Genomic DNA, 57,671 nt, shown 5'->3' with positions numbered 1-57,671 from the left:
ACATGCACGGCCCCGCCAAACGCTGCGTATTGAATGCCAAAGACATGGCGCGCAAAAAGATCTTCCAGGACAAGCGCAAGACCCTGCACGAGATCGGCGCCTACACCACACTGGAAATCCTGCTCAACGCCTTCTGCGGCGCGGCGCTGGAGCAGCACAACGGTCGCACGCCATCCTTCAAGAGCCGTCGCATCCTTGATTTGTTGGGCAACAACGCCCCCGACCCTTACGGCCCGCTGCACACCTCGTTCCTGCGCATGATTGATTTCATCGCCGGCATGACCGACAGCTATGCCAGCGAAATGGCGCTGGAGATGACCGGCCGTTCGAGCCACTGACGAAACCCGTCTGGTCAGCCATTACGCCGCCAGGAATGGCTGATCAGCCGCTGAAAGCCCAAGTGCGTTCAGCATTCGCCGAATCCCCCTACACCTCACGCCGAGCAAACTGATCGATTGCTCGCCATTCCCGCGAAATAATGACAGGCCCCTCTATATGAGAGTTAAAGCGTGAGTAATCCCAGGTTCGAAGACGATTTGCGCATCCTGCTGGTGGAAGATCATCCCTTTCAACTAAGGGCGACTCAGTACTTGCTTGAAAGTTACGGCTTCACCCAACTGACGACCGCCCACAGCGCCCAAGATGCCTTGCAGCAAATGCTCGCGGCGGTGCAACCATTTGACATTCTTTTATGCGATCAATGTCTACCCGATCTTCCTGGGCTGGACCTGGTCAAATTCGCCAGTCATCGAGGGTTGATCAGGCAGGCAATATTGTTAAGCAGCTTGACGTGTACAGAACTAGAAGGTCTTGAAAAAACCGCGAACGCACACGGACTGCCCCTACTTGGTTATTTGATAAAGCCATTGAAACAATTCGAATTCAGAAAACTATTGAGCTCAATCCATTTATAAAAATGGTTGGCGACACACTTCACCCAAGCGCTATTTGAAACTTACGAAATAAAACTTTGAAATATCGACCAACCACCAATAACTCTATCCGTCCTCATGCAAAACCTAGTTGATTCGTAGCCCCATTCCTTTTCGTTTGTAGGACTATTCCTATATTGCAGCTTCAGGTCCGTCAGTTCATGCGTCCCATCAACTATCTGAGCTAAGGTGCGCGCTTTATTTGAGCTCGTATGGGATCTGATTATGAACTCCGTTTTTATTGTCGACGATCACCCTGTCATCCGCCTTGCCGTCCGAATGTTACTGGAGCACGAAGGTTACAAAGTTGTCGGCGAATCCGACAATGGAGTCGATGCCATGCAGATGGTGCGTGAATGCATGCCTGACCTGGTCATTCTCGATATCAGCATTCCAAAACTGGATGGCCTTGAAGTTCTCGCACGCTTCAACGCAATGAGTACACCGCTGAAAACACTGGTATTGACTGCGCAGTGCCCGACACTGTTCGGTATTCGTTGCATGCAATCCGGCGCGTCAGGTTATGTCTGCAAACAGGAAGACCTGAGTGAACTGGTCAGCGCCATAAAAGCGGTATTGTCAGGTTACAACTACTTCCCCAGTCAGGCCTTGAATCCTGTCCGTGGCGACGACCTGCGTTGCGCCGAACTGGAACTGTTCAAGTCGGTCAACGACAGGGAATTGATGGTATTGCAACTTTTTGCGCAAGGCCGAACCAACAAGGAAATAGCCAAAGGCATGTTTCTAAGCAACAAGACGGTCAGCACCTATAAAAAACGACTTATGCAGAAACTCAAAGCCAAATCCCTGGTTGAACTCATCGAGATGGCAAAACGCAACGCATTAGTGTGAGACGCAGGATGCCCCGTCGTATAAAGGATTATCTGATTCTCGTAGCTGCAGGTTTATGCCTGAGCACTTCAGTGCCTGCTTCGCAGACTGCCAGCGAACACTTCACCCTGCTCAGTCGCTCGACTATCAGGCAGCTGGACGTCCAACTGGATCCATCGCAACGACAATGGATAACGAGTAAGCGCGAACTGATCCTGGGCACGTCGGCCCCGGACTATCCTCCTTTTGACATGACCGTCAGCGGCAAGGACTACGAAGGTTTCACCGCCGATTACGCAGGCATCCTCGGCAAGACCCTCGGTTTGCCGGTCAAGGTCCAGCGCTTTGCGTCCCGCGGGGCTGCCATCAAGGCACTGGAAAAAGGTGAGGTCGATCTGCTCGGCACCGCCAATGGCTTTGAGGCTCACAACGCCGATATCGTGCTTTCTACTCCCTACGCCGTTGACCAGCCGGTTCTGGTGACGCGGGAGGGAGAAAACCGATCCCTGACCGATGGCCTTGCCGGCTTGCGGCTGAGCATGGTGTATCACTATTTGCCACTGGAAGAAGTCAGGGCCCTCTACCCCAAGGCGATCATTACGTCCTATCCGTCCTACCAGAATGCGATCAATGCGGTGGCCTTCGATCAGGCCGACGTCTTCCTGGGCGACACCATCTCGACCCATTACATGATCAACAAGGGTTACCTGAACAACATCCGCATGGCCAACTTCGGCAAACACGAAGCCCACGGTTTCAGCTTTGCCGTGCACAGGCACAACCCGCAATTGCTCGGGATCATCAATGCCATGCTCATGGCCATTCCCGCCAGCGAACGGCAGAACATCGCCGAGCGCTGGAGTGCCGGCAGTGACATTCTTCTCACCGACCAGAAGCTACAACTCAGCGCCCCCGAGGAACAGTGGCTGGCGCAACATCCAGTCGTGCGCGTGGTGGTCAATGAGGCCCTTGCGCCGCTGTCGTTTTTCGACAGCAATGGCAATTTTCGCGGTGTCACCGCGGACCTGCTTGAACTGATCAGGTTGCGGACCGGCCTGCGTTTCGACATCCATCGCAGTCGAAGCGATGACGAGATGATCGTACAGATCAAGGAAAACAAAGCCGACGTGATCGCCGCCCTGCTCCCCAGCGCCGAACGCGATACAGCGCTGAACTTCACCCGCCCCTATCTGCAAAACTCCTTTGTCCTTCTGACTCGCAAGGCCGCCGACAGCCCGGCAAACCTTGAGCAGTTGGCGGGCAAACGCCTGACCATCGCCCAGGGCAGCCCCCTGGTGGATTACCTGCGCCGCGAGTTCCCGCGGATCAAGTTGATTGAAACACCGGACACGTTCAGCGCGGTAGAGTTGCTCGCCGAAGGCAAGGCAGAAGGTGCGGTGAATTCACTGGTCATAGCCAACTACTTCATTTCATCACGGCTTTTCGAGCACACACTTCAAATCCGGACCACCATAGGTACCCGGCAGGCCGCCTTTTCCCTGGCGACCGGACGCGATGCCAAAGTGCTCAACGCCATCCTCAACAAGGCACTCCTGAGCATCGCACCGGAAGAACTGGGCATCATCAACAGCCGATGGCGTGGCTATTCGGCGTCCTCGCAAAGCACCTGGCGCAACTACCAGCGATTGTTCTATCAGATCGTGATCGGGGCTGGCGTGTTGCTGCTGCTGTCCGCGGCCTGGAATGCCTACATGCGTCGCCAGATCAAGCAGCGTCAGGCGGCCGAGCGCGCGCTGAACGATCAATTGATCGAGCGGCGCCAACTGTTCGAGGAGCTGCGCTGCGCGAAGGAACGCGCCGACGAAGCCAACCGCGCCAAAAGCACGTTTCTGGCGACCATGAGCCATGAGATCCGTACGCCGATGAATGCCGTCATCGGTATGCTCGAACTGACGCTGAAACGCATCGAGAACAACCATCCAGACCGTCCGGCCATTGACGTGGCCTACAACTCGGCCAAGGACCTGCTGGAACTGATCGGCGATATTCTCGACATTGCCCGGATCGAATCCGGGCGTCTGAGCCTGAGCCCGGAGCGCGTGAATCCGAGCGAAATCGTGGGGTCGGTCGCGCGGATCTTCGAGGGCCTGGCCCGTCAGAAAAACCTTGAACTGCTGCTGGAATTCAACCCGGCCAATCCGGCGATCGATGTCCTGCTGGACCCGATGCGTTTCAAACAGGTGTTGTCGAACCTGGTCAGCAACGCCATCAAATTCACGGAACACGGCCAGGTCAGGATCACCGTCGAGCTGCTTGCGACCACTGAACCCGAGCAAGTCCGGATGCTGTTGCAGGTTGAGGACAGCGGCATCGGGATCAGCGAACAGGATCAACGACGACTGTTCGAACCTTTCGCACAGGCCAATGGCACCGGGCAGTCGGGCAGAGGCGGCGCCGGCCTGGGTCTGGTGATCAGCCGTAGCCTGTGCGAAATGATGGGCGGCAGTCTGCAATTGGACAGCCAGCCGGGAGTCGGCACGCAGGTCCAGGTTTCGCTGCTTCTGCCCACTTTGCCACTCGAGCAGATGCCGCAAATCACCGAAACGTCAATCCACACCTCCACTGCCCCCTTGAACATTCTGGTGGTCGACGATCATCCGGCCAATCGCTTGCTGATGTGCCAGCAGCTCGAGTTTCTGGGGCATCGATTCAGCGTTGCCGAGGATGGCGAGGCAGGCTTCGAAGCGTGGAAAACAGGGCTGTTCGATCTGGTGATCGTCGACTGCAACATGCCCGTCATGAATGGATACGAACTCGCTCGCGCTATACGCGACCATGAACAGCAATCCGAACGTCCACCCTGCACCGTTCTGGGCTTTACCGCCAACGCACAACCGGAAGAAAGACAGCGCTGCAAACAGGCCGGGATGGACGACTGCCTGTTCAAGCCGCTGACGCTGACCGCCTTGAGTCAATGGATTGCCGGCATCGTACCGACCGACCGCAGTCCCGCCTTCAGCCTGAAAGGGCTGCACTTGTTGACGGGGGGCAACCCGGCATTGGACTTGCGATTGTTGACCGAGCTCCTCAGCAGCAACCGTCTGGACCGCCAAGCGCTGCAGGCGTTATCCCGCTCAAACGACCCGCAGTCGTTTCTCGATATCGCCCACAAAATCAAGGGCGCCGCCAGGATTGTCCAAGCCTCCCGATTAATTGACAGCTGCGAGGCGCTCGAACAGGTCTGCCATCAGGTTTTTGATCCTGACGAAGTGGCCAGATGCAGGATGGCCGTAGAACGCGCGATGCACGAGCTGGAGCAGGCATTGCAGCAACAAATTGGGCAAAACGACAAAAGCAGAATGATGGAGCCTTAACTATGCTTGGTCGCTGAGCAGTGTGTTAAACCTCATGGAGTGACCGCAATGCCCAGCCCACTGCGCCCGGATCAACGGCGGTTTCCCCTGCACGTGCACATCAGTGTGATGTTTACCCTGCTGTTGCTGCTGACCGGTGTGGTGCTGGGCATTTTCAACTATCGGCAAACCACGCAGATCATTCTTTCCAGCAGTGAAAAGCTCTTCGAGCGCATCGAGCAGGACGTCCGGCTGGACCTGCACGCCACCTATGAGCCCATCCATCATCTGTTGAGCCTGCTGGTATACAACCCGGCAGCGCAGGCTACGAACCTGGAAGAACGCCTGGCGTTGCTCGGCCCCTTCAGCCAGTCGCTCAAGGACAACCCTGACCTGGCCTCGCTGTACCTGGGCTACGACAACGGTGATTTCTTCATGGTTCGGCCCTTGCGAACCGACGCCTTGAAAACCCTGCTCAAAGCACCGGGTACCGCGGCTTATCAGGTGTGGAGCATCGAGAGGAACAGCGGCAGCGACCAGGTGCACTCCCAATCATTGTTTTTCGATCACGACCTGAACCCGATCAGCCGCCAGGACAATCCAGACGACACCTACGATCCACGAACACGCGCCTGGTTTTCCAATGCCCGCAGCGAAAGCGATCAGATCACCACCGAACCCTACCTCTTTTTCTCCACTCACAACGTCGGTACCACCCTGGCCCGCCGCAGCGGTGCACACGCCATCCTGGGCGCCGACCTGACGCTGGCGGAACTGTCCGCGACCCTGGCCAAACATGTCGTCACCCCCAGTACCGAAATCGTGCTGTTCGATGCCGAAGGCTATGCCATCGCTTACCCCGACAGCAGCAAGCTGATCGTCGACGACCAGACTCCCCGGCTGAGCAAGGCCGCCGACCTGAGTCCCGGCCTCGGCGCATTGCTGAACAATCCACCCCCGGGCAACCGGCTGAAGGCCGCCGGCCGCCAATGGATCGTTGCCCGCAGCCACATGCGGGAAGGTGGCCCACAGGGTCTGCAACTGGCGCTGCTGGTACCGGAAGACGAATTGCTCGCCGATGCCTATCGCATACGCTGGCAAGGCGCGTTGATCACGTTGGCCACGTTGCTGTTGTGCCTGCCGCTGGGCTGGCTGACCTCGAGAATTCTGGTCAAGCCCCTGCGAGCGCTGGTGCAGGAAGCCGATGCCATTCGCAGTTTCAATTTCAGATTCCCCGTCTCCCGTCGCTCGCTGGTGCTCGAAGTCGACCAACTGAGTGTGTCGATGGGCCGCATGAAAGATACCCTGGCGAGTTTTTTCCAGATCACCGGCAGCCTGAGCGCCGAGACGCGGTTCGCGCCCTTGCTGGAACGGGTATTGTTCGAAACCGTGAAAATCGGCCAGGCCCAGGCCGGCCTGATCTACCTGCGGGAAAATGACGGTGATCGCATGCAGCCTCACGGTCTGGTCATCGACGGCATCTCACAGGCCTTGCCAGCGTTCGATGTTCGCGGCCACGAACCCGGCGATCCACAAAGCCCGGCATGGCTGCGGCAGCTGTCGAAGGCCGATAATGTGGTCATCAATCTCGGTTTCGAACAAGCGGGGGATTTGCAGAAAGTGTTGCTGGCGATGGAGTGTCCGCGGGTGCATCTGATCGGTATCCGCCTGCACAATCGTCATAACGAAACCGTGGGCTTGCTGATCCTGTTGCTGGAGGACAGCGGGGATCAAAGCGATCTCGAGAAACTTCGTCCGGACCGCATTGCGTTCCTTCAGGCCGTGTCCGGTGCGGCCGCCGTGAGTATCGAAAGTCAACGCCTTCAAGCCAAACAGAAACAGTTGCTGGATGCCTTCATTCAACTGCTGGCCGGTGCGATTGATGCCAAAAGCCCCTACACCGGCGGTCACTGCCAGCGCGTGCCGGCGCTGACCTTGATGCTCGCCCAGGCTGCCGCGGTCAGTCAGGACCCCGCTTTCAGCGGTTATCAACCCACCGAAGACGAGTGGGAGGCGCTGCACATCGCTGCGTGGCTGCACGATTGCGGCAAGGTCACGACGCCGGAATACGTTGTCGATAAAGCCACCAAGCTGGAAACCCTGAACGACCGCATTCACGAAATCCGCACCCGCTTCGAAGTGCTCAAGCGCGATGCCTGGATCAGTTACTGGCAGGCCATTGCCCTGGGCGGCGACGAGCAGCACCTGGCGGAACTGCGCAATGCCACGCTGGCGGGGCTCGACGATGATTTTGCGTTTGTTGCCCGTTGCAATCTGGGCGGCGAGGCGATGGCCGATGCCGATCTGCAACGCCTGCGCAGCCTGGCTCAACGTACCTGGACCCGAACCCTGGATGACCGATTGGGCGTTTCCTGGGAAGAGAACCGGCGCCAGGCGCGAACACCGGCACCGACGCTGCCGGTCAGCGAGCCATTGCTGGCGGACAAACCCGAGCACCTGTTCGAACGCGCCGAGGGCGAACTGATTCCCGAAGACAATCCCTGGGGTTTCAAACTCGACGTGCCGCGCTACAAGTACAACCGGGGCGAACTCTACAACCTGAGCATTGCCCGGGGCACCCTGACCCGCGAGGAGCGTTACATCATCAATCACCACATGGTGCAGACGATCATGATGCTCAGCCACCTGCCCTTCCCCGGCCACCTCAACAACGTCGCGGAAATCGCCGGCGGCCACCACGAAAAAATGGACGGCACCGGTTACCCCAAACAGTTGAAGCGCGAAGAAATGAGCCTGCCGGCGCGAATGATGGCGATTGCCGATATTTTCGAAGCGCTGACCGCCGCTGATCGCCCTTACAAGAAAGCCAAATCCTTGAGCGAAGCGCTGGGCATCATGGCCACGATGTGCCGTGATGCCCACATTGACCCCGAATTGTTCGGGCTGTTCATCAACGCCGAGATCTACCGGCAGTACGCCGATCGATTCCTTGATCCACAGCAGATCGACGCGGTGGATCCGTCAGGCCTGCTGGCCAAGGCAGGCCTCAGGGCATGATCAGCAATCGGTCAGGCGCAGGAAAATGGCCGCCAGCTTTTCAATGCCGGCTTGATCGTCAGCGGTAAACCGAGCGAGTTTCGGGCTGTCGAGGTCCAGCACGCCGATCAGGCGACCGTCCTTGACCAATGGCACGACGAGCTCGCTGTTCGACGCGCTGTCGCAGGCAATATGTCCGGGGAAAGCGTGCACGTCTTCGACCAACTGCGTCTGCAACGTCGCCGCCGCCGTGCCGCAGACGCCGCGACCGAAGGGAATTCGCACGCAGGCGATTTGCCCCTGGAACGGGCCGAGCACCAGTTCTTCGTTGCGATTGAGGTAGAAACCAGCCCAGTTCAGGTCATCGAGCTGGTTGTACAGAAACGCAGAAAACTGCGCGGCATTGGCGATGAAGTCCCGCTCGTCCGCCAGCAAGGATTCCAGCTGTGCGTGCAGCATGCCGTAGCCTTCGAGGCCCCGGCCGCTTTGTTGTAAATCGATCATGCCTTGTGCTCCAACAGCTTCAGCCCGACCCAATAGCGGGCAAATTGATAGGCGCAACGTCCGTTGCGGTTGCCCCGGCCGGTGGCCCAGCGCACCGCGAGGATGTCCAGTTCTTCGTCACGCTGCCACTTGAGGCCGGCCTTGTCGGCCAGTTGACCGATCCAGTGCTCGACCACATTGAGGAAGTGTTCCTGGGTAAACGGATAGAACGACAACCACAGGCCAAAACGGTCCGACAGCGCGATCTTGTCTTCCACGGCCTCGCTGGGATGCAGTTCGCCGTCGACCCGTTTCCAGTTTTCGTTATCGCTTTCCTTTTCCGGCACCAGATGGCGACGGTTGGACGTGGCGTACAGCAAAACGTTGTCCGGTGCCTGTTCGAGAGAACCATCAAGAACGCTCTTGAGCACGCGATAATCACCTTCACCCGATTCGAACGACAGGTCATCGCAGAACAGCACGAAGCGCTGGGGCAATTTTGCAATCTGTTCGACCACCCGCGGCAAGTCCGCCAGGTGATCGCGCTCGATTTCGATCAACCGCAGACCCGCCTGGGCGTGTTCGGCCAGCAAAGCGCGCACCAGCGACGATTTACCGGTGCCACGCGAGCCCCAGAGCAGTGCGTGGTTGGCCGGCATGCCGTCGATGAACTGTTGGGTATTGCGCCCCAGTTGCTCCAGTTGCCGATCGACACCGATCAGGTCGGACAAACGCATGTCGAGGCTGACTTGCAGCGGCAACAGAAAACCGCTGCGTCCCTCGCGCTGCCAGCGTGCAGCCAGGCAATGCGTCCAGTCGATGGCTTGCCGAGGTGCAGGCAGCAATGGTTCGATACGGGCCAGAACGGCATCGGCGCGTTCAAGAAAAGCATTCAATCGGGAATCCACGTCTTCTCCTCGGGCACGTTCACAGTAATGATGGCGCTGCAGCGACGAAACACGGTGTTCGGTACCCGGGGCATCCCTTGTTCCACAAGGGCTCGCGAGAACATCGGTATCCATGCATGATCGACTATGCTTGAGCAGCGAAGGGAAACGGAAGTGGTTCGACACCCCATGGATATCAAGTTCACCAACCGGCTGTCCTACAAGCAAGCCCGGCTTACCGTGCTGGTCGGTTTCATTCTGGGCACGCTGCTAAGCCTGCTGCAAATAGGCATCGATTATGCCAGTGAAGACGCCTCCATCAACCGGGAAATACTGTCTTTACTGGAAATCAGCCATAACCCCGCCTCACGCATTGCCTACAACATCGACGCCGAACTCGCCCAGGAACTGACCCTGGGCCTGCTGCGCTCACCGGCGATCATCGGTGCGCAACTGACCGACAACAACGGCACCGTGCTGGCCAGCGTCAAGCGGCCCGGCGTGCAGAGCGGCTACCGGGTGATCAGCGACTTCCTGTTTGGTGCCGACCGCGTATTCGAAGACCGTCTGTATCTGGATCACTTGCCGAGCGAATCCCTCGGCACGCTGCGCCTGGACGTCGACACCTATTCATTCGGCAACCGGTTCCTGCGCCGGGCCGAAATCACCCTGCTCAACGGGTTCGCCCGCAGCCTGCTCCTGACCGGCATCCTGCTGGCGTTGTTCTACGTGATGCTGACCAAACCGCTGGTGCGAGTCATCCGCGAACTCAGCAGCCGCGATCCGCGCAGCGTTGAACCCACCTGGCTGGAGTACCCGGCGGGCCATGAAAACGATGAAATCGGTGTGCTCGTCAAAGTTGCCAACCAGCAGTTCGAAAACATCGCCACTGAGATCCAGCAGCGGCGCAACGCCGAAAACCGCCTGACCGACTACCTCGGGCAACTGGAAAACATCGTGTCGGCGCGCACTGCAGAGCTCAAGGCAATCAACAGCCGGCTCAGCCAGTCCAATCAGGAACTGGAAGTCGCGCGCAGCACGGCCCTGGACATGGCGGAAGCGCGCTCGGCATTTCTCGCCAACATGAGCCACGAGATCCGCACGCCTCTCAACGGCTTGCTGGGGATGATCGCCCTTTCCCTGGACGGCCCGCTGAATGCCGAGCAACAGCAACAACTGTCCATCGCCCATGACTCGGGCAAAGTGCTGGTGGAATTGCTCAACGATATTCTCGACCTGTCGAAATTCGATGCTGGCCAGCTCGAACTCGAACACATTCCGTTCGACCTCGGCTCACTGATCGAGGACACCGCCAACCTGCTGTCGCAGAACGCGGCGCCAAGCGTCGAGCTGACGTGCCTGATCGATCCGGCTTTTCCGGCATTGGTGCTCGGCGACCCGACCCGCGTGCGGCAGATCGTCAGCAACCTCTTGTCCAACGCACTCAAGTTCACCCGATTCGGTCGGGTCGATGTGCGCCTGTCGACGTTCGAAGAGGGCGTCAGAATCGAAGTCTGCGACACCGGCATCGGTATCGCCCAGGAAGCTCAGGTCAAGATCTTCCAGCCTTTTACCCAGGCCGGCGCTGGCATTACCCGACAGTTCGGCGGCACCGGGCTGGGGCTGGCGCTGACCTACAACCTCTGCGAAGCCATGCAGGGGCGCCTCACCATCAGCTCGGAAGCGGGTTTCGGCAGCCAGTTCTGCGCCGATCTGCCACTGCCCTGCCACACCCGCGCCCTGTCACCGGCGATGTTGCGCGGCAAGGTCATCGCGATTACCGCCGCCAGCAGCGGCCTGGCTGAACTGTTAAAAAGCCTGTTGCCGGGATGGGGCCTCGATTACCAGCAGCGTTCGATCGATGACTCGATGATCGGCCTGAAACCCGACATGGTGATCACCGATTGCCCGGAATGCCTGTTTGGCCTGCGCCCCAACTGTTCCGCGCCAATTTTGCTGGTGACCGCCTACGGCAGTTTCCTGCCCAGCGAACAGGCCAGCGCCCTGGCACCTCTGCAACAACAGGCACGCCCGCTGGCGCGTAATGCGCTGTACCAGACACTGCGGCGAATCCTGCAGCCGGAAATCAACATCCTCAACGATGCACGCCTGGAAGCCCTCTCACCTCAGCGACGCGGTCGGGTGCTGCTGGTGGAGGACAACCCGGTGAATCAGTTGGTGGCCAAGGGCATGCTCGGAAAACTCGGCTGCGAGGTGATTGTCGCGGCGCACGGCGGTGAAGCGCTGGATCAGCTGGAACACAGTGAGTTCGATCTGGTGCTGATGGATTGCAACATGCCGGTGATGGACGGCTATGAAGCCAGTCGGCAAATCCGTCGCAGCGGGCGCTGGCCGCAGCTACCCATCGTCGCCCTGACCGCCAACGCCATGTCCGAAGAGCGCGAACGCTGCCGTGCGGCGGGCATGAACGATTACCTCGCCAAACCATTCCGGCGGGAAGAACTGGCCGCGCTGCTGGATTTATGGATGCCGACTACGATAGCGACCTGATCTGTCCCAACAGGTGATCGAGGCCATCGCGCAATTCATTGAGCCGGTCCAGATCGACGCCGCTGTCACACAGCAGACGGGCCTTGAGTGGCCCGACCTGATCACGCAACGCCTTGCCGGTTGGCGACAGGCTCAGGTGCACCTCACGCTCATCCCGTGCCGAACGTTGGCGCTGAACCAGTTGCAACTGCTCAAGTCGCTTGAGCAGCGGCGTCAACGTGCCGGAGTCCAGCGCCAAACGCTCACCCAGAGCCTTGACCGTAGGCTGATCCGGCGCTGCCTCCTGCCATTCCCACAACACCAGCATCGCCAGGTATTGCGGATAGGTCAGGCCGAGCTGATCAAGCATTGGCTTGTAGGCACGGATCACCGCCCGCGAGGCGGCGTACAGCTTGAAGCAGAGCTGGCTGTCGAGCTTCAGGGAATCGACGGACAAGGTGTTCATTTGAGCAGGGCTTCAATCTCGCGGCTCAGGTCCTGCGGCTTGGTCGCCGGAGCGAAACGCTTGACCAGCTTGGCGTCTTTACTGATCAGGAACTTGGTGAAGTTCCACTTGATGCCCTGGGAACCCAGCACACCCGGCGCACGTTTTTTCAACTGCACGAACAGCGGATGGGCGCCGGTGCCGTTAACGTCGATCTTTTTGAACAATGGAAAGCTGACACCGTAGTTCAGCTCGCAGAACTCGGAAATCGCCCCTTCGTTACCCGGTTCCTGCTTGCCGAACTGGTTGCAGGGAAAACCGAGGACCACCAGCCCCTGGTCCTTGTAGGTCTGCCACAGTTCCTCAAGGCCTTTGTATTGCGGAGTAAAGCCGCATTTGCTCGCGGTGTTGACCACCAGCACGGCTTTGCCGGCGAAATCAGCCAGGGTCTTTTGCTCGCCCTTGATGGTAGTGCACGGGATGCTCAGCAGGTTGTCGCTCATGATGTGCGCTCTATGTGAAGGAACATGAGGCAAACATAGCGAGCAATTGAATTGTGTGCAATTTAATTAAATCACCTGACGCTCAACCTGAACTTGCAGGAGCCGGCTTGCTGGCGATCGGCGCGCCGCGATGTGCCCCATCCACCGCTATCGCCAGCAAGCCGGCTCCTACAGAGGATCGAGCTAATCTGATTCGCGCGGGACCAGGTCCAGGCACACCGAGTTGATGCAATACCGCAAGCCTGTCGGTGGCGGACCGTCCGGGAACACGTGCCCCAGATGCGCATCGCACTTGGCGCAGACCACTTCAGTGCGGATCATGCCGTGGCTGATGTCACGGATCTCGACCATGGCGCTGTCGCCGATCGGTGCATAGAAGCTCGGCCAGCCGCAGCCGGAATCAAATTTGGTCCTGGAGTCGAAAAGCGGCTTGTTGCAGCAAATGCAGTGGTAAACGCCGTCGACCTTGCTGTCATTGTATTTGCCGGAGAACGGGCGCTCGGTGCCCTTGAGGCGGCAAACGTTGTACTGCTCCGGATCGAGCATCGCCCGCCATTCTTCCAGGGTTTTCTCCAACTTTTCCATCATCACACCTCGGCAGCTGAAAAAGCCCGATCTGTACCTTTTCCACGGATCGGGCGGCACGTATGATTGCGCCTCGTCAAACGCCAGTCTGGCAGCCAGACCACGCGCATTCAAACGGATTTATGAGTGCTGCCTCTCAAGGCGTCAGCCTGTGTGAATACGCAGGATTCCCAGCACGGTTGTTCAAACGCCGCCTGGATCGTTCATTTTCGGGAACACATCGCCATGCAGGTCAGCAAATCGAACAAGCTCGCCAACGTCTGCTACGACATTCGCGGCCCAGTGCTCAAGCACGCCAAACGCCTGGAAGAGGAAGGCCATCGCATCCTCAAGCTGAACATCGGCAACCCGGCGCCTTTTGGTTTCGAAGCGCCGGACGAAATCCTCCAGGACGTGATCCGCAACCTGCCGACAGCCCAGGGCTACAGCGACTCCAAGGGCCTGTTCAGTGCGCGTAAAGCCGTCATGCAGTACTACCAGCAGAAACAGGTAGAAGGCGTCGGCATTGAAGACATCTACCTGGGCAACGGCGTTTCCGAACTGATCGTGATGTCGATGCAGGCCCTGCTCAACAACGGCGACGAAGTGCTGGTGCCGGCTCCCGACTATCCGCTATGGACCGCCGCCGTGAGCCTGTCCGGCGGCAACCCGGTGCATTACCTGTGCGACGAGCAGGCCAACTGGTGGCCGGACCTGGCCGACATCAAGGCCAAGATCACGCCGAACACCAAGGCGCTGGTGATCATCAACCCGAACAACCCGACCGGCGCGGTGTATTCGAAAGAAGTCCTGCTGGGCATGCTGGAACTGGCCCGTCAGCACAATCTGGTGGTGTTCTCCGATGAGATCTACGACAAGATCCTGTACGACGATGCCGTGCACATCTGCACCGCCTCGCTGGCACCGGACCTGCTGTGCCTGACCTTCAACGGCCTGTCCAAGTCCTATCGCGTCGCCGGTTTCCGTTCCGGCTGGATTGCCATCTCCGGTCCGAAACATCACGCGCAAAGCTACATCGAAGGCATCGACATGCTGGCGAACATGCGCCTGTGCGCCAACGTGCCGAGCCAGCACGCGATCCAGACCGCCCTTGGCGGCTATCAGAGCATCAATGACCTGGTGCTGCCGCAAGGGCGCCTGCTCGAACAGCGCAATCGTACCTGGGAATTGCTCAACGACATTCCCGGCGTGAGCTGCGTCAAGCCGATGGGTGCGCTGTATGCGTTCCCGCGCATCGACCCGAAAGTCTGCCCGATCCACAACGACGAGAAATTCGTGCTCGACCTGCTGCTGTCGGAAAAGCTGCTGGTCGTGCAAGGCACCGCCTTCAACTGGCCATGGCCGGACCACTTCCGCGTCGTGACCCTGCCACGCGTCGATGACCTGGACATGGCCATCGGACGAATCGGCAACTTCCTCAAATCCTATCGCCAGTAATCGGCCTGGCCGCGTGCGACTTTCCAACGAAAGTCGCACGAGGATCAATTCAGCAACATATCTTTATCCCTCGCCGGGCATCCCCGCTTCAATTGTCCACCGACGCTCTGTTTCGTGACCGCGCCCAACACTGACGGGGCTTGCGATGCGAATCGGCTGACAATCGCTTCCCATATCCACGTCGGAAATGCCCTGCAAGCGGCTAGACTCTTGCTGTAGGACACAGTTTGAAATAGTCACCCGGTTGAATAGCCCGGTGCAGCACCTTATATACCCCGCAGTACGCTACATCTTTAGCAAAAGGAGATCTCTACAACCATGATGCGCATCCTGCTGTTTTTGGCCACTAACCTGGCGGTCGTGCTGATTGCCAGCATCACCCTGAGCCTTTTCGGCTTCAACGGGTTCATGGCGGCCAACGGGGTTGATCTAAACCTCAATCAGCTGCTGATTTTCTGTGCGGTCTTTGGTTTCGCCGGTTCCCTGTTCTCGCTGTTCATCTCCAAGTGGATGGCGAAGATGAGCACCAGCACCCAGATCATCACCCAGCCACGCACACGCCACGAGCAATGGCTGCTGCAAACGGTCGAGCAACTGTCCCGCGAAGCCGGGATCAAGATGCCGGAAGTCGGGATTTTCCCGGCCTACGAGGCAAACGCCTTCGCCACCGGCTGGAACAAGAACGACGCACTGGTCGCGGTCAGCCAGGGCCTGCTCGAACGATTCTCGCCGGATGAAGTGAAAGCCGTTCTGGCCCACGAAATCGGCCACGTGGCCAACGGTGACATGGTCACCCTGGCGCTGATCCAGGGCGTGGTGAACACCTTCGTCATGTTCTTTGCACGGATCATCGGCAACTTTGTCGACAAGGTGATCTTCAAGAACGAAGAAGGCCAGGGCATCGCCTACTACGTGGCGACCATCTTCGCCGAACTGGTCCTGGGCATCCTGGCCAGCGCCATCGTCATGTGGTTCTCGCGCAAACGCGAATTCCGTGCAGATGAAGCCGGTGCACGCCTGGCGGGCACCAACGCGATGATCGGCGCCCTGCAACGCCTGCGTGCAGAACAGGGCCTGCCGGTGCACATGCCGGACACCCTGAACGCGTTCGGCATCAACGGTGGCATCAAACAAGGGTTCGCCCGCATGTTCATGAGCCACCCGCCGCTGGAAGAGCGTATCGACGCATTGCGTCGTCGGGGCTGATCAGGCTCGGCACCAAATGAAAAGGCCCGCAGTGAATGCGGGCCTTTTTTTGTCTGCTGATTATTGTGGTGCTCATTCCGGCCCCTTCGCGAGCAAGCCCGCTCCCACATTCGATCTTCAGTGGACACAGAATATGTGAACGTCAGAGATCGAATGTGGGAGCGGGCTTGCTCGCGAAGGGGCCGGTAAAGTCAACATCGATTACCGAGCAGAAACCCGATAAACCCGCTCCTCAAGCCGCGTCACGCCACTCTCGATAAACTTCCAGCTCTCACCCAGAACATCCTGGTCTTCCAGGATTTTCAGCGACCACACCGCGCCGAACAACCGTTGCACTTCATCATCAAGCACAGCAAACGGCGGTCCGTCTTTTTGCGCCTGGTCATAATCCAGCGTGATCAAAAGCCCCAAAGAGTCTTTGGGCAGAATCCGGTTCAGATGAGCCGCATATTGCTCTCGCATTTTCGGTGGCAAGGCAATCAACGCAGCTCGGTCGTACAGTGCGCTGCAATCGGCAACATCGCCGGCAGTCAAGGCGAAGAAATCACCACACCAGATCTCGATCGAACCCGCCCGATACACCGTAAAAGGCCCTTGATCGCTGACATCCGGGTCAAATTGGTGTTCGTGGAAAAAGTCTTCCACTGCTTTTTCCGACAACTCGACACCCAACACTTCGTGACCGCATTTCGCCAGCCACAGCAAATCCAGGCTTTTCCCACATAACGGCACCAGCACGCGCGCTCCGTCCTCCAGACCCAACTGAGGCCAGTACCGTTGCAGATATGGATTCACTTCCGGCAGATGAAAGCCGATCTGATTCGACGTCCACCGCTTGTGCCAAAACTCCGGCTGCATAAATATCTCCGAAAATTCGATCAAAACACCCTAAAACTTATATTAGATTTAGATCAATGATCTGACTGAAGATGACGCCATCTTAACTCTCAGGAGCTCATTCATGTTGCCCAGCCTGTATATATCCCATGGTTCGCCCATGCTGGCCCTGGAACCCGGTGCCAGCGGGCCGGCCCTCGCGCGCCTGGCAGCCGAATTGCCGAAACCCAAGGCCATCGTGATTGTTTCCGCACACTGGGAAAGCAATGAGCTGCTGGTCAGCGGCAATCCTCAACCTGAAACCTGGCATGACTTCGGTGGCTTTCCCAAGGCATTGTTCGAGGTGCAATACCCGGCGCCCGGCGATCCACAGTTGGCCACAGAGGTGGTCGAGCTGCTGAAGCGCAGTGACTTGCCCGCACACATCGACACCAAACGGCCCTTCGACCATGGCGTATGGGTGCCTTTGTCGTTGATGTATCCGCAGGCGGATATCCCGGTGGTGCAAGTCTCGCTGCCTACACGCGGCGGCCCTGCCCTGCAGACCCGCGTCGGGCACGCACTGGGCAGCCTGCGCGATCAGGGCGTGCTGTTGATCGGTTCCGGCAGCATCACCCACAACCTGCGCGAACTGGACTGGCATGCCGGCCCGGAAAGCGTTGAACCGTGGGCCAAGGTATTCCGCGACTGGATGATCGAGAAACTTCAGGCCAACGACGAAACCGCGCTGCACGATTACCGTCAGTTGGCACCGAACGCCGTGCGTAACCATCCAAGTGATGAACACTTGCTGCCGTTGTACTTTGCCCGCAGTGCCGGAGGCACATTCAGCGTGAGCCACCAGGGATTCACCATGGGTGCCCTGGGCATGGACATCTACCGCTTCGGGTAATGCAAGAACCCGGGCCTGCGGCGGCCAGGCTCAGACCACATCGACACCGACATGAATCGCATCGTGCCGCCAGAATTCCAGGTCACAATCGATCAGCCGCTCATGCTGATCGTAATTGACCCGGGCGATGCGCAACCCCGGGCTCCCGACCGACACCCGTAACGCCGCAGCGGCATCCACCGACAAGGCCGTCGGCACGATCTCGAATCGCACCCGCCCGTAATGCAAGTCGTAATGCCGCGCGTACAGCTCGGTAATCGACTGATTCAGATCGAACTCCAGGATCCCTGGAAAATACTGCGGATTGAGGTAGTGCTCCACGTACAGCACCAGTCGCTCATCAATTCGCCGCGCGCGGCAGATCTGAATCACACTCGACAACGCCGGCAACTGCAGCCAGGCACAGATTGCAGCCGACGCCGGTTGCAACCGCGCCGAAATCACTTCGGTGGACGGCACTCGCCCCTGAGCGCTGACCATCGCGTGGAAGTGACTGCGCTGCATCAGGTTGTAAGCCAGGCGTGGCGGCGACACGAACCAGCCGCGACGCTCCTCGCGATAAATCTGCCCTTGGGCCTCCAGCTGCAACAGGGCTTCGCGCACGGTAATGCGTGTGGTCCCGAACAACTCACTGAGCTTGCGCTCCGCCGGTAACTTGCTGCCGGGCGCCAGGAGCCCGTGATCGAGCTGTTCCTGAAGAACCTGCCCGATGGCTGTCACCGCTTTGGTTGTCTCGATGCGCATCAACGTTACCTATCTGGACTAGACCAGCACTGTTTCGGGGCGAAACCGTCATTTGAAACGGCTTCGTCAACTTTCAGCAAGCCTAGGCACTGCAGATGACTGACAGATGACAAAGGCGCTGAACGGTTAGGCCAGACGCCTGCAATTTCATGGCCAAGTCCTTTCATATCAGCTCTTTAGCCATGGTCTACGCTTATCCCGAAGCCTGAGTGTTGTTGCACAAAAGATAGAGGAGGACCGCTGGTCGACATCAAAATGTCATCAGAGGCGCCTAGATTGGCTCAGGTATTGCTGACCTAGACCAACACCACCGCAATCGCAGCGTGAAAACGCCCAAAGGAGCTTCGGATGAAAAAGCTTTTCCTGGCATCACTGTTAGGCTCGACCATTGCCATGTGCACCGCCGCCATGGCGGCTGATGATTTGAAAACCCTGGAAGCCGCGGCGAAAGCGGAAGGTGAGGTCAACAGTGTCGGTATGCCCGACAACTGGGCCAACTGGAAAGGTACCTGGGATGACCTGGCCAAGAACTACGGCCTGAAACACATCGACACCGACATGAGCTCGGCGCAGGAAATCGCCAAGTTCGCCGCTGAAAAAGACAACGCCACCGCCGACATCGGCGACGTCGGTGCAGCGTTCGGCCCGATCGCGGTCAAGCAAGGCGTGGTCCAACCCTACAAGCCAAGCACCTGGGCTCAGATTCCTGATTGGGCGAAGGATAAAGAAGGTAACTGGGCACTGGCCTACACCGGCACCATCGCATTCATCGTTAACAAAAAGCTGCTGCACGGGTCGGATGCCCCGACCAAATGGGCCGATCTGAAAACCGGTAAGTACAAGGTTTCCATCGGTGACGTCAGCACCGCCGCACAAGCCGCCAACGGCGTACTGGCTGCAGCCCTTGCCAATGGTGGCGATGAGAAGAACCTTCAGCCGGCGCTGTTGCTGTTCGCCGACATCGCCAAGCAAGGCCGACTGTCCATGGCCAACCCGACGATTGCCACCATGGAAAAGGGCGAGATCGAAGTCGGCGTGGTCTGGGACTTCAACGGCCTGAGCTACAAGGCCAAGATGGCCAACCCGGATGACTACACCGTGCTGATCCCATCCGATGGCTCGGTGATTTCCGGTTACACCACCATCATCAACAAATACGCCAAGCACCCTAACGCCGCCAAACTGGCCCGCGAATACATCTTCAGCGACGCCGGCCAGATCAACCTGGCGCGCGGCAACGCTCGTCCGATCCGTGCTGAACACCTGACATTGCCAGCCGATGTTCAGGCTCAGTTGCTGCCGAACGAGCAGTACAAAAAAGTGACTCCGATCAAGGACGCGGACGCGTGGGAGAAGACCTCCAAGGCCCTGCCGCAGAAGTGGAACGAAGAAGTCATCGTCGAGATGAAGTAACACTGTAGGAACCGGCTCGCTGGCGATTGCATCACCGCAGTGCTCAGACAGACCGCGGCGCATGGATCGCCAGCAAGCCGGCTCCTGCAAATTTTATCGATCCACCTGTTTCGCGGAGTTCCGCCCCTATGAAGCACAACGTCATCCTTGTCGTGCTCGACGGCCTCAATTACGAGGTCGCGCGCCACGCCATGGGGCACCTGCAGGCTTACGTTGGTGCAGGACGCGCGGCGCTCTATAAACTGGAGTGCGAACTGCCGGCCCTGTCCCGACCACTTTACGAATGCATCCTGACCGGCGTCACGCCGATCGACAGTGGCATCGTCCACAACAACGTTTCGCGCCTGTCCAATCAACGCAGCATCTACCATTACGCCACTGACGCAGGTCTGAAAACCGCCGCCGCGGCCTATCACTGGGTCAGCGAGCTGTACAACCGGTCGCCGTTCGTGGCCGCCCGGGACCGACACACCGACGCCCCCGAACTGCCGATCCAGCACGGCCACTTCTACTGGAACGATCACTACCCGGATTCGCACCTGTTCGCCGACGCGGAAAACCTGCGCCTGCGCCACGCACCGAACTTCCTGCTGGTGCACCCCATGAATATCGACGACGCCGGGCACAAGCACGGCCTCGACACCGCGCAATACCGCAACAGCGCCCGCTCGGCGGACATTATTCTCGCCGACTACCTGCAAGGCTGGCTCGACGCCGGTTACCAGGTGCTGGTGACCGCCGACCACGGCATGAACAATGACCGCTCCCACAATGGCCTGCTGTCGGAAGAACGTGAAGTGCCGCTGTTCGTGCTCGGCGACGCCTTCAGTTTGAACGCCAGCGCCGCACCGAAACAAACCGAAATCTGCGGCACCGTCTGCGAACTGCTGGGCGTGGCCCACGACAAACCTGTGTGCCGGGAGCTGCTCAAGTGAATGCCATGACTCGCGGCAAATGGCTGGCGGCCTTGTGCCTCGTGCCCTTCGCACTGTTTTTTATCGTGTTCGAGATCGCCCCGCTCATCTGGGTGATGATCAACAGCCTGCAATCGGAAGAGTTCGGCTGGGGCCTGGCCAACTTCACCAAGATCTTCAATTCGAAGTTCTATCTGCAGGCGATCCAGTACAGCCTCGAGATCAGTTTCTGGTCCAGCGTGTTCGGGATCATCATCGCGGTGCTCGGCGCTTATTCCCTGCGCCGTGTCGACTCGAGGCTGCGTAACTTCGTCAACGCCTTCGCCAACATGACCAGCAACTTTGCCGGCGTGCCTTTGGCCTTCGCGTTCATCATCCTGCTGGGCTTCAACGGCAGCATCACCATCATGCTCAAGCAGGCCGGGATCATTCAGGATTTCAACCTGTACTCGAAAACCGGGCTGATCATTCTCTACACGTATTTCCAGATCCCCCTCGGTGTGCTGCTGCTCTACCCGGCCTTCGACGCCCTGCGTGAGGACTGGCGTGAATCTGCCGCGCTGCTGGGCGCCAACGGCTGGCAGTTCTGGCGGCACATCGGTTTGCCGGTCCTGACACCGGCACTGCTCGGCACCTTCGTGATCCTGCTGGCCAACGCCCTCGGCGCCTACGCCACGGTTTACGCACTGACCACCGGCAACTTCAACGTGCTGCCGATCCGCATTGCGGCGATGGTCTCCGGTGACATTTCCCTGGACCCGAACCTCGCCAGTGCGCTGGCCGTTGTGCTGGTGGCGTTGATGACCCTGGTCACCATCGTGCATCAGCTGCTGTTGAAGAGGAGCTACCATGTCTCGCGCTGAATTGGGCCCCGTCGGTATCTATCACCGCGTCGTGGTTTACCTGCTGTTTGCCATTCTGTTGCTGCCACTGGTTGGCACGCTGATCTACTCGATTGCCAGCAGTTGGTCGGCGACCATTCTGCCCAGCGGCTTCACCGTCAAATGGTATGTGCAGTTGTGGAGCGATCCGCGATTCCTGAGTGCTTTTGGCCAATCACTGCTGGTCTGCGTCGGTGCGCTGATCCTGTCAGTGGTGCTGATTCTGCCCCTGTTGTTCGTGGTGCATTACCACTTCCCGAAACTCGATGCGCTGATGAACATCCTGATCCTGCTGCCCTTCGCGGTACCACCGGTGGTGTCGTCGGTGGGGCTGTTGCAGCTTTACGGTTCGGGGCCGTTCGCGATGGTCGGCACACCATGGATTCTGATCGGCTGCTACTTCACCGTGGCGCTGCCGTTCATGTACCGGGCAATCACCAACAACCTGCAAGCGATCAACCTGCGCGACCTGATGGACGCCGCCCAACTGCTCGGCGCCAGCACTTTTCAGGCGGCATTCCTGGTGGTGCTGCCTAACCTGCGCAAAGGTCTGATGGTCGCATTGCTGCTGTCGTTCTCGTTCCTGTTCGGTGAGTTCGTGTTCGCCAACATCCTCGTCGGCACCCGCTACGAAACCCTGCAGGTCTACCTCAACAACATGCGTAACAGCAGCGGCCACTTCACCAGTGCGCTGGTGATTTCCTACTTTTTCTTCGTACTGGTTCTGACCTGGGCGGCCAATATCTTGAACAAGGACAAAAGCGAATGAGCTATGTCAGCGTCCAACATCTGCAAAAGAATTACGCGGGCACCACGGTGTTCAGCGACATCAATTGCGAAATCCAGAAGGGCGAATTCGTCACCCTGCTCGGCCCGTCCGGTTGCGGCAAATCGACGCTGCTGCGCTGCATCGCCGGGCTGACCTCGGTGGATGGCGGCAAGATCTTGCTCGATGGTGTCGACATCGTGCCACTGAGCCCGCAAAAACGCGGGATCGGCATGGTGTTCCAAAGCTATGCGCTGTTCCCGAACATGACCGTGGAACAAAACGTCGCCTTTGGTTTGCGCATGCAGAAGGTGAACAGCGACGACAGCCAAAAGCGCGTTGCCGAGGTGTTGAAACTGGTGGAACTCAACGATTTCGCCGCCCGTTATCCGCACCAACTGTCCGGCGGTCAATGCCAGCGCGTCGCCCTCGCCCGCTCATTGGTGACCCGCCCACGCCTGTTGCTGCTGGACGAACCGCTGTCAGCCCTTGATGCACGGATTCGCAAGCATTTGCGCGAACAGATCCGTCAGATCCAGCGCGAGCTCGGCCTGACCACGATCTTCGTCACACACGATCAGGAAGAAGCGCTGACCATGTCTGACCGGATTTTCCTGATGAATCAGGGAAAGATCGTACAGAGCGGCGACGCCGAAACCCTCTACACCGCGCCGGTGGATGTGTTCGCTGCCGGCTTTATCGGCAATTACAACCTGCTCGACGCCGACAACGCCTCGAAATTGCTACAACGACCGATTACGCATCGCATCGCGATTCGCCCGGAAGCCATCGAACTGAGCCTGAACGGCGAACTTGACGCACAAGTGCGCAGCCACAGCCTGCTGGGCAACGTGATTCGCTACAGGATCGAGGCCCGGGGCGTGGAACTGGTGGTGGATGTGCTCAACCGCTCGGCGGCCGATCTGCATCCCGATGGTCAGCGGCTGGCGCTTTCCATCGATCCGACGGCCCTGTGTGAGGTAGCCTGATGCCTTTGCTGATGTTGAAGAGAGAACTGCACTGATGGCCCTGGCAATTTTTGATCTGGACGAAACCCTGATCCACGGCGACTGCGCCACCCTCTGGAGCGAGCAAATGGGTCGCCTGGGCTGGGTCGATCCCGAGTCGTTCATGCGGCAGAACAACGAATTGATGGACGCTTACAGCCACGGCAAGCTGCGCATGGAGGATTACATGACCTTCAGCCTCGAGCCGATGATCGGACGCACGCCGGAAGAGGTCGACCATCTGGTGGGGCCGTGGGTGGAAGACTTCATCGAACCGATCATCTTCAGTGACGCCACCAAAGCCATCGCCGCGCACCGCAAGGCGGGTGACCGGATTCTGGTGATCTCGGCGTCGGGTACGCACCTGGTCAGGCCGATTGCCGATCGTCTGGGCATCGACGAGATTCTGGGCATCGAGCTGGAAGTGCTGCATGGGGTTTACAGCGGTCACACCGTCGGCACGCTGACCTACCGCGAAGGCAAGATCACGCGCTTGCTGGAATGGCTGGATGCGGAAGAGGAAAACCTGGAAGGCGCGAGTTTCTACTCGGATTCACGTAACGATTTACCGTTGTTGCTGAAGGTGGATTTTCCACACGTGGTAAACCCTGATCCGGTATTGCTCGAACATGCCGAAAAAGCCGGCTGGCCGATCCATATCTGGAAATAACGCAGAACCCTGTAGGAGCGAGCTTGCTCGCGATGGACGTTAACTATAACGCGGCAAACCTGACACACCACGGCGCTCTCAGGTTCATCGCGAGCAAGCTCGCTCCTACAAAGGTCAGGTCAGGCTTTCGTCAATCACCAGCACCAACTTCCCCTCCACCTTATTACTCGCCAACTCCGCAAACGCCGCTTCCGCATCCTTGATCGCAAACGTCCTGGTCAACTGCGGACTCAACCGCCCTTCGGCAAACAGCGGCCAGACGTGCTGGCTCAAATCACTGAACAGATCCGCCTTGAACTGATCGTCACGACTACGCAAAGTCGAACCCAGCAGCTGCACACGCTTGGCCAGCACCTGCGCCAGGTCCAGCTTCGCTTCACGGCCGCCCATCAAGCCGATCAGCACCCAACGGCCATCGCGGGCCAGCAGTTTCAGGTTCAGTGCGGCGTAGTTTCCGCCCACCGGATCGAGAACCACATCGAACGGACCCAGGTCGCTCAGACTTTCAAGATCGTCGGTGCGTACCACACCACCCTGGGCACCCAGCGCTTCGCAGTAAGCCAGCCGCTCGGCAGAACCGACGCTGACCCAGCACGGGTTGCCAAACGCCTTGCACAGCTGAATGGCAGCTGAACCGATTCCACTTGCCCCGGCGTGCAGAAGAACTTTCTCACCCGGCTTGAGCGCAGCCAATTGAAACAGATTCAGCCAAACGGTCGCGTAGACTTCGGGGAGCGCTGCCGCCTCGGTGAGGGACAATCCTTCTGGCACCGCCAGCACATGCCGTCCGTCGACAACCACCTCTTCGGCCATCCCACCCCCGGCCAGCAAGGCGCAGACCCGATCACCGACCTGCCACGACGAGCCCGGGCCGACCTCACTGATCACCCCGGAACACTCCAGACCCAGTACCTGACTGGCCCCCGGCGGTGGGGGATAAAGTCCCGCCTTCTGTAACAAATCGGCGCGATTGAGGCCCGCTGCCGCCACACGAATGCGAACTTGCCCTACATCACATGTAGGACTGGGCTCTTCAAGCCACTCCACTTGACCTTCCACGCCTTGCAATGCTTTCACAGTGCCTCCATAGTGAGTCTGGACTGAGCCCGAAGCTGTATCGCCGGGCTTTTTGCATTATGCGACCGGCCCCTTGTGGAACCGGCGACTTCAAAGACGGCCTAATATGCGTTATCAATTGTCCCCGCGTCGAATCAGCATGAAGCATCTGTTCCCCAGCACCGCACTCGCCCTATTTATTGGTATCGGCCTGATGCCGATGTCGAGCAATACGTTCGCAGCCAATAGTTGGGACAAGCTTCAGCCTGATCGTGACGAAGTGATCGCCAGCCTGAATGTCGTCGAGTTACTCAAGCGCCACCACTACAGCAAGCCGCCGCTCGATGACGCGCGCTCCGTGATCATCTACGACAGCTACCTCAAGCTGCTGGATCCGTCGCGCAGCTACTTCATGGCCAGCGACATTGCCGAATTCGACAAGTGGAAAACCCAGTTCGACGATTTCCTCAAAAGCGGCGACCTCAACGCCGGGTTCACCATCTACAAGCGCTACCTGGACCGTGTAAAAGCGCGTCTGGACTTTGCCCTTGCGGAGCTGAACAAGGGCGTCGACAAGATCGACTTCACCACCAAGGAAACCTTGCTGATCGATCGCAAGGACGCACCTTGGCTCAAGTCCACCGCAGAGCTCGACGACCTGTGGCGCAAACGCGTCAAGGACGAGGTCCTGCGGCAGAAGATCGCGGGCAAGGACTCCAAGCAGATTCAGGAAACGCTGACCAAGCGCTACAAGAACCAATTGGCGCGCCTGGACCAGACCCGCGCGGAAGACATCTTCCAGGCCTACATCAACACGTTCGCCATGTCCTACGACCCGCACACCAATTATCTGTCGCCGGATAATGCGGAGAACTTCGACATCAACATGAGCCTGTCCCTCGAAGGCATCGGCGCCGTGTTGCAAAGCGACAACGATCAGGTAAAAGTCGTGCGCCTGGTGCCTGCCGGCCCGGCCGACAAGACCAAGCAGGTCGCACCGGCCGACAAGATCATCGGCGTTGCCCAGGGCAACAAAGAGATGGTCGACGTGGTCGGCTGGCGCCTGGACGAAGTGGTCAAGCTGATCCGCGGTCCGAAAGGCACCGTTGTGCGCCTGGAGGTCATCCCGGCCAGCAATGCGCCGAACGACCAGACCACCAAGATCGTGCCGATCACCCGCGAAGCGGTGAAGCTTGAAGACCAGGCGGTGAAGAAATCGGTCCTCAACCTGAAACAGGACGGCAAGGACTACAAGCTCGGCGTCATCGAGATCCCGGCCTTCTACCTGGACTTCAAGGCCTTCCGTGCCGGCGATCCTGATTACAAGAGCACCACGCGCGACGTCAAGAAACTGCTCACCGAGCTGCAGAAGGACAAAGTCGACGGCGTGGTCATCGACCTGCGCAACAACGGCGGGGGTTCCCTGCAGGAAGCCACCGAGCTGACCAGTCTGTTCATCGACAAAGGTCCGACCGTTCTGGTGCGTAACGCCGATGGCCGGGTCGATGTGCTGGAAGATGAAAACCCGGGCGCGTTCTACAAAGGCCCGATGGCGTTGCTGGTCAACCGCTTGTCCGCCTCGGCTTCGGAGATTTTTGCCGGCGCCATGCAGGACTACCATCGCGCGCTGATCATTGGCGGCCAGACCTTCGGCAAAGGCACCGTGCAGACCATTCAGCCGCTGAACCATGGCGAACTGAAACTGACCCTTGCCAAGTTCTATCGGGTTTCCGGTCAGAGCACGCAGCATCAGGGCGTTCTGCCGGATATCGATTACCCATCGATCATCGACACCAAGGAAATCGGTGAAAGCGCCCTGCCGGAAGCCATGCCTTGGGACACCATCCGCGCGGCGATCAAGCCGGCGAGCGATCCGTTCAAACCGTACATCACACAGCTCAAATCCGAGCATGACGTGCGCACGGCCAAGGACGCGGAGTTCGTGTTCATCCGCGACAAACTGGCCCTGGCACAGAAACTGATGGCGGAAAAAACCGTCAGCCTCAATGAAGCCGATCGTCGTGCGCAACACGCCGATATCGACGCCAAACAGCTTGTCATGGAGAACATCCGTCGCAAGGCCAAAGGCGAAGAGCCGCTCAAAGAGCTGAAGAAAGAAGACGAAGACGCCCTCGCGGCCGAGCCGGACAAGACCAAACCAGAAGACGATGCCTACCTGAGCGAGACTGGTCGGATTCTGTTGGACTACCTGAAACTCAACACCGCGGTCGCCAAGCACTGAGGGGTGACAAACAAGATGATGGCAATTTAATGCTGACGCTCCCCGTAGCGTCATCAAACAGTCATCATTCTGTCGTGAAATAAAGGACTGGGAGCCTCTTTTATCCAAGAGCGCTCCCAGTCCTTTTTTTATCGCCAGAGACCGCCATGACCACTACCGAACAGCTGAGTGCGTTGAGTTCAATATTGACTCAAAGCGGTTTGCACAGCCTGTTCCAGCCAATCATTTCGCTCTCTGAACGACGAATAGTCGGCTACGAAGCCCTCAGCCGCGGCCCCTCCAACAGCCCACTCCACTCGCCCATCGCCTTGTTCGCCGTCGCCCGCCAGGCCGGTCGTTTGAACGAGCTGGAAATTGCCTGTCGCGAGAGCGCTTGCCGACGCTTCAATGAACAGCAACTGCCGGGTAAAATCTTTCTCAACGTATCACCGGAGTCCCTGCTCGAAGCGGCCCACCAACCGGGTCGAACCCTGCAACTGCTGCAGGATTTCGGCATACCGCCCAGCCAGGTGGTCATCGAACTCACCGAACAGACCCCGACCGACGATTTCCAGCTGCTGCAGAACGCGCTGCATCACTATCGGGCGATGGGATTTTCCATTGCACTGGATGATTTGGGAGCGGGTTATTCGAGCTTGCGCCTGTGGTCCGAGCTGCGACCTGACTATGTGAAGATCGACCGGCACTTCATCGACGGCATTCATCAGGATGCCCTCAAACGCGAGTTTGTCGGATCGATCATGCAAATCGCCAAAGCCTCTCGGGCGCAAGTGATTGCTGAAGGTATCGAACTGCCAGAGGAACTCGCGGTGTTGACCGATATGGGCGTCGATCTGGTTCAGGGCTATTTGCTGTGCCGGCCGCAGGAACATCCGCCAAGGGATGCTCGAAGCCTGATGCCCAAGCAGGACAGCTCCGCCGTGGCGCTGAACGATGAAGGCAGCGACCTCAGCGCCCTTTTGAACGATCAGCCAGCGGTCACGCGGGATACGCCGACAGCGACAGTACTGGAAGCCTTCCGCCGCCAGGCCAACCTGAACTCGCTGGCGGTGCTCGACGACTACGGCCATCCCTGTGGCATCGTTCACAGGCATTCGCTCTCGGACGCCCTGCTCAAGCCCTTTGCCACCGACCTGTTCGCCCGCAAGCCGATCAGCCGGCTGATGAATGACGACTTCCTCGCCGTCGAGCTGAGCCAGTCGCTGCAACAGGTCAGCCGCCTGATCACCAGCCGAGCCCGACAACGCATTGAAGAAGACTTCATCATTACCCTGAACGGCGGGTATCTGGGGTTGGGCCGGGTGATCGACGTACTGAAGCTGATTACCGAACTGAAGATCCAGCAGGCCCGCTATGCCAACCCGCTGACCCTGCTGCCGGGCAACGTACCGATCCAGCAATGCCTGACGCGCCTGCTGCAACAGCAACGGGAATCGGTGATCTGCTACGTGGACATCGACAGTTTCAAACCTTTCAACGACATCTATGGCTACGGTCGCGGGGATGAAGTCCTGCTGTGCCTGGCGCAATGCCTGAATGATCGCGTCGACCCTTCACGCGATTTTGTCGGGCATATCGGCGGCGACGATTTCCTGCTGGTGCTTGGGCCGGAAGACTGGCGCAAACGCTTGAACCAGTTGCTCGACGATTTCCAGAGTCAATGCCGGCGCTTCTACCGCAGCGAACACTTGGAAGCCGGCTGCTTCATCGCCCCGAATCGCCAGGGTGTGCGACAGGAATTTCCGTTGTTATCGCTGTCGATCGGCGTGGTGCATTTACATCCACAGGCCTGTGGACAACTCGATGCGAGCCAGTTGGCGGAAATGGCGTCGCAGGCCAAGCATCACGCGAAGAATGTGCCGGGGTATAGCGTGCATGTGATTGATAGTTTGGCGGTGCCGGTGCGAGAGGATGAATTGCTGATGGGGCTGCGGTGATTGAACGAAAGCCTTCGCGATCCGACTTGCCCGCGAAGGCGCCAGCCGGTCGACTCAAATCAAAGAAGTTCACTCTGAACCGCGAGACGCCAACTCTTTCAGCTTCATCTCGGCCAACGGATGTCCTGCTTTCGCAGCCATCGCCCAAAACCGAACTGCCTCATCTGGATCCGGCGCCTTGCTCGCCGTCCCGGCCAAGCAGATCACGCCCACCTGATACGCCGCCTTGCCATCACCCGCCAACGCCGCCAGACGCAGCAAGCGGACACCTTCCTCCCGAGCACCAAGCCCCACGCCACGAAAGGCCAGAATGTGGCCATAGAAGCTTTGAGCGCTGACGTCACCCAGATTGGCCATGCGCGCGAACTGGCCTTCGAGCCAGCTCCAGCCACGGGGCTGGCGCACGAACCATGGCCAATGAAACAACCTGCGGGCCAGCCAGTAACCGGCCCGCGCCTTCAGTCGCAAAAACACTCAGGCCTCGGCCGATTCAGGGTATTCGTACTCGAAAACCCGCACCACTTCCGAGGCATGCCAGGACGCGGCAGCGACACCATCGGACGGCCCAGAGAAACGCCCCAGGCGCTCGACACATTCAAAAAAGCCGGTACGTGGCAGGCGACTGGCGCCCTGACTGATCACCAGCGAACTGCGCAAGGGTTGTTCGGCCTTGGCGTCCAGCGCGGCCAGATGTTCAAGCGCCGCAGTCAAGGTTTGCATGGCCGGTGTCGGGAGCTGCAAACGCTCCAGCAACGCGCGATAAGTCAGCAGATGTCGCTGGCGGCGCGCCTGATCCAGCTCGCCCAGCAACCCGTCCCAATGTTGACGACTGATGCGTACGCTCACGATTCTTCCCTCCACCCTGGCACCGTCAATTCCCAGGCCAGGCTGCGGCGAATCGCAGCGTCGGGTTGACGCTCGCCACTTTCGATCAAGGCCAGATAAGACGGGCTGATGCCTACCGTGCGGGCGAGCGCCTCGATGGCGATGCCCTTCCCTTCGCGCAAACTGCGTAGTTGATCCAGACCTGGAAGAATCTGGTCTGGTGCTGCGGCGTGACGCACTGGCGCGTCGGGTGCCGGTTGCTGATTGATACCTGCTGCTTTCAGTAGAGCCTGATACTGAGCCCACGGCAGAACCGCATATTCGGGCTCGCCTTCGCGTGTGATTATCTGAATATCCATGACTTCCCCGTAGGACAACGACACTTAGCGAGTCGGCGCTTTTCCCTAGAAGTGTAATCCTAACAGCGGCCAAGGTCGCGGGGGTATGAATATAGGGATGATCCTGAATCGGCTCAGTTTTTTTTCGGTCCCTGAAGCTGAAGTTGCTCGGGGGTATCGGGCAGTCGCTCGACCACCGCGAGTTTCTCCGGCAACTGGCGGTTGCGCCAGGCGCGGAAAGCGTTGAGCTCGTCATCGAGGACTTTCATCAGCCAGGCGAGCACGGCGATGTCATCGAGCATGCCGAACATCGGGATGAAATCCGGAATCGCATCCACCGGGCTCAGGAAGTACATCAAGCCTGCCACCACAGAGATCAGCGCTTTCGGGCTGATCGCCCGGTATTCGCCGCGCCAGTACGCCAGGCACAGCGCCTGCAACAGGCGCAGGTCCTCTTTGAGCTTGCCCAACCGGTTGCCCTGGCTGGCGCCTTTGCTGGCCACCGCGAACAACAGCGTCGGCAATCGTCCACGAGCGAGCAGGCGTCCGGCCAATGGCAGGAAACGAGCGAAATTCCAGGGTGCTTTCATCATTCCTCCCGCTGAAATGTTATCCACACAAATTGTGGATAACCTTGTGAACAGACCTGCATTTCTCGGCTGAAAGCCCCGTTTCATAAGGGCTTTGCTCAGATCGGGCGTTTTTTACTCACATAAAAAAACCCAAGATTTCATTGACTTGGCGCTCCGGCGCAGTTAGCGCAGCGTCCTCAATGGCTATGACTCCAGCGTACCGCATCTGTTCGCTTTGTTTACCCTCACCAACCGCCAGATGCAACAACGCCCCGCATAAGCGAGGCGTTGTTGTCAGAGCAGACGCTGATTACTTCGCGGCGTCGTCTTGCTTGGCTGGATCCTTGATCGCCAGCAGTTCCAGGTCGAATACCAGCACCGAGTTGGCTGGAATCGCCGGGCTTGGGCTTTGGGCGCCGTAAGCCAGTTCGCTAGGGATGTACAGTTTGTACTTCTCGCCAACGTGCATCAGTTGCAGGCCTTCGACCCAACCCGGGATCACACCGCTGACCGGCAGATCGATCGGGCTGCCGCGCTCGACGGAGCTGTCGAAGACGGTGCCGTTGGTCAGGGTGCCGGTGTAGTGAACGGTCACTACGTCAGTCGGCTTAGGCTGTGCGCCGTCGGCTTTCTTGATCACTTCATACTGCAGGCCCGAAGCAGTGGTGGTGACACCGGCTTTCTTGGCGTTATCTTCGAGGAATTTCTTGCCGGCGGCTGCCGACTCTTCGCTCATTTTGGCCATGCGCTCTTCAGCACGCTTTTGCAGTGCAGCGAAGGCTTCGACCAGTTCTTCGTCCTTCAGCTTCTGTTCTTTCTTGCCGACGGCATCTTCGATGCCCTGGGCTACGGCTTTGGAGTCCAGATCATCCATGCCTTCCTGAGCCAGGCTCTTGCCCATGTTCAGGCCAATCCCGTAGGAAGCTTTTTGCGCCGGGGTTTTCAGCTCTACGCTGGTCTGCGAATCACAACCCGCAAGTACCAGGCTAACCAGGGCCACCGCCGCCGCCAACCGATGCTGTTTCATGCTATTTCCTTGTTCATGCGCCTAAAGGGCAATCGAGTAAAGCCGCGAGCTTATCAGGCGGCCACGACCAATGGCTACCGGCATGAGAGCAGGAAACTTCTGATAAGTTCAGGTGTTTTAACGCATTTCCGGAATCGGATGATGAAGCTTCTGTCATCTTCTCCTCACAGACACAACTGACCTGTCCCACATTGCTTGGCGTAATGGCCACTTGCCGCACGCCCGCAGCTGAGGCATAAGAGAGCGACAAATCGACAAGGATGTTTATCTTGCGCCTCTTTTATCGCTTGCTGGTTCTGATCGTTGCGTTGCTGGGCATCTGCCTGGCCGTGATTCTGTATTACGTCGCCAACCCGAAACTGCCGACCTGGACACCTGCGCAGCAGGTGCATTACCTGGAGCAGTGGAGCGCGACTGACCGCCAGACCTACTACTTCACGCCCCAGGGCACTCAAGTCAAAGGCTTGCGCTACGACTGGTTCAACGCGCTCGAACTGCCTTTTTCGCAACAGCGGTTTGCCGCTCCGGAATACCTCGCACGTTTCGGTTTTCTGGTCGATCCCGGGCAGAAAGCCACGGCCAACAACCCTGGCAACCTGCCCGTGGGCTTTGCCCGCCATCAAAACCCAGGCAACCCTGATCAGTTTCTGGACATCACCTGTGCCGCCTGCCACACCGGCGAGTTGCGTTTCAACGGTCAGGCTATCCGCATCGATGGCGGTTCGGCGCAGCATGTCTTGCCTTCCAGCGTTCCTACACTGCGCGGTGGCAGTTTCGGACAGGCACTGGTCGCCAGCCTCGCTTCGACTTACTACAACCCATGGAAATTCGAACGTTTCGCTCGCAACGTGCTGGGCCAGGACTACGACGCCCGGCATCAACAATTGCGCAAAGACTTCAAGACCTCTCTCGACACCTTCCTGAAAGTCGCCTGGAACGATACTCACCGAGGCCTTTACCCGACCGAGGAAGGCCCTGGCCGTACCGACGCGTTCGGGCGTATTGCCAACGCCAGTTTCGGTGACGCGATTTCACCCACCAATTATCGGGTCGCCAACGCGCCGGTCGACTATCCACAACTGTGGGACATGTGGACCTTCGATTGGGTGCAGTGGAACGGTTCGGCACAGCAGCCGATGGCGCGCAATATCGGTGAGGCCCTGGGGGTAGGCGCCACGCTGAATTTCTTCGACAGCAACGGACAACCACTCAAGGGCGACAATCGCTACCCATCCAGCGTCCGGGTGCGCGATTTACACCAGATCGAAGAAACCTTGCAGCGACTCAAACCGCCGGCCTGGCCAGAAGATCTGCTGGGTGCCATCGACAAACCGCTGGCGGCCAAGGGGCGTGCACTGTTTACGGAAAACTGCGCCGGTTGCCACGTGCCGCGGACGACTCAGGAAGACGAGCGTTGGGTGCAGCATTTGCACATGCTGCCCGTCGACGTCATCGGCACCGATCCGACTGCCGCGAACAACATCGCCAGCCACCGTTTTGATCTGACAGCCCTGCAATGGGACCCGGCAGAACTGGCGCAGATGGACGTGAAGTTGCACCCCGAACCCAAAGAACCGCTGGACTTGAGCCAACTGTCGGTCGCCAAGGGCCTGGCCTACGTCACTGCATTCGTCGAGGACCGCGCTTACCGTGAGGCCAAGGTCACGACGGCGGAGAAGCCGAGGCTCGACGGCTTCGGCCTGCCGATCGGCGTTCGAGAAAAAGTGGCCTACAAGGCCCGCCCTCTGGCGGGCGTGTGGGCGACGGCGCCGTTTCTGCACAACGGCTCAGTGCCGAGCATTTATCAACTGCTATCACCCCAGGATGAACGCGCGACCACCTTCTACAAAGGCACGTTCGACTACGATCCGCGACACCTGGGCTATCGCACCGAAGCCTTCACCAACGCATTTCTGTTCGACACGCGCATTACCGGCAACCACAACAGTGGCCATGAATTCCGCGCCGGTGAGCGTGGCAACGGGGTTATTGGCCGGTTGTTGCAACCCGAGGAGCGCTGGGCGCTGCTGGAGTACCTGAAAGTGCTGGGCGGCCCGCTGGAGACGCAACTGCCATGATCATGACCACCTTCAAAAAGGATTTACCAATGCTCGCCCGGTTCTGGTTGTGGCTGGGCCGCCTGCTCGGCAAGACCCTGCTGATTCTGCTGTGCATCGGTCTGCTCGGCTGGGCGCTGGTCACTGCATGGTATGCCTGGCAGCACCGGGGCCCGGTCTCGGCACTGGAGCAGATCCCGGACGGCGAAGCTGCCATGACCCGGGACGTGATTCAGACCGCCGTGCGCATTGTCGATCAACACCGTGAAAGCACCCGCTACCTGCGTGACGCCCATGCCAAAGCCCATGGCTGCGTGAAGGCCGAGGTTCAGGTGTTGCCGGAACTGGCGCAGGACCTGCGCCGCGGGGTCTTCAGCGAACCCGGCAAGCGCTGGCAGGCGACCATGCGCCTGTCCAACGGCAACGCTTATCCGCAGTTCGACAGCATTCGGGATGCCCGGGGCATGGCGATCAAACTGTTGGATGTGCAGGGCAAACCGCTGCTCGATGACCGGCAAGGGCAACACGAGCAGGATTTTGTGATGTTCAGCCATCCGAACTTCTTTGTCAGCGATGTCGCCGAGTACCGTCAGAATGTCGCAGCTCAGGCTGACGGAAAAAAGGTCATGGCGTTTTTTCCTGGCTGGGATCCGCGCACCTGGCAGGTCCGTCATTTGTTCATCGCCCTGGCGACACTGTCCCCGCCGCCGGAAAGCCCGACACGCACCACTTATTTCTCGGTATCGCCGTATAAATTTGGCGAGGCCAACGCCAAGTTCCGGGTGATGCCGGATCCCGACAATTGCCCGGCCTACACCTTGCCCAAGCAGAACCAGGATCTGCCGAACTTCCTGCGTAACGCCCTGACTCAACAGTTGTCCACGGACCGGGTTCCGGCGTGTTTTGTCTTGCAGATCCAGCGCCAGGATGCGAACAGGTTCATGCCGATCGAAGACACCAGCATCGAGTGGCGCGAGCAGGATGCACCGTTCGAAACCGTAGCCCGGATCACCCTGCCACCGCAGGACTTCGACACCCCGGCGCAAAACCTGCAATGCGACAACCTGACGTTCAACCCGTGGTTCGGTCTGGAGGCTCATCGCCCCATTGGCGGTATCAACCGGCTGCGCAAAGCCGTGTACGAAGCGGTCAGCGACTACCGGCACAGTCGAAACGCTGCACAGTAAGCAGAAACGAAAAAAGCGACCCGAGGGTCGCTTTTTCAATGGACGTCAGCATAAGCCAAACCCCAGACAGCAAAAAGCCCGCATTAAGCGGGCTTTCCGTGGTGACCTGGCGTTCAGCGTTCCAGGTTACCGAATATGGCGCAGCGGACGGGACTCGAACCCGCGACCCCCGGCGTGACAGGCCGGTATTCTAACCGACTGAACTACCGCTGCGCGTAGCGTTGAAAGTAAGTGGTGGGTGATGACGGGATCGAACCGCCGACATTCTGCTTGTAAGGCAGACGCTCTCCCAGCTGAGCTAATCACCCTTTACCTTCGTTGCGGGGCGCATTGTGCCACAGATTTTCATAACGTGTTGATTTAATTGATAAATAATTCAAAAAAATCTGAAAACCAGTGAAGCGACGCATCCTGCAGGAACTTCAGGCAGAAAAAAACCCGCGTTAGCGGGCTTTTCCGTGGTGACCTGGCGTTCAGCGTTCCAGGTTACCGAATATGGCGCAGCGGACGGGACTCGAACCCGCGACCCCCGGCGTGACAGGCCGGTATTCTAACCGACTGAACTACCGCTGCGCGTAACACTTGAAGCGAATGGTGGGTGATGACGGGATCGAACCGCCGACATTCTGCTTGTAAGGCAGACGCTCTCCCAGCTGAGCTAATCACCCTTCACTTTCGGTGTGGCGCGCATTCTACGGAGCGACCTCACCTCTGGCAAGCACTTTTTTAAATAATTTTTTCAGGCCTTCCAAAGGCTTAGAGAAGGGTTGGCCTATGGCGCCACGAAGAGAATAATGCCCCACTTTGTATAAAGGAGAGACTCGCCCCATGTGGTTCAAAAACCTGCTTATCTATCGCCTGACCCAAGATCTGCCTTTTGATGCCGAGGCGTTGGAAACTGCACTGGCCACCAAACTGGCGCGTCCCTGTGCAAGCCAGGAGTTGACCACCTACGGTTTCGTCGCGCCATTCGGCAAGGGCGAAGATGCACCTCTGGTGCACGTCAGCGGCGATTTCCTGCTGATTTCCGCGCGTAAAGAAGAACGCATCCTGCCTGGCAGCGTCGTGCGCGACGCCGTGAAGGAAAAGGTAGAAGAGATCGAAGCCGCGGAAATGCGCAAGGTCTACAAAAAGGAACGCGACCAGATCAAGGATGAAATCATCCAGGCCTTCCTGCCTCGTGCCTTTATCCGTCGCTCGTCGACCTTCGCCGCCATCGCGCCGAAGCAAGGCCTGATCCTGGTCAACTCGGCCAGCCCGAAACGTGCCGAGGACCTGCTGTCCACCCTGCGCGAAGTCATTGGCACACTGCCGGTGCGTCCACTGACCGTGAAAATGTCCCCGACCGCCACCATGACTGAATGGGTCACTACCCAGAAAGCCGCGGACGATTTCTTCGTGCTGGACGAGTGCGAACTGCGTGACACCCACGAAGACGGCGGCATCGTGCGCTGCAAGCGTCAGGACCTGACCAGCGAAGAAATCCAGCTGCACCTGAGCACTGGCAAAGTGGTCACTCAGCTGTCGCTCGCGTGGCAAGACAAACTGTCTTTCGTCCTCGACGACAAGATGGTGGTCAAACGCCTGAAGTTCGAGGACCTGCTGCAGGATCAGGCGGAACAGGACGGTGGCGAAGAGGCCCTGGGCCAGCTGGATGCGAGCTTCACCTTGATGATGCTGACCTTCGGTGACTTCCTGCCGGCGCTGGTTGAGGCGTTGGGTGGGGAAGAGACACCTCAAGGCATCTAAGCCGACGCTCGGTCTAAATGTGGGAGCGGGCTTGCTCGCGAAGGCGTCATAACAATCAACATCATCGTTGAATGTCGGACCGCTTTCGCGAGCAAGCCCGCTCCCACATTGGATCTGCGTAACGTTCAAATATGAATAATAAGGATCAGGCCATGCGTGCACTGGCTGCATTGAGTCGTTTTGTCGGCAACACCTTCGCTTACTGGGTTCTGATTTTCGCCGTCGTGGCCTTCTTGCAACCGACGTGGTTCATCGGCCTGAAAGGCGCCATCGTCCCATTGCTGGGGCTGGTGATGTTCGGCATGGGCCTGACCCTCAAACTCGAAGACTTCGCCGAAGTCGCTCGCCATCCGTGGCGTGTGGCCCTGGGCGTCGTTGCGCACTTCGTGATCATGCCCGGTGTGGCGTGGTTGCTCTGCCAGGTTTTCCACTTGCCGCCGGAAATTGCCGTTGGTGTGATTCTCGTCGGCTGCTGCCCGAGCGGCACTTCCTCTAACGTGATGACCTGGCTCGCCCGCGGGGATCTGGCGCTGTCAGTGGCCATTGCCGCCGTCACCACCCTCCTCGCTCCGCTGCTGACCCCGGCGTTGATCTGGTTACTGGCTTCGGCCTGGTTGCCGGTGTCGTTCATGGAGCTGTTCTGGTCGATCCTGCAAGTGGTGCTGTTGCCCATCGTGCTCGGCGTGGTCGCTCAGCGCCTGCTTGGCGCTCGGGTTCACCACGCGGTAGAAGTGTTGCCGCTGGTTTCCGTGGTCAGCATCGTAATCATCGTCACCGCGGTCGTCGCTGCCAGCCAGGCGAAAATCGCCGAGTCCGGCCTGCTGATCATGGCCGTGGTGATGCTGCATAACAGCTTTGGCTACTTGCTCGGGTACTTCACCGGGCGTCTTTTCAAGTTGCCACTGGCCCAGCGCAAATCCCTGGCACTGGAAGTCGGCATGCAGAACTCGGGTTTGGGCGCTGCGCTGGCCAGCGCACACTTCTCACCGCTGGCGGCGGTGCCAAGTGCATTGTTCAGTGTATGGCACAACATTTCCGGGGCACTGCTCTCGACATATTTCCGCCGAATGAGCGAGAAAGAAGATCGCGAAACGGCAGCTCGCCAAGTCACTGAATAAGCGGCCAACTTGATCCCCGGTTTAATGATGGGCACTATACTGCGCAACGCGAGGACGACCTCGCGGCTCGATCGAGTCATTAATCTGGGGACGACCCCGTCAATCGATGGAGGTCTGTCATGTCCTGGGTCATTCTGTTTTTCGCCGGCCTGTTCGAAGTAGGCTGGGCCGTCGGCCTGAAATACACCGATGGTTTCAGCCGCCCCCTTCCCACCGCACTGACCGTTGCCGCTATGGCCATCAGCCTTGGCCTGCTCGGCCTGGCCATGAAGGAACTGCCGCTGGGCACTGCCTATGCGATCTGGACAGGCGTGGGCGCGGTCGGCACGGTCATCGCCGGGATCATTCTGTTTGGTGAGTCCATGGCGCTGTACAGGCTCGCCAGTGTGGCGTTGATCATTACCGGGTTGATTGGACTGAAAGTCAGCGCCTAGTCATTGCCGGTCCATACAAAAAAGCCCGCTCCCCTGGCGATACCCGGGGAGCGGGCTTTTTAATGGCATGGAAAAAGGATCAGCTTTCAGCCAGCGCCATGCGCTCACGCATGACCGGAGCCTTCTCCACATATTCAAGCTGCATGCAGCGCTCCAGGAACAGGAACATGTAGTCGTAGCTTTTGCACACCGCCTGACGCAACTCTGCCTGCAAGGACTTGCCCGGGTTCATGCCTGCCAGCGTGCAGATGATTTCCAGCGCTTCCCATGGATGGGCATCGTCGTACTGGGCATGCATCTTCAGCCACTTCATGGCCCGCTTGCGATCCTCTTCGGGGAACGCGGCCGCGTAGACACCATTGGAACAGACCAGCGCCGACCACTCACCTGTCGCGCCTTCAATGGCGTAGTTGGTGGCGGCAATGGCAACGATCAGCGAATCCGACGAACTGGTGTGCCAGCACCAGTGACTCAAGGCATGAAGTTCAGGGGATACCTTTTGCGCCTGCAGATCTTCCAGGCTCACACCGTGAGCGCGACTCCAGTGCACCCAGTAATCGGCGTGGTTCAATTCCACCCGGATGTTGCGCATCAACCAGCGACGCGCCATGTCCTCGCCGGGATGGCGGGCAAAACGGGTCTTGGTCAGGTTCTGTGCCATGTATAACGCGAACTGCTCGACCACCGGCCAACCACCAATGAGGTAGTTGCGCATGGTCTTTGCGCTGAGTTTGTTATCTCGCATGCGCCTGTACAGTTCGTGCTCTACAACCCGGCGTTTACTCTCGCTGCAATCCTGGATCAGTTGCTGAGCCCAGGCGGGATAACTTGCAGCTTCCATGAGGGGGCCGGTTCGGTTGAATGTCTCGATCACTGTCGGGTTCCTTTTGATTGTGATTGTAAGGATCAGCAGGAGATTTCAACGGAACGTGCCAGGTGCCTTGAACAACAAAGGCTGAGGCCTGGCAGGACGACTTTGCAGACTATCGCAGGTAAACAGATGCGGGCGTTCAATCACATACCCTTGAGCGTAATCCACCCCGATCTCCAGCAATGCCTGCTCGATCTGGGGTGTTTCAACAAACTCGGCAATCGTGCGTTTACCCATGACATGACCGATGTGATTGATCACTTCGACCATGGCGCGGTTAATCGGGTCGTCCAGCATATCCTTTACGAAACTCCCGTCGATCTTCAGGAAGTCTACAGGCAAATGTTTCAAGTAAGCGAATGAGGACATTCCGGCGCAAAAGTCATCCAGCGAAAAATGGCAGCCTAAGCCTTTGAGTTCATTAATAAATCGAATTGCACTTCCAAGATTGGAAATTGCGCTGGTTTCAGTGATTTCAAAACAAATCATTTCAGGCGGTATGGAGTAAGTAATGAACTGTTGACGCAGGAAGTCCAGGAACGCCTCATCTCCGATAGTTGTGCCTGACAGATTAATCGCACACATTGCCAACGGCCCTTTATGTTTCTCCGCTATACATTGGGCAATGATCTTGAAAACATTCTGCACAACCCAACGATCAAGCGAAGTCATCAGGCCATAACGTTCCGCTGCCGGAATGAAACTGTCGGGCAATATCATGCGCCCGGCTTCGTCATGCAGGCGCAGCAGAATTTCAATATGCCCGCCGCCTTGTTCGACATGTCCAAGGGCCGCAATTTCCTGGGCGTACAGACAAAAACGGTCTTCCTCCAGCGCCATGTGCAGGCGCTGCACCCAAGCCATCTCACCGAAGCGCAGGGAGAGTTCCGAGTCGTCGGCGTGATAGACCTGAACCCGGTTGCGGCCTTTTTCCTTGGCCATGTAACACGCCATGTCAGCGGCGCGCAGCGATGTTTCGAGGGTGGTGGGCTGCTGAGTGATATGCACCAGCCCGATGCTCACGGTGGTCACGAACGGCCGGCCCTTCCAGACGAAATGCAGGTTCTGCACGGTCTGGCGCAGCCCCTCGGCGATTTTCTCTGCCGCTTCCGGCGAACAGTTCTCCAGCAGAATGCCAAACTCGTCGCCGCCCAGTCGCGCCAGGGTATCGCCCTCGCGCAAACCCGATTGCAACAGCGCACAGATATGCCGCAGCAATTCGTCTCCCGCCGCGTGGCCGCAGGTATCGTTGACCAGCTTGAACTGATCCAGATCGAGGAACATCAGCGCATGACGCCCCGGCTGCCGCGCCAGGTTATGCAGCACCTGTTCCAGGCGATATTCGAATTCGCGGCGGTTGGCGAGACCGGTCAAGGCATCATGGGTCGCCTGCCAGGACAAATTGGCGATGTATTGCCGCTCCTGGGTCATGTCGTGCAACACCAGCACGGTGCCGCTGACCTTGCCGGCATTGCGGATCGGCGCGCCGACCAGTGTGACCGACACCGTGCTGCCATCCAGGCGCTGAATCAATTTGGAATGTTCGCTGCCACCGCTGAGCTGACCACTGAGGATGTGTTCGATCAGCGTAAAGCCATCGGCCTGGGCGTTTTCGTCCAGCAGATTGAACAGCGCTGCCAGGGGCAAACCTGTCGCCTGCTCAGCCTTCCAGTGCGTCAACGCCTCGGCGGCCGGGTTCATGTAGGCAATTGCGCCGTCGACATTGGTGGTGATCACGCCATCGCCAATTGATTGCAGGGTGATTTGCGCACGTTCTTTTTCCAACTGAAGTGCATCGGCGAATGCATGGCGCTGCTTGAGCAGTTTGTGCGTGCGCATCAGGGCCAGGACAATCAAGCCCAGCGCGGTGGCGAGGTTGATCGCCAGCAACAGCCGCAGGATCATCCGCGAGCCTTCGCCCAAGGCATCGCTGAAGGCCTTCGCCGCCGGTGTCACACTTTCGTTGATGACGAATATCTGATCCTTCCAGCGCCTGATATCGGCATCGGTGGCCTGGTCGGTGGTGATGCGCTGACGCATTTCCTGAGCGATGTCATCGAGTTGCACCAGATACGCGTCGCCCACCCGCCAGAGGTCAATGGCTTTCTCGTGGTAACTGAAGTGCCGGAAATTCAGGTACAGCCAGATCACACTATTGATGTCATCCGGGTGGTTGCCGCCCTTGAGGATCGCCACGCGCGCGGCGTCTAATTTCGGCGGCTGATGATCCAGCGCCACACGCAATTCATGGCCCCCCTGAGGCACGGCAATCGCGTTCTTGTATTTGCTGAATATCGTCTCGTCGTGACTGTCCGCGTAGAGATTGAGGTAATAGATGGCGTCTTTCTGGCCCTTGGACCAGAGGCTTTCGCCGGCAACGTAGCCGCGCACCGCCGACAGAACGTACAGGCTGACACCGCCCAGCAGCGCCTGAAACAGCACGACGGCGATAAATGGCCAGACGATGCCCAACAACCGTGGCGTTCCGAGAGTACGCGCTTGATTCATGAGGTCCCTTGTTTTAGCACAGCCAGATCATCATCCAACGTGATCGCTACAGCTAGACTAGGGTGCGTTCTCGATCCCGGCAAGCGGGAAGCCCTTTCTATGGGCAAGTGCCAGTAAATAACGGTTTTCATTGAGACGCAGACACACCGCGCGACACAGTTCCTGGAGCAAAACCGCCATCACCTAACTATGTACCGCTCTCTACTGTTTGTTTTCACTTGAAATCGGCCAACGACGCCATCCCATCAGAGCGATGTGCAAATCAACCGACAACCAAGAGAAGCGATTACATGCAATCGAACACTTCAAACCCGCCGTCACCCTCCGAGGCTGAGTTACATGCAGGCCAACTGGAGGATTACGAACTTCTGCTCGCAACCCTGCGCGAAACACCGGTAAATATCCTTTGGCCCGTTTTGTCACTAAAACCTTTTTCACCAATCACCAAGGTGAGCGCAGACGGATTAAAAGCGTTATGGCAAGTGCTGCGCGATCGGGATTACATCGATATGTGCACAAGGCTTGAAATAAAACACGGTGATCTATCCGTCGCGTTCACGGAAGGCAAGTATGTCTACCAGACTTGGAAAAACACAGGACATAAAGTCACGCTGGAGTTGACCGAACACGCCAAATGGCAGCCTCTGAAACTGCGGATTGAGCGGGCAGCAGCATTACTGGGCGGAGTGTTGAATTCAAACCGCACCATTGGCTTCGAAAGAATGTGCGTCTTTTACGGCATTGCATTGACTTCGAGAGATCCGCAAAAAGTTCAGGCCACGATAAAGGTCGTTCGAGACAGAATCTCCAGCCATCGCTTGAGACTGGAGGACGAGTTTGAAGCCCTTGATCTGAAGTCCCTTCCCACAGAAAAGGATCCGGAAACATTCGCGACTATCCAACAAGCTGACACTCCAGTCGATACGCAGTTACTCCATAGAGGCCGGGCCAGCTCCGAAATAGTCGATGCGGTTAATCAATTTCTGCCGGAGAACGTTACTTCACCGTTGGCGTACCTTGCCAAGGACGTTCTTTCTAACGCAACGATTGAACAAGTACGCGCAACGCCGAGTGTGTACCTCGAAAAAATACTGCAGAGCGCGGAGGCTCAAAAACTGGGAAACACCTTACTGACGACAATGGATTGGTACGGCGGAAGAACCGGTGAAGAGACTTCTCCTTACATTCGCACCAGACTGATAGCCAACGCGCTGCAGCATTGGCTTTGTGCACAAACCCTGGATTCCAGCGACTTGATCGCTGGTTACGACTGGCAAACTCACGAGAATTGGGGAAAGAGCTACCAGGCTATCCGCGAGGCATTTGAAGCCCATTTACTCACGTCAAAACTGGCATCGTCGGACAAAGAGGCCGTGGTCATTTCGCGGTTGTTTTTGTCCCGATTCCCCTTTGAATTTCGTGTCCGCGATATTCAGGCGGATCTTGCCTACCGGAGCACGGCTGTCTGGGTCAATTTCCTCAATGGAGTCAATTTCGTCAAAGCCGTAGCCCCCGAATTGCTGGACAGGCTGAGCTTCCAGCAGTTGGTCAACTTGCCCATGTACCGGGCCGAAGTGGCAACGACGGAAGAATTGAACCTCCTCAGTCGCACCAGGCTGCTTCCAACACTGGATTGGGCCGTCACCCATGGTTTCATCCCGCAAAAAAAACTCGAAGGTTACACGCAAGCCGACATCGAACGAGCCTGCTCCGAACTGGAAAAACACTCGAACGAGGTCAATCAAGCGGTTATCCGGATCAATGAAGAGCCCCCCAAACGGCTGTCCATTGCCAAGGCTGAAGTACAAACACTGTTCGGAACCGAAGCCTTCAATACCGACGGACGCAAACTGGCCAGGTATGACGAGTTGGCTTCGATCGGCTTTCGCGACACACCGCCACTCAGGGATAAGGAATACAAGTATTACTCGTTCGCCGATGTCTTGGCGTCCGGTATGTTCGACGATCAGAAAATATGGATTGTGACTGAAGCCGACGGCGAGACCTTAAGTCCGAAATGGATCAGGATGGACAAGGACCGGTACTTAATAGCCGATCGGCCGTGGCCGGTTCCCGGCCCTAGCGTTGAAGGTCGTCAAAAAGTCCTGTCACCGTTTACCGAAATCCCCGATGTCCCTGCGCTGTTTGACGACGCCTTCAAGCGGTATCTGGAAAAGATAACAACGGCCTACCAGACATTGATCAGAACGCTGTTAACTTCACTTCCGCATGCCGACCGCCTGGCGCTGGAGGTGGGTGAAGTCAAGATTTACAGCCTGCGCAAAGAAACCCGCAAAGTCGCCGCCAAGGACGAGACGCCCAACATTACGTTGCCGCTCAGAGCGCGCAACGGCGTGATACTGCAAGCGACCCAAACAAACGAGCCCACCGGGGACGAAGCCGCCGTTTCCGTCAGCACTTTTTACGAGCTTTTTCCGAAAGCCGGGGTGATACGTCGACTCGAAAATTTTGATGCGACGTTGTTGATTCCCCGGATCGGAGCGATGGCAACCACCTCCAATGGGGCCTATGTTGATGTCATCCGCGACAGGCATTTACCCTTCGACTGGGACGCGCATTCGAACGGCACCCTGCCCAAGGCAACGGCCTTCTGCGAGGCCATCATCGATCAGCTGCCACCGTCTCTCAGCGCCAGTTCCGAGATCACAGACCAACATCGGCGCGCCCCATTAACCCTGTCGTCCAGCCGTTCAATGGATATCAGCCGTCACATAGCAACCGAACTCCTGTTCGTTGACCCGCAAAAGTTGCGCACGCTTGCGAAGGGACAGACCAAGTTTGAACTCGAAGAAGCTCGACGTAGAAAGACACTCCAGCTCGCAAAGAAGTTTGTACCGTTCTGGGGCCCTGTCGAAGACCTGATGTCAGGCGACAAGAACCGCATCGCGCTGGGTATAGTCGGCCTGTTTTTTGACGTGATTTCGTTCGCGATCCCCATTGGCAAATTCGTCACGGGTTCGGTCAGACTGATCAACAACGCAGGCCGGCTGGCCACACGCGCAACGCTTCCTTCATTTGCAACGCTGACAAAAACGCTGCTGGTATCGACGCTGCAAGCCTTGAACCCGCTTGAGATTATTCCGGCGCTGCTCAAAGGACTGGGAAAAGCAGTGCGGTACATTTACAAAGCCGTCACGTTCAACTTCAACGATTTCATGGGAACAATCCGCTACTACGAGTATGTGCGCAGCTTGCCGCAGTTGTATGATGCCGGACGCTGGAAGCCTGCAACGCTGGGAGATCAGTTAGCCAGCATCAAAGGCATAGACGATGTGCAAATACGCAACATCGGCGCCTCTGGCAAGACCGACTGGCGTCTGGTCGATCCATTGTCCTCCAAGCCCTATGGTCCTCCGTTAACAACTCGCGCCAGTGACTTCTCACCCGGGCAATCGCACTACCGCCCTCTGGAAGGCCGCAACCAGCAATCGGTTGTGGAGCTGGCCAAGACTCGCCACGTACGCGAAGTGCTTGAAGTGGACGGCCGGACAACGCTGTTTATCGATGACGTACCGTACCGGCTGGAGGGTGACACGCTACGCCGCGCTGACTTGATTGACATGAGTGATTCGCTGAAGTCGATACCTTGCCGGCCACGGCGCGCACCGGGAGCAGACGTGTGCACGACCAGTTATGTGACGCGAGACCCGGCCCCGACACCCGCAGTCGGTACGTTCGATGAAACCAAGGGATGGGCCACCTGGTTTGGCGACAGAATTTACACACCAGGCGCTGCCGATGCCCCCCTGACAAAATTTTCGTTGGCCACTCACACAACACTCGACGCGACGATGGAGTTTCGCAAAGGCATTTACGGGCGTGTCAAAGTCAACGTGACCGAAAAAGGTGTCACCGATACCTTCCACTCCGGAGCCATCATCGTGGACTCCATAGACGGTTCGAAACGGTATGTTTTCACACGTCTTGATGCGGGGGATTTTTACGTTGCCGAACTGGCAAATGGGCAAAGCCTGCGTAACGCACTGACCTTCAAGCAAGCGTCAACCTTGCCCGCCGAACTGCGTCGCGAGTTGATGGTGGTGTACACCGGGTCGTTGAATGCCAACAACATGGCGAGGATTTATGGTGTGGGTCGGGTTGAGCGCGCTCTACAAGCGATGGACAACATCGCCATTCCCATCGGAGGCCCTGCCAATCCGCCTGATACGCTCAAGTTGATCAAGGTCGATACCAGCCCCGGCGAGGCCGTGCTGTTCGATCACTCGACCAGAATGATCGTCAGGCACTCCACCGATGGCGCAACGACCTGGTCAGCGTCCAGGAATGCTCCGGAAAGTGTCCGTGAAACGACAGCGCAAGTAATCAATACACTGTTTCAGAAAACCGTCATCACCCTGGAATCGTCGGTTCAGGGCGGGCCGAAGGCGTTGAAAATCGATGGCGTCATGTTGGAATTACAGCAACGCATCAGCGCCATTCATAGTAGTGAATTGGGCAAGCCGCGGAATGTTGCATTCGCGGAAATCAAGACAAGACAGGGCATTCGGGAGGTTTATGTCAGCGTTTCCGGCAGACAAGGTGACACCCATTACCTGCCATTGTTTTCCAGAAGCAGAGACTCGAACGAGGTGATCATCGACGGCACGAGCTATTTCAACATTGATCACGGTGCCCACTTCCCGCAGACATCGCTGAGCGTGTCCGCTTCCGGCAAGTTGCGAGCGATTCCGCACACGATCAAAGACGTCGAGAAATACACCCCCGAACTCACCCAACGCCCTACTTCACTGGACACCGAGAGCAAACTCATCGGCGTCATACGCCAGAAATATCCGGACTCTCAGGAGCTTGAGTCAATCACCATCGCCACCACCATGGCCCCGTGCGATTCGTGTTCAATCGTCATGAAGCAATTCGGTTATGACGGCAGTCCGGAGGCCTTGAACGTGATCTGGAAGTAGCCGCGCGGCACTGATCAGTGCTGCTGCAAATGCCCATACAGCTTGGCGTACAAACCACCATCGGCAATCAGTTGCTGGTGGTCGCCATCCTCGGCAATCTGCCCGCCATCGAACACCAGCACGCGGTCGGCCTGCTTCACTGCCGACAACCGATGGGCAATGATCAGCGTGGTGCGGTGGCTCAGGAACCGCGCCAACGCCTGGTGCAGGTTGTATTCGGTGGCGGCGTCCAGCGCCGAGGTGGCCTCGTCGAGGATCACCACTTTCGGTTCGGCCAGCACCATCCGTGCAATCGCCAGGCGCTGGCGCTGGCCGCCGGACAATCGCACGCCGGAACGCCCGACGATACTGTCCAGACCGTTGGCCAATTCCCGAACCGTGTTGTCCAGTTGCGCAATTTCCAGTGCCTGCCAGCAGGCTTCGTCGCTGCGCTCACGGCCCATGGTCAGGTTGGCACGAATGGTGTCGTTGAACAGCGCCGGGTGTTGCAGAACCACGGCGACATTCTCACGAACCGTTTCCAGACCGATTTCCTGCTGGGTCGAACCGCCAAAACGAATCGTCCCGGCGAGTGGCGTGTACAGGCCCAGCAGCAATTGCACCAAGGTACTTTTACCACCGCCGCTGGCGCCGACAATCGCGACTTTTTCACCGGGAGCGATGGACAGGTTCATCTGGTTCAGCACCAGCTCGTCGCCATAACCGAAACTCAATCCCTGAACCTCGATGCCGACGGTTTCGCGACCGTTGAACGGGTCGACGCCGCCCGGATATTCCGGCTCATCGGCCCTTGCCAGTAGCTCGTTGATCCGCGATAGAGCACCACCGGCGGCGTAATAGGCGTATTGCAGATTCAGCAGCTGTTCCACCGGGCCGATCATGAACCACAGGTAGCTGAACACCGCGAGCATCTGGCCGATGGACAGGTCGGAGAACAACACCGTGAGCATGGCGGCGGCGCGGAAAATATCGATGCCGAACTGGAACAGCAAACCGCTGGCACGGTTCGAGGCATCGGTTTTCCACTGCGAAGTCACCGCGTAATCACGGACCTCTCGCGCCCGCTGGCCGAGGCGCCCGAGGAAGAAGCCCTGACGGTTGCCGGCGCGCACTTCCTGGATGGAATCGAGGGTTTCGGTTAACGCTTGAGTGAAGCGCGAGGTGCTGTCGTTCTCGAGTTTCTTCAGGTGTTTGACCCGCTTGCCCAACAACACCGTGGCGTAGATCACCAACGGGTTGAACAGCATGATCAGCAACGCCAGTTTCCAGTGCATCCAGATCAGAATGCTCGCCGTACCGACCAGCGTCAGCATGGCCACGAGGAAACGGCTGAGGGTTTCGCCGACGAATTTGTCCAGCGTATCGAGGTCAGTCACCAGGTGCGTGGTGACCGTGCCGCTGCCCAGGCTTTCGTACTCGCCCAGCGAGATGCGCTTGAGCCGTTCGATCAGCCGTATGCGAATGCGGTAGACGATGTCTTTGGCCAGCGCCGCAAACAACTTCGCCTGCACCACGTTGAACAGCAAGGCGCCACAGCGAAGCAACAAGGTCACCAGCAGCATCAGGCCGATGTAGCCCGCCGCTTTCTGCCAGCCTTCGGGTAGCGCGAGGTTCATGACTTTCAGCGCGGCATCGCCATGACCCAGCAGCACTTCATCCACCAGCAACGGCAAAAGCAAGGGGATCGGCACGCTGCACAACGTTGCCAGCACGGCCACGCCGTTGGCGATCCACAGTGATTTCTTGTGATGCAGGGCCAGTCGGCGGATTTCCGCCCAGCTCAGGCGGTCGACACGTGTAGCGCTGGCGGTGTCGTCAGGCTGGTCATGCACAGGCAGCGCGCTCCAGCCAGCGGCCGAGCAGCGGTGAGAGGACGCTCAGAGGCTGATAGCCATTGGTCAACAACGCCAATTGACCATCACGCTCAGCCAGCAAGGTGGGGAAACCGGCGATGCCGAGGTCCTGCACCCAGGTAAAATCGGCCGCTGTCGCGGCATGTTGATCGGCACGGTCGAACGCAGCCGCGAACTCGATGCGCGGCAAACCGGCCTTTTCTGCCAGTTCCACCAGCACACTGGCGTGGGTGACATCACGGCCCTCTGCATAAAACGCATGCTGGATCAGACCGAGCAGTTTCCAGGCGCAATCCGGTGCCAGGCCACGCGCCGTCACCAACGCCCGACAGGCGGGTTCGGTGTCGTACACAAAGCCATCCGGCAATGCGCCTTCGATCTTGAACGGTTGACCGGTGGCCTCGGTGACCGCCTGCCAATGTTCAAGAATGTAGCGCCGGGTGGTCGGCTCCAGCGCCGAACCACTGCCGGTGCGCAAACCGCCCACCACCAGATGCACATCCACCCCCGCCGCTTGCGCCTGTTCGACCAGCGCGTTGGCCACCGGCGCAAAGCCCCAGCACCAGGAACACATCGGGTCCATCACATAGAGCAGGCGGCGAGCAGACATGGTTCAAGCCTCGGAAGGGGTTTGCTTGTAGTTGTAGCCGATCGGGTGAGGCATGTTGCGAGCCTTGGCCAGCTCGATCTGCTTTTGCCGATCGATGGCGCTGCGACGGGTCTTCTCGCTCAGCTTATCCCAGCAATGCGGGCAGCTGATGCCAGCCACGTAGTGCTCGGACGCGCGGTCTTCGACGCTCACCGGCGTACGACAGGCGTGACACTGATCGTAGTCGCCTTCGCTGAGGTCATGGCGCACGGTCACGCGGTTATCGAAGACGAAGCAGTCGCCCTGCCACTTGGTTTCTTCCTGCGGCACCTCTTCGAGGTACTTCAGAATGCCGCCCTTGAGGTGATAGACCTCGTCGAAACCCTGGCTGAGCATGTAGCTCGAAGCCTTTTCGCAACGAATGCCGCCGGTGCAGAACATCGCGACTTTCTTGTGCACGGCAGGGTCGAAGTTGGCTTTGATGTAATCGGGGAATTCACGAAAACTGGTGGTCTTCGGATCGATGGCGCCTTCAAAGGTGCCGATCGAGACTTCGTAGTCGTTGCGGGTGTCGATCAACAGCACTTCAGGATCGCTGATCAGGGCGTTCCAGTTCTGCGGATCCACATAGGTGCCGACCTTTTTGTTCGGGTCTACGCCTTCGACGCCGAGGGTGACGATTTCTTTCTTGAGTTTGACTTTGGTGCGGTAGAACGGCTGCTCGTCGCAGTACGACTCTTTGTGGTCGATGTCGTCCATGCGCGGGTCGTTCTTGAGCCAGGCCATCAGCCCGTCGATGCCTTCGCGGCTGCCGGACACGGTGCCGTTGATGCCTTCTTCGGCGATCAGCAGCGTGCCTTTGATGCCGTTGTCGACCATCGCCTGCAGCAGGGGCTCGCGCAGGTCGACGTAGTTTTCCAGGGTGACGAACTTATACAGTGCCGCCACGACAATCTGTTGTGTCATGGGTGATTCTCCAGGTGGCTACCCTCGTAAGGGGTGAACCGGATGCGAAAAAAAACGCGCCGGGTAAGCGGCGCGTTGCGGATTCTAGCAAAAATATACGAATCCCTGTAGGAGCCGGCTTGCTGGCGATGGCGTCTGCGAAATCGCCATCGCCAGCAAGCCGGCTCTACAAGTTGCGTGGCATTAGTACTAGTGTCCGCCAGCACAGGTCGGCGAGGCCGGAGCCGCGTCGATCTGAGCCCATTCCTCAGGCGTGTAGGTATGCAGCGCCAACGCATGGAATTCGCCCATCAGCTCGCCGAGCGTGCCGTAGACTTTCTGGTGACGCTTGACGCGGTTGAGCCCTTCGAACTGCTGGCTGACCACCACCGCCTTGTAATGGGTTTGCAACCCACGACTGTGCATATGGCTTTCATCCAGCACTTGCAGGTGCTCGGGCTGTAACAGACCCAGCGTCGATTCGATGCGTTGTTGCATGGTCATACCCGGCTCCGCTTAAGGCTTTTTCTTGGCTGGAGCAGCGGCGTTAGCCTTGGGATCCAGCTCATTGGTCATGTCAGCCAGCAATTTGTTGACCACAGGCACCGCGCTTTCAAGCTTGGCTTGGGTCATCTGGGCCGATTGCTGAGTCAGCTGCGGCATTTTTTCCAGGACTTTCTTGCCCAGTGGCGACTGGTAGAACGCGACCAAGTCTTTCAGCTCGGATTCGCTGAAGTTGGTGGTGTACAGCTTGACCATGTCCGGCTTCAGCTTGTTCCAGCCAATGGCTGCGTCCAGAGCGGCGTTGGCCTTGGCCTGGTAGGTTTCCAGCAAGGCTTTTTTCGATTCAGGGGCTTTGGTCTGTTCAAAGCGCTGAGCGAACATTTGCTGCACTTGCATGTACACCGGAGTGCCCAACTTGTCAGCGTGCGCCAGGGTCAGGAAAGCTTCGGCACTGGCGTTGTGGCTGGCGGTATCGGCAAAAACAGGGCCGCTGGCGCAAACCAGTGCAACCGCGGTACAGATGGCACGAAGACGAGTCATCGAGTTTCCTTTTCTAGCAGGCGAGGTAAAACCCCAAGGGCGTCCATTCTGCGCCTAAAAAAGTGTGTCACTCAACCCCAAGCCTTGTCGGGCCTGAATTAGAGGGGTTGAATGGTCAAAATACTGACCGATGGAACCACGGCCGGGGATCACGGCCTAAACTGCGCTATCAGACTGACAGGAGTGTGCATGATGAGCCGTATCGAGACCGACAGCCTTGGCGAGGTGGAAGTGCCGGATGAGGCCTACTGGGGCGCTCAGACGCAACGCTCGCTGATTAACTTCGCCATTGGCAACGAGCGTATGCCGCTGGCGGTGCTGCATGGGCTGGCGTTGATCAAGAAGGCCGCAGCGCGGGTCAATGACCGCAATGGCGACCTGCCGGCCGACATCGCCCGACTGATCGAACAGGCCGCTGACGAAGTGCTCGACGGCAACCATGACGACCAGTTCCCGCTGGTGGTCTGGCAAACCGGCAGCGGCACCCAAAGCAACATGAACGTCAACGAAGTGATCGCCGGGCGTGCCAACGAACTGGCCGGCAACCCGCGCGGCGGCAAGTCGCCGGTGCACCCCAACGATCACGTCAACCGCTCGCAGAGCTCCAACGACTGCTTCCCCACCGCGATGCACATCGCCGCCGCTCAGGCGGTGCAGCAACATTTGCTGCCGGCGATCAGCGAGCTGTCGGGTGGCCTGGCCGAGTTGTCCGCGCGCCATATGAAACTGGTCAAGACCGGTCGCACGCACATGATGGACGCCACGCCGATCACCTTCGGCCAGGAACTCTCGGCGTTCATCGCGCAACTGGACTACGCCGAACGAGCGATCCGCAGCGCCTTGCCCGCCGTGTGTGAACTGGCCCAGGGCGGCACCGCGGTTGGCACCGGTCTGAACTCACCACACGGTTTTGGCGAAGCGATCGCCTCCGAGCTGGCCGCGCTCTCCGGCCTGCCGTTTGTCACCGCACCCAACAAATTCGCCGCACTGGCGGGCCATGAGCCGCTGACCACGTTGTCCGGCGCGCTGAAAACCCTGGCCGTGACCCTGATGAAAATCGCCAACGACCTGCGCCTGCTGGGTTCCGGGCCGCGTGCCGGTTTTGCCGAAGTGAAATTGCCGGCCAACGAACCCGGCAGCTCGATCATGCCCGGCAAGGTCAACCCTACCCAGTGCGAAGCGTTGTCGATGCTGGCGTGTCAGGTGTTGGGCAACGACGTTGCCATCGGTTTCGCTGCGAGCCAGGGGCATCTGCAACTGAACGTGTTCAAACCGGTGATCATCCACAACCTGCTGCAATCGATCCGCTTGCTGGGCGATGGCTGCAGCAACTTTCAGCAGCATTGCATCGCCGGCCTGGAACCGGATGCCGAGAAAATGGCTGAACATCTGGAACGCGGGTTGATGCTGGTGACGGCGCTGAACCCGCATATCGGGTATGACAAGTCGGCGGAGATTGCCAAGAAGGCCTACGCCGAAGGGCTGACCTTGCGGGAGGCGGCGTTGCAGTTGGGGTATCTGACGGATGAACAGTTCGATGCGTGGGTAAGGCCGGAGAATATGCTTGAGGCTGGGGCCAAGGGCTGAGTTTTTTAGTGCCTGAACGCCTCCCATCGCGAGCAAGCCCGCTCCCACGTTTAACCGAGTTCCCACAGAGGAATGCGGTCAAATGTGGGAGCGGGCTTGCTCGCGAAGAACGATGACGCGGATTACCCTGCCGCCATCCGAACCTTTCGGGCCTTGAGCCCAGCGATGATTGACGGCCCCAACGCCACCAGCGCCGATCCCAGCACCACCAGCACCGCCCCGCCATATCCCAGACCATTGATCGTCTCGGCATGCACATAATCCGGCCACAACCAGGCCGCCATGGCGACGGCCGCAAACGTCACCAACGGCGTGATCGCCAACGTCGCACTCACCCGCGAGGCTTCCCAGTGCGCCAGCGCTTCGGCAAACGCACCATATGCAACCAGCGTGTTCATGCAGCACGCCAGCAACAGCCAGCCCTGCAGCGGAGTCAGTTGCAACGCTTCCAGCGGATGCACCCACGGCGTAAGCAACAGCCCGCAGAACAGATAGATCACCATCATCACCTGCAATGAATTCCACACCGTCAGCAATTGCTTCTGCCCCAGGGCGTAGAACGTCCAGACCGTGGACGCCAGCAACACCAGCAGCACACCCGCCGTGTAGTCAGTCAGCGAGGTGAGCAACTCGGCCAGACGCTGATTGAAAAACAGCCCGAAACCAATCAGCAGCACCAGCAGGCCAATGCCCTGCCCCACGCTGAAGCGTTCCTTGAACACAAACAGGCTGGCGATCAGCAACATGATCGGGCCCATCTGCACTACCAGTTGCGCGGTGCCGGGGCTGAGCAGGTTCAGGCCCATCAAATACAACACGTAGTTGCCCACCAGGCCGAGCACCGCCATCAGTACCAGCCAGCCACCGCGAGGCCCGAGCACCTTGCGGCTCGGCAGGCGTCCGGTGGCGGCCAGGTAAATGAACAGGCACCCGCCGGACACCATCAGCCGATACCAGGTCACCGTGACCGGGTCCATCACCAGCAGCACTTGCTTGAGTTTGATCGGCAGGATTCCCCACAACAACGCGGTCAACAAGGCCAGGAACAGACCGTAAACCCAGCGACCGGATGAAATGTGCATGCGTACCCCAAAGCCAGATGGCAAGAATCGTCATTCTAGGCTCAGCGGCGTCTGGCACACAGGGACAGTTGGCGAGCAGACGCAAATGAAACTGTGTGGGTCGCAGCGATAAATTGGCGATATGCCGTCGATCGGTTGGCCAGGCGCTGTAAGCGGTTCATGCATAAGCTCATTGGATCTTCCCACCTTCAGGAGACCGCCATGTATGGCATGCGCGCCCAGGACATCGCCCCCGCCACGCACTTTCGCAGCGACCGGATGTGTCGGGTAAACGGGGAGTTGTATTTCAGCACCCGGGAAAACACGCTGGAGGGGCCGTTTGAAAACCCGGAGGCGGCTGCGCGGGAGATTGAGGCTTATATTGCGCGGATGCAGCTTTTGAGCGCCAGTCGATAGACCGAGGCGCTGCCTTCGCGAGCAAGTCGGATCGCCGCACCGCCGCTCCCACATTCGACCGTATTCCTATGGGAGAACTCGGTCGAATGTGGGAGCGGCGGTGCGGCGATCCGACTTGCTCGCGAAGGCGATATAACAATCACCACAAGCCCTTAAGGCTTAACGCACCGCTTCAAACAACCCGGTCGCCCCCATCCCGCCACCCACGCACATAGTGACGATGCCGTAACGCAAATTCCGCCGCTGCAATTCCCGCACAAGATGCCCGACCTGACGCGACCCGGTCATGCCGAACGGGTGACCGATGGAAATCGAGCCGCCATTGACGTTGTACTTCTCGTTATCGATCCCCAGCCGGTTGCGGCTGTACAGGCATTGCGAAGCGAATGCCTCGTTGAGCTCCCACAGGTCAATGTCGGCCACCTGCAAACCCTTGGCCTTGAGCAACTTCGGCACCGAGAACACCGGGCCGATGCCCATTTCATCCGGTTCGCAACCTGCCACGGTGAAACCGCGAAAGAACGCCTTCGGCTTCAGTCCCAGTTCCAGCGCTTTCTCCAGGCTCATCACCAGCGTCATCGACGCACCATCGGACAGCTGCGACGAGTTGCCGGCCGTGACCGAACCGTCTTCGGAAAACACCGGTTTCAATCCTGCCAGGCTTTCCAGCGTAGTGTCCGGGCGATTGCAGTCGTCGCGATCGACGATGCCGTCGAGGATTTGCACCTGCCCGGTGGACTTGTCTTCAACGCGGTACTTCACCGCCATCGGCACGATTTCGTCGTCGAACAGCCCGGCGGTCTGCGCCTGAGCGGTACGTTGCTGACTTTGCAGGGCGTACAGGTCCTGTTCTTCGCGGCTGACGTTGTAACGACGGGCAACGATTTCGGCGGTCTGGCCCATAGGGAAGTAGATGCCCGGCACCTGCTCTTTCAGCAGCGGGTTGATCAGGTTGTCGGTGTTGACGCTTTTCATGGTCAGGCTGATGGACTCGACGCCACCGGCGACGATGATGTCGCTGCAACCGGAAGCGATCTGGTTGGCGGCAATGGCAATCGCCTGCAAACCCGATGAGCAGAAACGGTTGAGGGTCATGCCGGCAGTGCCGGTGCCCAGGCGCGACAGCACCGCGACGTTGCGGCCGATGTTGTAGCCTTGGGCGCCTTCGTTGGAGCCGGCACCGACGATGCAATCTTCAACGCTGGCCGGGTCGATGCCCGAGCGTGTCAGCAGTGCATTGACGCAGTGAGCCGCCATGTCGTCCGGACGGGTCTGGTTGAACTTGCCGCGAAAGGACTTGGCCAGGCCGGTCCGCACGCTGTCGACGATCACCACTTCACGCATGGCATACCTCATTGTTGTTATGGGTTGAGAGTGGACCGAGCATAAGTCCACCGGTAACCGGTCGCGACAATCATTCACCCCGCGTATGCGCAGCCATCGGCTCACCCCTTGAGTTTTTTCAGCTTCTTCTCTTGCTTGTCGGACTTTACGAACGCCTCTTCCAGCGCCTGGTTGAGGGTGCGCAAGACCTTGACCCGCGCCCAGCGCTTGTCGTTGGCCTCCACCAGGGTCCAGGGCGAAATCTCGGTACTGGTGCGGTCGACCATGTCGCTAACCGCAGCTCGGTAGGCATCCCACTTTTCCCGATTGCGCCAGTCATCTTCGGTAATCTTGAAGCGCTTGAAGGGAATCTGCTCGCGCTCCTCGAAGCGCTCCATTTGCGTTTCTTTATCGATGGCCAGCCAGAACTTGACCACGATCACCCCGGCGTCGGCGATCTGCTCTTCGAAGTCGTTGATTTCACTGTAGGCGCGCAGCCAGTCCGCCGGGCTGCAAAAGCCTTCGACGCGCTCCACCAGCACCCGGCCATACCAGGAACGGTCAAACACCGTGAATTTGGACCGCGCCGGAATATGCCGCCAGAAACGCCACATGTACGGGTGTGCCCGCTCCTCCTCGGTGGGTGCGGCAATCGGCACGATGCTGTACTGGCGCGGGTCAAGTGCCGCCGCAACCCGGCGTATCGCCCCGCCTTTGCCGGCGGCATCGTTGCCTTCGAACACCGCAATCAAGGCGTGGCGGCGCATGCGTTTGTCGCGCATCAATCCCGATAACCGCGCCTGTTCGGTGATCAGTTGCTCTTCGTAATCGTCCTTGTCCAGATGCAGGGTCAAGTCGAGGCTGTCGAGCAGGTTGACCTGATCGACGCTGCTGGCCAAGGGCGCGGCGCTGACTTTATCCGGGTGAATCGTCGGTCTTTTCAAGGCGCCTTGCAGGCCTTCGAGCAGAATCTTGCCGACCGCCAGGCTCCGATAGCGCGGGTCCATTCCGGCGATCACATGCCACGGTGCGTAGTCACGGCTGGTGCGGCGCAAGATGCGTTCGCCGTATTTCACGAACTTGTCGTAGGTCTGCGATTGCTGCCAGTCCAGCGGGCTGATGCGCCAGCTGTGCAGAGGATCGTCGGCCAGGGCCTTGAGGCGGTCCTTCATTTGCTTTTTCGAGAGGTGAAACCAGAACTTGAAGATCAGCGCGCCTTCGTCACACAACATCTTTTCCAGGCGTTCGGCACCGTTGATGCTCTGATCGAGCCTGGGTTCCTTGATCACGCCATGAACCCGGGCCTGCAGCATCTGGCTGTACCAGTTGCCGAAAAAAATCCCCATGCGCCCCGTGGCCGGGAGCATCCGCCAGTAACGCCAGGCCGGTGGCCGCGCCAGTTCTTCGTCGGTCTGCTGATCGAAGGTGCGCACCTCGATCAGCCGCGGGTCCATCCACTCATTGAGCAGTTTCACCGTCTCGCCCTTGCCGGCACCTTCGATGCCGTTGATCAAAATGATCACCGGAAAACGTTTTTGCTGCTGAAGCTCGAACTGCGCCTCGAGCAGCGCCTCACGCAGCGCCGGCACCTCGGCTTCATAGGTTTCTTTGTCGATGACGTGACCGATTTCAGCAGATTCGAACATGGAGGGCTCCCTTTCCAGATTGTGGCAAGACTAGCGGATTGGGCCATAGCCAGCAGAGAAAAATCCCTGTTTTTCCGGCCTGTGTGGCAAGGCTGTATTCCGCGCCCT

General features: G+C 58.5%; 48 protein-coding genes and 4 tRNA genes (1 of these 52 running past the window's edge). 25 read left to right on the top strand and 27 right to left on the bottom strand.

Annotation, left to right across the window (positions count from 1 at the left end):
- From PMI01S_RS16910 to PMI01S_RS16890, 5 genes are all read left to right on the top strand, one after another.
- Positions 1-338, top strand: partial view of a deoxyguanosinetriphosphate triphosphohydrolase gene (locus tag PMI01S_RS16910; protein ID WP_084321123.1) — the final stretch only. It extends 991 nt beyond the left edge of the window; only the last 338 of its 1,329 coding nucleotides appear in the window; its start codon lies off the left edge, out of view; it ends in the stop codon at positions 336-338.
- Between the two features lie 171 nt (positions 339-509).
- The gene (locus PMI01S_RS16905; protein ID WP_084321122.1) at positions 510-914 is read left to right on the top strand and encodes a response regulator; all 405 of its coding nucleotides are present in this window, start codon (positions 510-512) and stop codon (positions 912-914) included.
- A gap of 243 nt (positions 915-1,157) precedes the next feature.
- Entirely contained in the window at positions 1,158-1,784 is a 627-nt protein-coding gene (locus PMI01S_RS16900; RefSeq protein WP_084321121.1) for a response regulator transcription factor, read from the top strand.
- 8 nt (positions 1,785-1,792) lie between these two features.
- Positions 1,793-5,098, top strand: a complete 3,306-nt coding sequence (locus PMI01S_RS16895) for a transporter substrate-binding domain-containing protein (protein WP_084321120.1) — start codon at positions 1,793-1,795, stop codon at positions 5,096-5,098.
- 48 nt (positions 5,099-5,146) lie between these two features.
- Positions 5,147-8,095 carry an HD domain-containing phosphohydrolase gene (locus PMI01S_RS16890; RefSeq protein ID WP_084321119.1) on the top strand — a complete coding sequence of 983 codons (2,949 nt, stop codon included), beginning with the start codon at positions 5,147-5,149 and terminating at the stop codon, positions 8,093-8,095.
- Here the strand turns inward: PMI01S_RS16890 and msrC are convergent, their stop codons facing one another.
- Both msrC and PMI01S_RS16880 read right to left on the bottom strand, forming a co-directional pair.
- Complete coding sequence (gene msrC / locus PMI01S_RS16885; protein WP_084321118.1) at positions 8,096-8,578, bottom strand: free L-methionine (R)-S-oxide reductase MsrC; 483 nt, start codon at positions 8,576-8,578, stop codon at positions 8,096-8,098. It abuts the gene before it with no gap.
- The gene (locus PMI01S_RS16880) at positions 8,575-9,465 is read right to left on the bottom strand and encodes an ATP-binding protein (RefSeq protein WP_084321117.1); all 891 of its coding nucleotides are present in this window, start codon (positions 9,463-9,465) and stop codon (positions 8,575-8,577) included. Before PMI01S_RS16880 ends, msrC begins: the two co-directional genes overlap by 4 nt.
- A gap of 168 nt (positions 9,466-9,633) precedes the next feature.
- On the opposite strand from PMI01S_RS16880, the gene PMI01S_RS16875 reads away from it, so the two are divergent.
- Entirely contained in the window at positions 9,634-11,955 is a 2,322-nt protein-coding gene (locus PMI01S_RS16875; protein ID WP_084321116.1) for a hybrid sensor histidine kinase/response regulator, read from the top strand.
- Here the strand turns inward: PMI01S_RS16875 and PMI01S_RS16870 are convergent.
- The 3 genes from PMI01S_RS16870 to msrB form a co-directional block, all read right to left on the bottom strand.
- The gene (locus PMI01S_RS16870) at positions 11,939-12,400 is read right to left on the bottom strand and encodes a MarR family winged helix-turn-helix transcriptional regulator (RefSeq protein ID WP_084321115.1); all 462 of its coding nucleotides are present in this window, start codon (positions 12,398-12,400) and stop codon (positions 11,939-11,941) included. The two genes, PMI01S_RS16875 and PMI01S_RS16870, sit on opposite strands and share 17 nt — an antisense overlap.
- A complete protein-coding gene (locus PMI01S_RS16865) occupies positions 12,397-12,882 on the bottom strand; it encodes a glutathione peroxidase (protein WP_084321114.1) in 486 nt (161 codons plus the stop codon). Before PMI01S_RS16865 ends, PMI01S_RS16870 begins: the two co-directional genes overlap by 4 nt.
- A 183-nt stretch (positions 12,883-13,065) precedes the next feature.
- Positions 13,066-13,467: a peptide-methionine (R)-S-oxide reductase MsrB gene (msrB, locus tag PMI01S_RS16860; protein WP_084321113.1), complete on the bottom strand. Its 402-nt coding sequence runs from the start codon at positions 13,465-13,467 to the stop codon at positions 13,066-13,068.
- A 225-nt stretch (positions 13,468-13,692) separates the two neighbouring features.
- Here msrB and PMI01S_RS16855 point away from each other — a divergent pair, with 225 nt between their 5' ends.
- Positions 13,693-14,904 (top strand): pyridoxal phosphate-dependent aminotransferase, encoded by a 1,212-nt coding sequence (locus PMI01S_RS16855; RefSeq protein ID WP_008030363.1) that lies wholly within the window; start codon positions 13,693-13,695, stop codon positions 14,902-14,904.
- 318 nt (positions 14,905-15,222) lie between these two features.
- Entirely contained in the window at positions 15,223-16,110 is an 888-nt protein-coding gene (gene htpX / locus PMI01S_RS16850; RefSeq protein ID WP_084321112.1) for a protease HtpX, read from the top strand.
- A 201-nt stretch (positions 16,111-16,311) separates the two neighbouring features.
- On the opposite strand, the gene PMI01S_RS16845 is transcribed toward htpX, so the two are convergent.
- On the bottom strand, positions 16,312-16,968 hold the full coding sequence (locus PMI01S_RS16845) for a thiopurine S-methyltransferase (protein WP_084321111.1): 657 nt from the start codon (positions 16,966-16,968) through the stop codon (positions 16,312-16,314).
- Positions 16,969-17,071: 103 nt separating this feature from the next.
- Between PMI01S_RS16845 and PMI01S_RS16840 the strand changes: the two genes are divergently transcribed.
- Positions 17,072-17,839: a DODA-type extradiol aromatic ring-opening family dioxygenase gene (locus PMI01S_RS16840; RefSeq protein WP_084321110.1), complete on the top strand. Its 768-nt coding sequence runs from the start codon at positions 17,072-17,074 to the stop codon at positions 17,837-17,839.
- 30 nt (positions 17,840-17,869) lie between these two features.
- Here the strand turns inward: PMI01S_RS16840 and PMI01S_RS16835 are convergent, their stop codons facing one another.
- On the bottom strand, positions 17,870-18,583 hold the full coding sequence (locus tag PMI01S_RS16835) for a UTRA domain-containing protein (protein ID WP_084321109.1): 714 nt from the start codon (positions 18,581-18,583) through the stop codon (positions 17,870-17,872).
- A 348-nt stretch (positions 18,584-18,931) separates the two neighbouring features.
- Here PMI01S_RS16835 and PMI01S_RS16830 point away from each other — a divergent pair, with 348 nt between their 5' ends.
- The 6 genes from PMI01S_RS16830 to PMI01S_RS16805 all read left to right on the top strand — a co-directional run bounded on the left by PMI01S_RS16830 (position 18,932) and on the right by PMI01S_RS16805 (position 24,234).
- Positions 18,932-19,996, top strand: a complete 1,065-nt coding sequence (locus PMI01S_RS16830) for an ABC transporter substrate-binding protein (RefSeq protein WP_084321108.1) — start codon at positions 18,932-18,934, stop codon at positions 19,994-19,996.
- Positions 19,997-20,124: 128 nt separating this feature from the next.
- Positions 20,125-20,931 (top strand): alkaline phosphatase family protein, encoded by an 807-nt coding sequence (locus PMI01S_RS16825; protein WP_084321107.1) that lies wholly within the window; start codon positions 20,125-20,127, stop codon positions 20,929-20,931.
- Between the two features lie 5 nt (positions 20,932-20,936).
- Positions 20,937-21,773, top strand: a complete 837-nt coding sequence (locus PMI01S_RS16820; RefSeq protein WP_167362964.1) for an ABC transporter permease — start codon at positions 20,937-20,939, stop codon at positions 21,771-21,773.
- Positions 21,760-22,560 carry an ABC transporter permease gene (locus PMI01S_RS16815; RefSeq protein WP_008040901.1) on the top strand — a complete coding sequence of 267 codons (801 nt, stop codon included), beginning with the start codon at positions 21,760-21,762 and terminating at the stop codon, positions 22,558-22,560. Before PMI01S_RS16820 ends, PMI01S_RS16815 begins: the two co-directional genes overlap by 14 nt.
- Positions 22,557-23,546 (top strand): ABC transporter ATP-binding protein, encoded by a 990-nt coding sequence (locus PMI01S_RS16810; RefSeq protein ID WP_008030381.1) that lies wholly within the window; start codon positions 22,557-22,559, stop codon positions 23,544-23,546. The genes PMI01S_RS16815 and PMI01S_RS16810 overlap by 4 nt, the downstream gene beginning before the upstream one ends.
- 34 nt (positions 23,547-23,580) lie before the next feature.
- Entirely contained in the window at positions 23,581-24,234 is a 654-nt protein-coding gene (locus PMI01S_RS16805) for an HAD family hydrolase (RefSeq protein WP_084321105.1), read from the top strand.
- 114 nt (positions 24,235-24,348) lie between these two features.
- On the opposite strand, the gene PMI01S_RS16795 is transcribed toward PMI01S_RS16805, so the two are convergent.
- Positions 24,349-25,311 carry a zinc-binding dehydrogenase gene (locus PMI01S_RS16795; RefSeq protein WP_084321103.1) on the bottom strand — a complete coding sequence of 321 codons (963 nt, stop codon included), beginning with the start codon at positions 25,309-25,311 and terminating at the stop codon, positions 24,349-24,351.
- A gap of 139 nt (positions 25,312-25,450) precedes the next feature.
- Between PMI01S_RS16795 and PMI01S_RS16790 the strand changes: the two genes are divergently transcribed.
- Together PMI01S_RS16790 and PMI01S_RS16785 are read left to right on the top strand one after the other, a co-directional pair.
- Positions 25,451-27,532, top strand: a complete 2,082-nt coding sequence (locus PMI01S_RS16790) for a carboxy terminal-processing peptidase (RefSeq protein WP_167362936.1) — start codon at positions 25,451-25,453, stop codon at positions 27,530-27,532.
- A 146-nt stretch (positions 27,533-27,678) separates the two neighbouring features.
- Complete coding sequence (locus tag PMI01S_RS16785; RefSeq protein WP_084321101.1) at positions 27,679-29,469, top strand: bifunctional diguanylate cyclase/phosphodiesterase; 1,791 nt, start codon at positions 27,679-27,681, stop codon at positions 29,467-29,469.
- A gap of 69 nt (positions 29,470-29,538) precedes the next feature.
- Here the strand turns inward: PMI01S_RS16785 and PMI01S_RS16780 are convergent, their stop codons facing one another.
- The 5 genes from PMI01S_RS16780 to bamJ all read right to left on the bottom strand — a co-directional run bounded on the left by PMI01S_RS16780 (position 29,539) and on the right by bamJ (position 32,231).
- The gene (locus PMI01S_RS16780; RefSeq protein ID WP_084321100.1) at positions 29,539-29,943 is read right to left on the bottom strand and encodes an SEL1-like repeat protein; all 405 of its coding nucleotides are present in this window, start codon (positions 29,941-29,943) and stop codon (positions 29,539-29,541) included.
- Positions 29,944-30,315 (bottom strand): hypothetical protein, encoded by a 372-nt coding sequence (locus PMI01S_RS16775; RefSeq protein WP_003223109.1) that lies wholly within the window; start codon positions 30,313-30,315, stop codon positions 29,944-29,946.
- Complete coding sequence (locus PMI01S_RS16770) at positions 30,312-30,653, bottom strand: helix-turn-helix domain-containing protein (RefSeq protein ID WP_084321099.1); 342 nt, start codon at positions 30,651-30,653, stop codon at positions 30,312-30,314. The genes PMI01S_RS16775 and PMI01S_RS16770 overlap by 4 nt, the downstream gene beginning before the upstream one ends.
- Positions 30,654-30,766: 113 nt before the next feature.
- On the bottom strand, positions 30,767-31,222 hold the full coding sequence (locus PMI01S_RS16765; RefSeq protein ID WP_084321098.1) for a YkvA family protein: 456 nt from the start codon (positions 31,220-31,222) through the stop codon (positions 30,767-30,769).
- A gap of 292 nt (positions 31,223-31,514) precedes the next feature.
- On the bottom strand, positions 31,515-32,231 hold the full coding sequence (gene bamJ, locus PMI01S_RS16760) for a BamJ family beta-barrel-assembly machinery protein (RefSeq protein WP_084321097.1): 717 nt from the start codon (positions 32,229-32,231) through the stop codon (positions 31,515-31,517).
- 269 nt (positions 32,232-32,500) lie between these two features.
- Between bamJ and PMI01S_RS16755 the strand changes: the two genes are divergently transcribed.
- Together PMI01S_RS16755 and PMI01S_RS16750 are read left to right on the top strand one after the other, a co-directional pair.
- On the top strand, positions 32,501-34,309 hold the full coding sequence (locus PMI01S_RS16755) for a di-heme-cytochrome C peroxidase (RefSeq protein ID WP_084321096.1): 1,809 nt from the start codon (positions 32,501-32,503) through the stop codon (positions 34,307-34,309).
- Positions 34,310-34,338: 29 nt separating this feature from the next.
- Positions 34,339-35,475 carry a catalase family protein gene (locus PMI01S_RS16750; protein WP_174602675.1) on the top strand — a complete coding sequence of 379 codons (1,137 nt, stop codon included), beginning with the start codon at positions 34,339-34,341 and terminating at the stop codon, positions 35,473-35,475.
- Between the two features lie 136 nt (positions 35,476-35,611).
- On the opposite strand, the gene PMI01S_RS16745 is transcribed toward PMI01S_RS16750, so the two are convergent.
- The 4 genes from PMI01S_RS16745 to PMI01S_RS16730 all read right to left on the bottom strand — a co-directional run bounded on the left by PMI01S_RS16745 (position 35,612) and on the right by PMI01S_RS16730 (position 36,143).
- Positions 35,612-35,688 (bottom strand) — tRNA-Asp (locus tag PMI01S_RS16745).
- A gap of 19 nt (positions 35,689-35,707) precedes the next feature.
- Positions 35,708-35,783: transfer RNA gene (locus PMI01S_RS16740), tRNA-Val, on the bottom strand.
- A gap of 188 nt (positions 35,784-35,971) precedes the next feature.
- A tRNA-Asp gene (locus PMI01S_RS16735) sits at positions 35,972-36,048 on the bottom strand.
- Positions 36,049-36,067: 19 nt separating this feature from the next.
- Positions 36,068-36,143: transfer RNA gene (locus tag PMI01S_RS16730), tRNA-Val, on the bottom strand.
- A 160-nt stretch (positions 36,144-36,303) separates the two neighbouring features.
- Here PMI01S_RS16730 and rdgC point away from each other — a divergent pair.
- The 3 genes from rdgC (at position 36,304) to sugE (ending at position 38,776) form a co-directional block, all read left to right on the top strand.
- Positions 36,304-37,224, top strand: a complete 921-nt coding sequence (gene rdgC, locus PMI01S_RS16725; protein WP_084321094.1) for a recombination-associated protein RdgC — start codon at positions 36,304-36,306, stop codon at positions 37,222-37,224.
- A gap of 152 nt (positions 37,225-37,376) precedes the next feature.
- Positions 37,377-38,342, top strand: a complete 966-nt coding sequence (locus PMI01S_RS16720) for a bile acid:sodium symporter family protein (RefSeq protein ID WP_084321093.1) — start codon at positions 37,377-37,379, stop codon at positions 38,340-38,342.
- A gap of 119 nt (positions 38,343-38,461) precedes the next feature.
- Positions 38,462-38,776 carry a quaternary ammonium compound efflux SMR transporter SugE gene (gene sugE, locus PMI01S_RS16715; protein ID WP_084321092.1) on the top strand — a complete coding sequence of 105 codons (315 nt, stop codon included), beginning with the start codon at positions 38,462-38,464 and terminating at the stop codon, positions 38,774-38,776.
- Positions 38,777-38,855: 79 nt separating this feature from the next.
- Here sugE and PMI01S_RS16710 read toward each other — a convergent pair whose 3' ends face one another.
- Together PMI01S_RS16710 and PMI01S_RS16705 are read right to left on the bottom strand one after the other, a co-directional pair.
- Positions 38,856-39,650: an iron-containing redox enzyme family protein gene (locus tag PMI01S_RS16710; RefSeq protein WP_084321091.1), complete on the bottom strand. Its 795-nt coding sequence runs from the start codon at positions 39,648-39,650 to the stop codon at positions 38,856-38,858.
- 45 nt (positions 39,651-39,695) lie between these two features.
- Entirely contained in the window at positions 39,696-42,155 is a 2,460-nt protein-coding gene (locus tag PMI01S_RS16705; RefSeq protein ID WP_084321090.1) for an EAL domain-containing protein, read from the bottom strand.
- 290 nt (positions 42,156-42,445) lie between these two features.
- On the opposite strand from PMI01S_RS16705, the gene PMI01S_RS16700 reads away from it, so the two are divergent.
- Positions 42,446-47,098, top strand: a complete 4,653-nt coding sequence (locus tag PMI01S_RS16700) for a deaminase domain-containing protein (RefSeq protein WP_084321089.1) — start codon at positions 42,446-42,448, stop codon at positions 47,096-47,098.
- A gap of 14 nt (positions 47,099-47,112) precedes the next feature.
- On the opposite strand, the gene PMI01S_RS16695 is transcribed toward PMI01S_RS16700, so the two are convergent.
- The 5 genes from PMI01S_RS16695 to PMI01S_RS16675 all read right to left on the bottom strand — a co-directional run bounded on the left by PMI01S_RS16695 (position 47,113) and on the right by PMI01S_RS16675 (position 51,529).
- Positions 47,113-48,930, bottom strand: a complete 1,818-nt coding sequence (locus tag PMI01S_RS16695; RefSeq protein WP_084321088.1) for an ABC transporter ATP-binding protein — start codon at positions 48,928-48,930, stop codon at positions 47,113-47,115.
- Positions 48,923-49,561, bottom strand: coding sequence for a DsbA family protein (locus PMI01S_RS16690; protein WP_084321087.1), 639 nt, complete (start codon positions 49,559-49,561; stop codon positions 48,923-48,925). The genes PMI01S_RS16695 and PMI01S_RS16690 overlap by 8 nt, the downstream gene beginning before the upstream one ends.
- A gap of 3 nt (positions 49,562-49,564) precedes the next feature.
- Positions 49,565-50,506, bottom strand: a complete 942-nt coding sequence (gene trhO, locus PMI01S_RS16685; RefSeq protein WP_084321086.1) for an oxygen-dependent tRNA uridine(34) hydroxylase TrhO — start codon at positions 50,504-50,506, stop codon at positions 49,565-49,567.
- 189 nt (positions 50,507-50,695) lie between these two features.
- A complete protein-coding gene (locus tag PMI01S_RS16680) occupies positions 50,696-50,989 on the bottom strand; it encodes a BolA family protein (protein WP_084321085.1) in 294 nt (97 codons plus the stop codon).
- 12 nt (positions 50,990-51,001) lie between these two features.
- Positions 51,002-51,529, bottom strand: a complete 528-nt coding sequence (locus PMI01S_RS16675; protein WP_084321084.1) for a DUF2059 domain-containing protein — start codon at positions 51,527-51,529, stop codon at positions 51,002-51,004.
- A 192-nt stretch (positions 51,530-51,721) separates the two neighbouring features.
- Between PMI01S_RS16675 and PMI01S_RS16670 the strand changes: the two genes are divergently transcribed.
- Complete coding sequence (locus tag PMI01S_RS16670; protein ID WP_084321083.1) at positions 51,722-53,116, top strand: class II fumarate hydratase; 1,395 nt, start codon at positions 51,722-51,724, stop codon at positions 53,114-53,116.
- Positions 53,117-53,238: 122 nt separating this feature from the next.
- Here the strand turns inward: PMI01S_RS16670 and PMI01S_RS16665 are convergent, their stop codons facing one another.
- A complete protein-coding gene (locus PMI01S_RS16665; RefSeq protein WP_084321082.1) occupies positions 53,239-54,198 on the bottom strand; it encodes a DMT family transporter in 960 nt (319 codons plus the stop codon).
- 201 nt (positions 54,199-54,399) lie between these two features.
- On the opposite strand from PMI01S_RS16665, the gene PMI01S_RS16660 reads away from it, so the two are divergent.
- Positions 54,400-54,594, top strand: coding sequence for a DUF6316 family protein (locus PMI01S_RS16660; protein ID WP_084321081.1), 195 nt, complete (start codon positions 54,400-54,402; stop codon positions 54,592-54,594).
- Between the two features lie 159 nt (positions 54,595-54,753).
- Here the strand turns inward: PMI01S_RS16660 and PMI01S_RS16655 are convergent, their stop codons facing one another.
- A complete protein-coding gene (locus PMI01S_RS16655) occupies positions 54,754-55,938 on the bottom strand; it encodes a thiolase family protein (protein ID WP_084321080.1) in 1,185 nt (394 codons plus the stop codon).
- Between the two features lie 101 nt (positions 55,939-56,039).
- Entirely contained in the window at positions 56,040-57,563 is a 1,524-nt protein-coding gene (gene pap, locus PMI01S_RS16650; RefSeq protein ID WP_084321079.1) for a polyphosphate:AMP phosphotransferase, read from the bottom strand.
- Positions 57,564-57,671 lie beyond the last annotated feature (108 nt).

Source organism: Pseudomonas migulae NBRC 103157 (genome assembly GCF_002091715.1).
GTDB classification, from domain to species: Bacteria; Pseudomonadota; Gammaproteobacteria; order Pseudomonadales; family Pseudomonadaceae; genus Aquipseudomonas; species Aquipseudomonas migulae_A.
This window is presented reverse-complemented; position numbering and strand designations above follow the sequence as displayed.

What these genes read in the sequence shown, in the direction of transcription:
- PMI01S_RS16900 (WP_084321121.1), top strand. Translation starts at nt 1,158, where the DNA reads ATGAACTCCGTTTTTATTGTCGACGATCACCCTGTCATCCGCCTTGCC.
- PMI01S_RS16895 (WP_084321120.1), top strand. Translation starts at nt 1,793, where the DNA reads ATGCCCCGTCGTATAAAGGATTATCTGATTCTCGTAGCTGCAGGTTTA.
- PMI01S_RS16890 (WP_084321119.1), top strand. Translation starts at nt 5,147, where the DNA reads ATGCCCAGCCCACTGCGCCCGGATCAACGGCGGTTTCCCCTGCACGTG.
- msrC (WP_084321118.1), bottom strand. Translation starts at nt 8,578, where the DNA reads ATGATCGATTTACAACAAAGCGGCCGGGGCCTCGAAGGCTACGGCATG.
- PMI01S_RS16875 (WP_084321116.1), top strand. Translation starts at nt 9,634, where the DNA reads ATGGATATCAAGTTCACCAACCGGCTGTCCTACAAGCAAGCCCGGCTT.
- PMI01S_RS16870 (WP_084321115.1), bottom strand. Translation starts at nt 12,400, where the DNA reads ATGAACACCTTGTCCGTCGATTCCCTGAAGCTCGACAGCCAGCTCTGC.
- PMI01S_RS16865 (WP_084321114.1), bottom strand. Translation starts at nt 12,882, where the DNA reads ATGAGCGACAACCTGCTGAGCATCCCGTGCACTACCATCAAGGGCGAG.
- msrB (WP_084321113.1), bottom strand. Translation starts at nt 13,467, where the DNA reads ATGGAAAAGTTGGAGAAAACCCTGGAAGAATGGCGGGCGATGCTCGAT.
- PMI01S_RS16855 (WP_008030363.1), top strand. Translation starts at nt 13,693, where the DNA reads ATGCAGGTCAGCAAATCGAACAAGCTCGCCAACGTCTGCTACGACATT.
- htpX (WP_084321112.1), top strand. Translation starts at nt 15,223, where the DNA reads ATGATGCGCATCCTGCTGTTTTTGGCCACTAACCTGGCGGTCGTGCTG.
- PMI01S_RS16845 (WP_084321111.1), bottom strand. Translation starts at nt 16,968, where the DNA reads ATGCAGCCGGAGTTTTGGCACAAGCGGTGGACGTCGAATCAGATCGGC.
- PMI01S_RS16840 (WP_084321110.1), top strand. Translation starts at nt 17,072, where the DNA reads ATGTTGCCCAGCCTGTATATATCCCATGGTTCGCCCATGCTGGCCCTG.
- PMI01S_RS16835 (WP_084321109.1), bottom strand. Translation starts at nt 18,583, where the DNA reads ATGCGCATCGAGACAACCAAAGCGGTGACAGCCATCGGGCAGGTTCTT.
- PMI01S_RS16830 (WP_084321108.1), top strand. Translation starts at nt 18,932, where the DNA reads ATGAAAAAGCTTTTCCTGGCATCACTGTTAGGCTCGACCATTGCCATG.
- PMI01S_RS16825 (WP_084321107.1), top strand. Translation starts at nt 20,125, where the DNA reads ATGAAGCACAACGTCATCCTTGTCGTGCTCGACGGCCTCAATTACGAG.
- PMI01S_RS16820 (WP_167362964.1), top strand. Translation starts at nt 20,937, where the DNA reads ATGACTCGCGGCAAATGGCTGGCGGCCTTGTGCCTCGTGCCCTTCGCA.
- PMI01S_RS16815 (WP_008040901.1), top strand. Translation starts at nt 21,760, where the DNA reads ATGTCTCGCGCTGAATTGGGCCCCGTCGGTATCTATCACCGCGTCGTG.
- PMI01S_RS16810 (WP_008030381.1), top strand. Translation starts at nt 22,557, where the DNA reads ATGAGCTATGTCAGCGTCCAACATCTGCAAAAGAATTACGCGGGCACC.
- PMI01S_RS16805 (WP_084321105.1), top strand. Translation starts at nt 23,581, where the DNA reads ATGGCCCTGGCAATTTTTGATCTGGACGAAACCCTGATCCACGGCGAC.
- PMI01S_RS16790 (WP_167362936.1), top strand. Translation starts at nt 25,451, where the DNA reads ATGAAGCATCTGTTCCCCAGCACCGCACTCGCCCTATTTATTGGTATC.
- PMI01S_RS16785 (WP_084321101.1), top strand. Translation starts at nt 27,679, where the DNA reads ATGACCACTACCGAACAGCTGAGTGCGTTGAGTTCAATATTGACTCAA.
- PMI01S_RS16770 (WP_084321099.1), bottom strand. Translation starts at nt 30,653, where the DNA reads ATGGATATTCAGATAATCACACGCGAAGGCGAGCCCGAATATGCGGTT.
- PMI01S_RS16765 (WP_084321098.1), bottom strand. Translation starts at nt 31,222, where the DNA reads ATGAAAGCACCCTGGAATTTCGCTCGTTTCCTGCCATTGGCCGGACGC.
- bamJ (WP_084321097.1), bottom strand. Translation starts at nt 32,231, where the DNA reads ATGAAACAGCATCGGTTGGCGGCGGCGGTGGCCCTGGTTAGCCTGGTA.
- PMI01S_RS16750 (WP_174602675.1), top strand. Translation starts at nt 34,339, where the DNA reads ATGCTCGCCCGGTTCTGGTTGTGGCTGGGCCGCCTGCTCGGCAAGACC.
- rdgC (WP_084321094.1), top strand. Translation starts at nt 36,304, where the DNA reads ATGTGGTTCAAAAACCTGCTTATCTATCGCCTGACCCAAGATCTGCCT.
- PMI01S_RS16720 (WP_084321093.1), top strand. Translation starts at nt 37,377, where the DNA reads ATGCGTGCACTGGCTGCATTGAGTCGTTTTGTCGGCAACACCTTCGCT.
- sugE (WP_084321092.1), top strand. Translation starts at nt 38,462, where the DNA reads ATGTCCTGGGTCATTCTGTTTTTCGCCGGCCTGTTCGAAGTAGGCTGG.
- PMI01S_RS16705 (WP_084321090.1), bottom strand. Translation starts at nt 42,155, where the DNA reads ATGAATCAAGCGCGTACTCTCGGAACGCCACGGTTGTTGGGCATCGTC.
- PMI01S_RS16700 (WP_084321089.1), top strand. Translation starts at nt 42,446, where the DNA reads ATGCAATCGAACACTTCAAACCCGCCGTCACCCTCCGAGGCTGAGTTA.
- PMI01S_RS16690 (WP_084321087.1), bottom strand. Translation starts at nt 49,561, where the DNA reads ATGTCTGCTCGCCGCCTGCTCTATGTGATGGACCCGATGTGTTCCTGG.
- trhO (WP_084321086.1), bottom strand. Translation starts at nt 50,506, where the DNA reads ATGACACAACAGATTGTCGTGGCGGCACTGTATAAGTTCGTCACCCTG.
- PMI01S_RS16680 (WP_084321085.1), bottom strand. Translation starts at nt 50,989, where the DNA reads ATGACCATGCAACAACGCATCGAATCGACGCTGGGTCTGTTACAGCCC.
- PMI01S_RS16675 (WP_084321084.1), bottom strand. Translation starts at nt 51,529, where the DNA reads ATGACTCGTCTTCGTGCCATCTGTACCGCGGTTGCACTGGTTTGCGCC.
- PMI01S_RS16670 (WP_084321083.1), top strand. Translation starts at nt 51,722, where the DNA reads ATGAGCCGTATCGAGACCGACAGCCTTGGCGAGGTGGAAGTGCCGGAT.
- PMI01S_RS16665 (WP_084321082.1), bottom strand. Translation starts at nt 54,198, where the DNA reads ATGCACATTTCATCCGGTCGCTGGGTTTACGGTCTGTTCCTGGCCTTG.
- PMI01S_RS16660 (WP_084321081.1), top strand. Translation starts at nt 54,400, where the DNA reads ATGTATGGCATGCGCGCCCAGGACATCGCCCCCGCCACGCACTTTCGC.
- PMI01S_RS16655 (WP_084321080.1), bottom strand. Translation starts at nt 55,938, where the DNA reads ATGCGTGAAGTGGTGATCGTCGACAGCGTGCGGACCGGCCTGGCCAAG.
- pap (WP_084321079.1), bottom strand. Translation starts at nt 57,563, where the DNA reads ATGTTCGAATCTGCTGAAATCGGTCACGTCATCGACAAAGAAACCTAT.